This is a genomic window from Actinomadura chokoriensis (assembly GCF_039529475.1).
GTDB lineage: Bacteria > Actinomycetota > Actinomycetes > Streptosporangiales > Streptosporangiaceae > Spirillospora > Spirillospora bangladeshensis.
In genome coordinates, this window is the sequence record NZ_BAAAMW010000036.1 from 1 (window position 1) to 54,457 (window position 54,457).

The 54,457-nt window shown below is 70.1% G+C and carries 41 protein-coding genes and 1 pseudogene; 18 read left to right on the top strand and 24 right to left on the bottom strand.

Annotated features, from left to right (window positions below):
- Nucleotides 1-123: 123 nt before the first annotated feature.
- The 3 genes from ABFX46_RS40050 to ABFX46_RS40060 form a co-directional block, all read right to left on the bottom strand.
- Nucleotides 124-1,092, bottom strand: coding sequence for a S16 family serine protease (locus ABFX46_RS40050; RefSeq protein ID WP_346049289.1), 969 nt, complete (start codon nucleotides 1,090-1,092; stop codon nucleotides 124-126).
- Between the two features lie 71 nt (nucleotides 1,093-1,163).
- Nucleotides 1,164-1,472, bottom strand: coding sequence for a hypothetical protein (locus ABFX46_RS40055; RefSeq protein ID WP_346049291.1), 309 nt, complete (start codon nucleotides 1,470-1,472; stop codon nucleotides 1,164-1,166).
- Nucleotide 1,473: 1 nt separating this feature from the next.
- A complete protein-coding gene (locus ABFX46_RS40060) occupies nucleotides 1,474-2,250 on the bottom strand; it encodes a hypothetical protein (protein WP_346049293.1) in 777 nt (258 codons plus the stop codon).
- 548 nt (nucleotides 2,251-2,798) lie between these two features.
- On the opposite strand from ABFX46_RS40060, the gene ABFX46_RS40065 reads away from it, so the two are divergent.
- Nucleotides 2,799-3,188: a sigma-70 family RNA polymerase sigma factor gene (locus ABFX46_RS40065; protein WP_346049295.1), complete on the top strand. Its 390-nt coding sequence runs from the start codon at nucleotides 2,799-2,801 to the stop codon at nucleotides 3,186-3,188.
- A 615-nt stretch (nucleotides 3,189-3,803) separates the two neighbouring features.
- Here the strand turns inward: ABFX46_RS40065 and ABFX46_RS40070 are convergent.
- From ABFX46_RS40070 to ABFX46_RS40095, 6 genes are all read right to left on the bottom strand, one after another.
- Entirely contained in the window at nucleotides 3,804-4,517 is a 714-nt protein-coding gene (locus tag ABFX46_RS40070) for an NERD domain-containing protein (RefSeq protein WP_346049297.1), read from the bottom strand.
- A gap of 110 nt (nucleotides 4,518-4,627) precedes the next feature.
- The gene (locus ABFX46_RS40075; protein WP_346049299.1) at nucleotides 4,628-5,242 is read right to left on the bottom strand and encodes a hypothetical protein; all 615 of its coding nucleotides are present in this window, start codon (nucleotides 5,240-5,242) and stop codon (nucleotides 4,628-4,630) included.
- 95 nt (nucleotides 5,243-5,337) lie between these two features.
- Nucleotides 5,338-7,293 (bottom strand): type IV secretory system conjugative DNA transfer family protein, encoded by a 1,956-nt coding sequence (locus ABFX46_RS40080; protein ID WP_346049369.1) that lies wholly within the window; start codon nucleotides 7,291-7,293, stop codon nucleotides 5,338-5,340.
- 97 nt (nucleotides 7,294-7,390) lie between these two features.
- Nucleotides 7,391-7,747: a hypothetical protein gene (locus ABFX46_RS40085; RefSeq protein WP_346049301.1), complete on the bottom strand. Its 357-nt coding sequence runs from the start codon at nucleotides 7,745-7,747 to the stop codon at nucleotides 7,391-7,393.
- A complete protein-coding gene (locus ABFX46_RS40090) occupies nucleotides 7,744-8,943 on the bottom strand; it encodes a hypothetical protein (RefSeq protein ID WP_346049303.1) in 1,200 nt (399 codons plus the stop codon). The genes ABFX46_RS40085 and ABFX46_RS40090 overlap by 4 nt, the downstream gene beginning before the upstream one ends.
- A 120-nt stretch (nucleotides 8,944-9,063) precedes the next feature.
- Entirely contained in the window at nucleotides 9,064-9,630 is a 567-nt protein-coding gene (locus ABFX46_RS40095; protein WP_346049305.1) for a hypothetical protein, read from the bottom strand.
- A gap of 95 nt (nucleotides 9,631-9,725) precedes the next feature.
- On the opposite strand from ABFX46_RS40095, the gene ABFX46_RS40100 reads away from it, so the two are divergent.
- The 3 genes from ABFX46_RS40100 to ABFX46_RS40110 all read left to right on the top strand — a co-directional run bounded on the left by ABFX46_RS40100 (nucleotide 9,726) and on the right by ABFX46_RS40110 (nucleotide 14,760).
- Nucleotides 9,726-10,403: a hypothetical protein gene (locus ABFX46_RS40100; RefSeq protein WP_346049307.1), complete on the top strand. Its 678-nt coding sequence runs from the start codon at nucleotides 9,726-9,728 to the stop codon at nucleotides 10,401-10,403.
- A 102-nt stretch (nucleotides 10,404-10,505) separates the two neighbouring features.
- Entirely contained in the window at nucleotides 10,506-14,114 is a 3,609-nt protein-coding gene (locus ABFX46_RS40105; protein ID WP_346049309.1) for a hypothetical protein, read from the top strand.
- A 178-nt stretch (nucleotides 14,115-14,292) separates the two neighbouring features.
- The gene (locus tag ABFX46_RS40110; protein ID WP_346049311.1) at nucleotides 14,293-14,760 is read left to right on the top strand and encodes a hypothetical protein; all 468 of its coding nucleotides are present in this window, start codon (nucleotides 14,293-14,295) and stop codon (nucleotides 14,758-14,760) included.
- A 152-nt stretch (nucleotides 14,761-14,912) separates the two neighbouring features.
- On the opposite strand, the gene ABFX46_RS40115 is transcribed toward ABFX46_RS40110, so the two are convergent.
- On the bottom strand, nucleotides 14,913-16,076 hold the full coding sequence (locus ABFX46_RS40115; protein ID WP_346049313.1) for a hypothetical protein: 1,164 nt from the start codon (nucleotides 16,074-16,076) through the stop codon (nucleotides 14,913-14,915).
- Between the two features lie 122 nt (nucleotides 16,077-16,198).
- On the opposite strand from ABFX46_RS40115, the gene ABFX46_RS40120 reads away from it, so the two are divergent.
- From ABFX46_RS40120 to ABFX46_RS40130, 3 genes are all read left to right on the top strand, one after another.
- Complete coding sequence (locus tag ABFX46_RS40120; RefSeq protein WP_346049315.1) at nucleotides 16,199-17,272, top strand: hypothetical protein; 1,074 nt, start codon at nucleotides 16,199-16,201, stop codon at nucleotides 17,270-17,272.
- 204 nt (nucleotides 17,273-17,476) lie between these two features.
- Nucleotides 17,477-20,026, top strand: a complete 2,550-nt coding sequence (locus ABFX46_RS40125) for an ATP-binding protein (RefSeq protein ID WP_346049317.1) — start codon at nucleotides 17,477-17,479, stop codon at nucleotides 20,024-20,026.
- Nucleotides 20,027-20,079: 53 nt separating this feature from the next.
- Nucleotides 20,080-23,934 (top strand): hypothetical protein, encoded by a 3,855-nt coding sequence (locus ABFX46_RS40130; RefSeq protein ID WP_346049319.1) that lies wholly within the window; start codon nucleotides 20,080-20,082, stop codon nucleotides 23,932-23,934.
- A gap of 15 nt (nucleotides 23,935-23,949) precedes the next feature.
- Here ABFX46_RS40130 and ABFX46_RS40135 read toward each other — a convergent pair.
- Nucleotides 23,950-24,809 (bottom strand): annotated as a pseudogene (locus ABFX46_RS40135) (IS5 family transposase).
- Between the two features lie 237 nt (nucleotides 24,810-25,046).
- Complete coding sequence (locus ABFX46_RS40140; RefSeq protein WP_346049323.1) at nucleotides 25,047-25,487, bottom strand: hypothetical protein; 441 nt, start codon at nucleotides 25,485-25,487, stop codon at nucleotides 25,047-25,049.
- 232 nt (nucleotides 25,488-25,719) lie between these two features.
- On the opposite strand from ABFX46_RS40140, the gene ABFX46_RS40145 reads away from it, so the two are divergent.
- Nucleotides 25,720-26,538, top strand: coding sequence for a trehalose-phosphatase (locus ABFX46_RS40145; protein ID WP_346049325.1), 819 nt, complete (start codon nucleotides 25,720-25,722; stop codon nucleotides 26,536-26,538).
- Nucleotides 26,539-26,746: 208 nt separating this feature from the next.
- Here ABFX46_RS40145 and ABFX46_RS40150 read toward each other — a convergent pair whose 3' ends face one another.
- The gene (locus ABFX46_RS40150) at nucleotides 26,747-27,706 is read right to left on the bottom strand and encodes a hypothetical protein (protein ID WP_346049327.1); all 960 of its coding nucleotides are present in this window, start codon (nucleotides 27,704-27,706) and stop codon (nucleotides 26,747-26,749) included.
- Nucleotides 27,707-28,230: 524 nt separating this feature from the next.
- Nucleotides 28,231-28,746, bottom strand: coding sequence for a MarR family winged helix-turn-helix transcriptional regulator (locus ABFX46_RS40155; RefSeq protein WP_346049329.1), 516 nt, complete (start codon nucleotides 28,744-28,746; stop codon nucleotides 28,231-28,233).
- A 40-nt stretch (nucleotides 28,747-28,786) separates the two neighbouring features.
- Here ABFX46_RS40155 and ABFX46_RS40160 point away from each other — a divergent pair, with 40 nt between their 5' ends.
- The 4 genes from ABFX46_RS40160 (at nucleotide 28,787) to ABFX46_RS40175 (ending at nucleotide 33,277) form a co-directional block, all read left to right on the top strand.
- Entirely contained in the window at nucleotides 28,787-29,410 is a 624-nt protein-coding gene (locus ABFX46_RS40160) for a mycothiol-dependent nitroreductase Rv2466c family protein (RefSeq protein WP_346049331.1), read from the top strand.
- The gene (locus tag ABFX46_RS40165) at nucleotides 29,391-30,689 is read left to right on the top strand and encodes an MFS transporter (protein ID WP_346049333.1); all 1,299 of its coding nucleotides are present in this window, start codon (nucleotides 29,391-29,393) and stop codon (nucleotides 30,687-30,689) included. The genes ABFX46_RS40160 and ABFX46_RS40165 overlap by 20 nt, the downstream gene beginning before the upstream one ends.
- 81 nt (nucleotides 30,690-30,770) lie before the next feature.
- A complete protein-coding gene (locus ABFX46_RS40170; RefSeq protein ID WP_346049335.1) occupies nucleotides 30,771-31,769 on the top strand; it encodes an AurF N-oxygenase family protein in 999 nt (332 codons plus the stop codon).
- Complete coding sequence (locus ABFX46_RS40175) at nucleotides 31,769-33,277, top strand: FAD-dependent oxidoreductase (RefSeq protein ID WP_346049337.1); 1,509 nt, start codon at nucleotides 31,769-31,771, stop codon at nucleotides 33,275-33,277. Before ABFX46_RS40170 ends, ABFX46_RS40175 begins: the two co-directional genes overlap by 1 nt.
- Here the strand turns inward: ABFX46_RS40175 and ABFX46_RS40180 are convergent.
- From ABFX46_RS40180 to ABFX46_RS40195, 4 genes are all read right to left on the bottom strand, one after another.
- A complete protein-coding gene (locus ABFX46_RS40180; RefSeq protein WP_346049339.1) occupies nucleotides 33,267-33,989 on the bottom strand; it encodes a TetR/AcrR family transcriptional regulator in 723 nt (240 codons plus the stop codon). The genes ABFX46_RS40175 and ABFX46_RS40180 overlap by 11 nt on opposite strands.
- Nucleotides 33,926-35,398 carry a hypothetical protein gene (locus tag ABFX46_RS40185; protein ID WP_346049341.1) on the bottom strand — a complete coding sequence of 491 codons (1,473 nt, stop codon included), beginning with the start codon at nucleotides 35,396-35,398 and terminating at the stop codon, nucleotides 33,926-33,928. Before ABFX46_RS40185 ends, ABFX46_RS40180 begins: the two co-directional genes overlap by 64 nt.
- A 325-nt stretch (nucleotides 35,399-35,723) precedes the next feature.
- The gene (locus ABFX46_RS40190; RefSeq protein ID WP_346049343.1) at nucleotides 35,724-36,986 is read right to left on the bottom strand and encodes a hypothetical protein; all 1,263 of its coding nucleotides are present in this window, start codon (nucleotides 36,984-36,986) and stop codon (nucleotides 35,724-35,726) included.
- On the bottom strand, nucleotides 36,983-39,685 hold the full coding sequence (locus ABFX46_RS40195) for a CHAT domain-containing protein (protein ID WP_346049345.1): 2,703 nt from the start codon (nucleotides 39,683-39,685) through the stop codon (nucleotides 36,983-36,985). The genes ABFX46_RS40190 and ABFX46_RS40195 overlap by 4 nt, the downstream gene beginning before the upstream one ends.
- On the opposite strand from ABFX46_RS40195, the gene ABFX46_RS40200 reads away from it, so the two are divergent.
- Both ABFX46_RS40200 and ABFX46_RS40205 read left to right on the top strand, forming a co-directional pair.
- Nucleotides 39,570-41,435: a caspase family protein gene (locus ABFX46_RS40200; RefSeq protein ID WP_346049371.1), complete on the top strand. Its 1,866-nt coding sequence runs from the start codon at nucleotides 39,570-39,572 to the stop codon at nucleotides 41,433-41,435. The two genes, ABFX46_RS40195 and ABFX46_RS40200, sit on opposite strands and share 116 nt — an antisense overlap.
- 243 nt (nucleotides 41,436-41,678) lie before the next feature.
- A complete protein-coding gene (locus ABFX46_RS40205) occupies nucleotides 41,679-43,268 on the top strand; it encodes a protein kinase domain-containing protein (protein ID WP_346049347.1) in 1,590 nt (529 codons plus the stop codon).
- 79 nt (nucleotides 43,269-43,347) lie between these two features.
- On the opposite strand, the gene ABFX46_RS40210 is transcribed toward ABFX46_RS40205, so the two are convergent.
- Entirely contained in the window at nucleotides 43,348-44,346 is a 999-nt protein-coding gene (locus ABFX46_RS40210) for a LuxR C-terminal-related transcriptional regulator (RefSeq protein WP_346049349.1), read from the bottom strand.
- Nucleotides 44,347-44,530: 184 nt separating this feature from the next.
- Between ABFX46_RS40210 and ABFX46_RS40215 the strand changes: the two genes are divergently transcribed.
- Nucleotides 44,531-45,895, top strand: coding sequence for a carbohydrate-binding protein (locus tag ABFX46_RS40215; RefSeq protein WP_346049351.1), 1,365 nt, complete (start codon nucleotides 44,531-44,533; stop codon nucleotides 45,893-45,895).
- A 218-nt stretch (nucleotides 45,896-46,113) separates the two neighbouring features.
- Here ABFX46_RS40215 and ABFX46_RS40220 read toward each other — a convergent pair whose 3' ends face one another.
- On the bottom strand, nucleotides 46,114-46,950 hold the full coding sequence (locus tag ABFX46_RS40220) for a helix-turn-helix domain-containing protein (RefSeq protein WP_346049353.1): 837 nt from the start codon (nucleotides 46,948-46,950) through the stop codon (nucleotides 46,114-46,116).
- 199 nt (nucleotides 46,951-47,149) lie between these two features.
- On the opposite strand from ABFX46_RS40220, the gene ABFX46_RS40225 reads away from it, so the two are divergent.
- Both ABFX46_RS40225 and ABFX46_RS40230 read left to right on the top strand, forming a co-directional pair.
- Nucleotides 47,150-47,401 (top strand): putative antibiotic biosynthesis monooxygenase, encoded by a 252-nt coding sequence (locus ABFX46_RS40225; protein WP_346049355.1) that lies wholly within the window; start codon nucleotides 47,150-47,152, stop codon nucleotides 47,399-47,401.
- Nucleotides 47,398-48,381 carry an SDR family NAD(P)-dependent oxidoreductase gene (locus ABFX46_RS40230; protein WP_346049357.1) on the top strand — a complete coding sequence of 328 codons (984 nt, stop codon included), beginning with the start codon at nucleotides 47,398-47,400 and terminating at the stop codon, nucleotides 48,379-48,381. Before ABFX46_RS40225 ends, ABFX46_RS40230 begins: the two co-directional genes overlap by 4 nt.
- Before the next feature lie 76 nt (nucleotides 48,382-48,457).
- Here ABFX46_RS40230 and yjfF read toward each other — a convergent pair whose 3' ends face one another.
- From yjfF to ABFX46_RS40250, 4 genes are all read right to left on the bottom strand, one after another.
- The gene (gene yjfF / locus ABFX46_RS40235; protein ID WP_346049359.1) at nucleotides 48,458-49,474 is read right to left on the bottom strand and encodes a galactofuranose ABC transporter, permease protein YjfF; all 1,017 of its coding nucleotides are present in this window, start codon (nucleotides 49,472-49,474) and stop codon (nucleotides 48,458-48,460) included.
- Nucleotides 49,471-50,523: an ABC transporter permease gene (locus ABFX46_RS40240; RefSeq protein WP_346049361.1), complete on the bottom strand. Its 1,053-nt coding sequence runs from the start codon at nucleotides 50,521-50,523 to the stop codon at nucleotides 49,471-49,473. The genes yjfF and ABFX46_RS40240 overlap by 4 nt, the downstream gene beginning before the upstream one ends.
- A complete protein-coding gene (locus tag ABFX46_RS40245; protein WP_346049363.1) occupies nucleotides 50,520-52,076 on the bottom strand; it encodes a sugar ABC transporter ATP-binding protein in 1,557 nt (518 codons plus the stop codon). Before ABFX46_RS40245 ends, ABFX46_RS40240 begins: the two co-directional genes overlap by 4 nt.
- 91 nt (nucleotides 52,077-52,167) lie before the next feature.
- Complete coding sequence (locus ABFX46_RS40250) at nucleotides 52,168-53,145, bottom strand: ABC transporter substrate-binding protein (protein ID WP_346049365.1); 978 nt, start codon at nucleotides 53,143-53,145, stop codon at nucleotides 52,168-52,170.
- A gap of 924 nt (nucleotides 53,146-54,069) precedes the next feature.
- Here ABFX46_RS40250 and ABFX46_RS40255 point away from each other — a divergent pair.
- On the top strand, nucleotides 54,070-54,457 hold a 388-nt coding region (locus ABFX46_RS40255; RefSeq protein WP_346049367.1), incomplete at its 3' end, for a glycosyltransferase family 2 protein.

The window sequence follows — 54,457 nt, forward strand, 5'->3', positions numbered from 1 at the left end:
GCCCACTCCTCATCGGTCAGGTCCGAGGGGTAACACGACGTCCGAGCCATCGCCACACCGTGCACGAAGCGGCACACGACATCACGCAGCCACACCGACCGAGATCAACTTCTCAAACACGCACTAACAGATGGGAGCGTGACCGCCGTTGCCACAGAGCCACCCGATGGCCTCCGATACCGAACCGACCGGGACCACCCGGAGCGGCGTGCCCCGGGCGGCGCGGGCCGCGTCGGCGGCCTGCGGAGCCGGAACGAAGAACACCTCGACGCCCGCCGCGGCGGCGGAGCGCACCTTTTCGATGATCCAGCCGACGCTCGTTACGCCTCCGTCGAGGGCGATCGCGCCCGTTCCGGCGACGCGCCGCCCACCCGTGAGGTCCCCCGAGGTGAGGTCGTCGACGCGGGCCAGGGTCAGCAGCAGGCCCGCGGACGGACCCTGCACACCGCCCACTGAGTAGGCGTGGGCCGAGACGCCAGGCCCGACGGGGACGTCGACGAGCTGGTCGGCGGTCATCCGCCGCACCACGGCGGTACCCCATTCATTGCCGAGGGTCTTCGGCGTGATCAGTACCCGTACGACACTGCCTGGGGCGGCGGCGCGCCGCAGATCCGCCGACGTGCGCAGGGGCGTCATGACGTCCTGCTGGCCTGCGGCCAGCAGGACGTCTCCGACACGCAGCCCGGCGGCACGGGAGGCCGCGGTGTCCTCCGTCACTTGCAGGCCGGCACCGCCGACCGGGGCCCGGCCTGCGGCGAGCTGGGCGGCGACCAGCACCGCGTAGGTCTGCGACCTGGCCATCGCGCCGGTCGCCGCGGCGTCCGCTGCTACCGCGCGGTCGGCGCGGTCGGCGCGGTCGGCGCGGTAAGTCCACTCGCCGGCCATCTCGGCGCGGGCCCACTGCGACCAGGTGGCGCGGCGGATCCGGACCGCGGTCACCGTCCAGGATCCGTGCACGGGCCGACCCACCTGGACCAGTGGGCCGCCGTCGACGCGCAGGTACGGCGAGTCGGTCGCGCCGAACGCGGCCAGCATCAGTGCGGAGACGAGCAGGGAGACCAGCAGCCGGTAGCGGAAACGACGCCTCTCCACCACTCACCACGTCCAATATTCGTTCTTTTCGCCTTTTGCAGCTATAACTTGGCTTGTGGCGACAAGATAGGCTATGCCCTAATCACGACGAAGATTGGATACGGGGACCTCATTCCGTCGCCCTCCAGTGAAACCCCAACTCGGTGACGAGGGTGCCCTTCCGCACCGAGGTCCCCGCCGAGCAGCGTGTCGTGGGTTCGCATCGTGTCGGCCACGATCATGTTTCTGCTGTCCTCGGACCGGCGCGCGTCCTGCACGTCGGCGAGCAGCAGATCCCGGTCGAGCACCGCGCCGTCGCCACCGGTCAGGTCCTCTACTCCGCGGGGCTGGAGGCCTTCCTGGGCGTGTTCGAGCACCGGATGGGTCAGATCGGTTCCCACCTCAGCTCGCATCCGCGGCCGATGAGTCGGACAGGACCTGGTCCATGACCTGGCGCAGATCCCTGCCCGCCTTCACGACGTGCACGTAGAGCCCGGTAAGCCGCCCGGCCAGCTCGGCGTTCAGCCCGCCCTCGCCAATGCCGCCGGAGAGCTGGTGCTCCTCGACCGCCACCACGGCGGTGCCGCGCTCGATCAGGACCTCGGTCACCTGCATCGGGTTCATCGCGTTGGCGACGAATGTCGCCCGGTCACCGGAATAATCGATGATCTCCAGCCGCTCCCTGCCGAAACCGCGGTTCAGCAAACGCTCCGCCGACTTCAGGCGGCTCGCGCCGCGGCCGATGCAGGCGCCCCTCGCGTCCACACCGGGGACTGTGGGCGCCACCGCGATCTTGGCCTTGGTGCCGGCGACGCGCGCGACGCCCTTGATGACGACACGGCCGGTGAGAATCTCGTCTACGAATGCCGCCAGGATCCGCTCGACCAGTTCGGGCACCGTGGTCGACAGGATGAGCCGCTCACCGCCCTCCGGCCCGCCATCGGCGACGTCCACGACGAGCGCGACGACGGTGTCGCCGGCGGCCAGCCGCGGCGGCGCGGCACCCTCCGGCAGGTTGTAGGCGTCGGCGCGGGGCAGCAGCGCGTCCCGGCCCCGTCCGCTGGCGACGTCGTACACGGTGCAGCGGAAGCCGTCCGGCCCGCTGGACTTGATGTGCGCGGTCACCGTCGTGCCTACAAGCGGGGACTCCAGACCGAGATCACTCAGGATCGTTCGCACCGTCTTGTTCCTCTCGTTTTCGCATGCGGGTCGGCGTCGCCCGCTCCGACCCTGTGCAAAGGGCGTGAGCCTCCTCGCCTCTAACGTCCGTGCTCGCACGGATCGGCAAGCCCTGGAGGGGACTTGGCTTGAAGTTTCACCAAGCGGCACATCGGCAAAGCACCGCAACGGCACCGGCATCGCAGCATCATCCCCATGTGCGATCAACGCCTGGTCAACAATGGTATGGCACACCACCTCGCCGAACCGCGCCGGTGTGCCGGAGCAGGCCACTGACCTGGCCGTCCACCGGTACGGCCGTGGAGCGGCCGGTGCGGGAAGGGCATCGTCGCGCATCTCCGGCTCGGCGGAAACCACGAAGATGCCAACGAACGCCCTCCCCATCCGACCGATCTCGGTCATCGTCGCATCGGAGTCTGTGCACCGAGCGAAAAGGGGACAGATGGACATCGTCCAATCTCGGCGACTTTGGGAAGCGCCCGGTCATCCTCGCCGCTGAGCGGATCGGACGCTCAGCCGAGTCACGCCGACATCGCCCGCCGAGCGGCGTGACCGAGGCGCAGGTGCACCGCGCCCTGGACGCACCCCGGCTGATGAGCCTCCACACTCCGGCGGCCACCCAGGACGGTGACGTGGTCCCATGGGAGGACCGGCTGGTCGACCCGTCACTGAGCCCGGAGGAGGAGGTGCTGCTCCGATCGCGTCTTCGAGCCGTCATCGTCCAGGGCTTGCCGACCCTCGACGCCCGCGAACGGTATGTGCTGACGCTCAGGTCCGGGTCGGACGGCGAACCGGAGCAGTCGCTCCGTGTCATCGGCGAGCAACTCGGGCTGTCCCGCGAGGGGGTACGGCAGATCCAGCAGAAGGCACTGGCCAAGCTCAGCGAACCCATCGCCAGCGGGGCCGCAGAAGCCATAAGAGCCGAAGGGCGGGCATGACGAACGACGGGCAGCAGCCGACCAGCCGGCCGAACCCTGGTCTGCGGGACCCGGGCTCATGGGTCATCATCGACGACCTCGAGGACACTCGCGCGGCCGACTCCGGTACACCGACGCGGCCAACGGCCCAGGGCACGCCATGCGTCCCGCCGATTGCCGCCGCGCCCGCACCGCCGACACCGCCACCACCGCCGACCGCGCCGACACCGCCACCACCGCGGCCCCTGAATGTGCCTGGCGGCTGGGACACCTTCGCCCGGGCAACCTCATGGAGCGGGGTCCCCGTTGCCCCGCCGGGAAGAGGTGCCGCGCCACCGCCTCCGACCGGGATACAGCGCCAGTTCGGCACGCCGGCAGCAGGCTCCGAGCCCGGCGCGGGGCACGAGGAGTACCGCACGGCGGATCCCGCACCGCTCGATACATACGGATCGTATGCCGCCGCCGTAGATCCGGTCGCCTCCGGCGCGGACGCAACGGACGTGTGGTTCCCCGGCGACGGCACCGAAGACGGCACCTACCAGGGCGCCCATCGGGACGACGCCTTCTGGGGTCCCGCGCCGACGCCCCGGGCGGCTGGGAGGCGGATGTCGTGGACCGGGTCCAGAGGGACACTGGTCACCGTCTTCGTCGCCTGCCTGGGCGTGCTGCTGGTGATCGCGTCGGCCGTCTGGCACCCGCAGGCCCCCTGACCTGTCTCCCGGACTCGGCCGCGGCCGAGTCGCGCCAGAGTCGCTCCATGGCCCGCCTGGCCTCGTCCGCGGACCCGAAGACGCGCGGTGCCGCGGCGAGCACCCGTCCGAGGTCGGGTGCCCCGCACACCAGGACACCTGACGAGGTGAAAGGCCGGTTGGTCATGCCGGGCACGCACACGACCGCCAGCACGTCCGAGCGGCCCAGCCGGCGCGCCAGCCACCGTGCCTGGTTCGCCGCCTGCCGTGTCGGGCTCCCATGCAGAACCCGCCTGCCCACCCGCATCGCGGCGCCGTCGACGGTCACCTCGCCGTGCCCGGTCTTCACCTCGATGGCCGCCGCGCCCTGCCCGCGGGTGAAGACCACCGCGTCGCAGTCGCCGTTCCGACCGCCCAGCACGATCCCGTACCCGGCCGCGATCGAGGCCGTCCGCCGGATCGCGGCCCGCACCTCCCGCTCGGACCGGGCACCGACGGCCGCCCGGCCGGCCGACCGCAGCGTCCGTGCCGACCGCCGCCACGCGAACACGCACCCGACAAGGGCCGCCGCCGCGAGCACCACCGCGAGCGCCCGCGGAACTGGAGAGCCGACCAGCGCGGCCAGCACGAGACCTCCGGCCGCCGCGGCTCCCAGCGCCACGGCCGCGGCGGCGAGAAGCGCCCCTCGGCAACGGCGCCGCCAAGCCTGCCCGGAGACGAACCCTCCGGCTTGTCCGACCTCATACATAGGTGGCCTCACACATTCTCGGGTCAGGCTCGCAAGCCGAGCCGCTTTCGGCGGGCCCGTTCGGCGTCGGCGCGGCGCGGTGTCGGCCGGCCCTTCGGCTCCCCCGGGTGCCGGGGCCCGCCGCCCGCTCTCCCGGCATGCCGGCGACGCGGCCGACGGAGCGTCCTCAGCCCCTCGGCGCCCAGCTCGCAGACGTCGCGGAGGACTCCCCGCAACCCTCGGTAAAGCCCCAGTGTTATTCCGGCGAGTCCGAAGTTCACCACCGCCGCCAGGCTCGCCACCTGTCCCCAGGCGGCCGCCTCGCGGAGACCGCAGCGCCCGGTGCCGCCCGGGGTCCCTGGGCATTGCCCGGGGACCATGATCACTGCCATGCCCGCCAGCGCGGCGATGGCGCACAGCGCGGCGGCCGCCGTGAACCGGCCGATCTTCGGTTTCCAGCGCCGGTGCAGCCGCACGTTGAGCCGGACGACCGCGGCGGCCGCCACGCCCGCGGCGAGGGCGGTGGTGACGTCCTCGACGGTGAAGCGCAGGGCGCCCGGGTACCGCAGGACGAGCAGGACGAGCGAGCACACCGAGAGCACGGCGCCCAGCGACAGGACGATCCCGGTCTCCACCGCCGCCGCCCGCGGATCGGCCATGATCCGCCGGGCCTTCCCTGTCCGCTCCGCCTTGTGCGATCGTCCGCCGGACGCACGCGTTCGCTCGACGGGCGTGCTCCTTCGCCGTTGCCCTGTCATGCGGGTCCGGGGAAACGCGGGGACGGGCGGGCGGGCACCGGTGCGGAGGGCAGATACGGATCCGGCGGCTCATAACGGTCGAGTTCCTGGGTGCGCATGGGCACGACCGCGTATTCGACCCTGGTGTCGGGCTTGTTGACCCTGAGATAGCCCTCGCCGGTCCCGAGGTCGCGAAGTTCCCTCGGTTCGACGATGTACTGCTCCTCCTCTATGCCCTGCACCTGCTGCGGAGTGCCGTCCTGGTCGAGCCGCTCGCTGTATTTGCTGTTGCGTCGTATGCCGAGGAACTCCGCGCATTTCTCCGCTGCCTCCGGGGAGGACTGGGCCATGGCGAACAGCCAGTTGATGTTCTGGATCAGCCTGGACCAGTCGTCACCGTCCTTGTCGATCCAGTCGGTCGGTCCCTGGGTGCACAGGATCATGCTGAACAGCGCGGACCGGACCCGCGACAGCATGTTCATGGCGATGCCCCGGTCGATGAAGTTCGCCTCGTCCACGACGATCAGCCGCGGCCGATCCTTGGGAGCACGGCCCTGAATGCGCTGCGCCGCGTACACCGACAGGCGCTGCAAGGCCGAGGAGGACAGGATTCTCGCCATGTCGGGCTGGCCGAGCGAGTTGAGCCCGATGTAGGTGAGTCCCTCCCGGCGGACGTCGATCATCTGCCGGTTTCCGCCGGGGACGAGGATACGCCGGCCCGCTCCGGAGTCGTACAGCGCGGTCAGCCTGGTGCCGAAGCCGGACGCGGACACGGCTTCGTCCCGCGACGGACGCAGCACATTGGCATAGCTTCGCCTGCAGTAACCCGTGCCGCGCACTCGGTCAATGGCGATGACCCGGTCCTTGACGGCGTCCTTCATCGCCTCGCCCTGCTCCATGATCTTGCCGATCTCGAGCATGCTGGGCGGTCCGAAGCCCGCCGGCGCGGCTCGTGCGGCCTCGTAGCACAACTGGACGACCTGTCGGAGCACCTTGCGGTTCAGCGCCTGCCAGTACGCGTCATCGAACTCCACCATCGTCATGATCGTGTCGAACGCCTCGTCCGCGGACATGCCCGCGAGGGCGTTGTACCAGAAGGCGGGCCGCTCGTCGCCAAGGGCCATCTCCTGCAGAGGAAGGTGATGGGTCTGCGCGTAGGCGCGCAGGAAGTCGCGAAGACCGCCCGGCTCGGTGTCCTCCTTCATGTCGAGGACGGTGACGTCGAACCCCATGTCGAGCGCCGCACCTATGATCCACATCAGGGTCACGGTCTTCCCGCTGCCGGTGGACCCGACTACGGCACCGTGCATGCCCAACTCCCGGGTGCTCAGCCATACGGGGCGGTCACCGGCGCCCAACCCGATCGGGAGGGCCTTGTCCTTGAGGGGGGTCGCCTTTGCCTTCGGTGACGAGTACGGCCCGCGCACCGCGGGAATGTCGGCCACGGTGATCCGGGTGGCGACGCGCCGCTTGAGCATCTCTCGCCGGCCGGGCCGCGGGGTGATCGGCTCGTCGACCAGTTCCTTGCGGCGGAACCAGGCGCCGTTGAAGACGTCGTAGAACTTCTTCTTCGTGCGCAGGACGGTGGCCAAGCCCGCGACGACCGAGCCTCTCCTCTCGCCGAAGACCGCTCCGACGCAGCCTGCCAGCACCGCGGACAGGCAAAGCAGGACCATGACCGGCACGCCCCCGGGCCTTCCGGGCCCCACATTGACGAAGCTGAGCAGCCAGCGGGCGTAGACGAGCGCGTTGTCCTCAGCGTAGATCGCGAACCCTGCCACCCCGGCGAGCGCGAGGATCGCCCAATCCCGCCGGGCCAGCAGGCGGCGCAGCCCATAGAAGAGCGCCACCCCGCAGATCGCGGGGACCAGTGCCACGACCAGGACCGCCAGCCCCAGCAGGATCACGGCCGTGATGAGCAGCCCGACGCTGTCGGGCGGCTCGTCGTACCGGTCCCGCCCCTGCGCATACATCACACTCGCTCCTCCCGCGAGTCGCTGAGGTCATGCCTTCCCAAGGACGGTGGTCCCGCCTTCCCGACCGGCTCCGCCAGGTTCAGCCGTTAGTGAACTAGGTGTTGGTGATTTCGGTCAGGCTTTCGAACACCTTCGCGATGAGACCGCTCATCGCCCCCACCGCCGCGATGGTGAGGTTCAGGTTGAACAGCAGTCCGCCGATCAGCAGCGCGAAAACCAGCGACTTGAACGCCTCGCCGGGACGCCCGCGGCCGATGCCGTTCACCATCCGGATGATCCCGATCACCACGATGATGATGGCGATGGCACCGCACGTTGCGATCAGCGCCTCGCCGGCCGGCGAATCGAGAAAGCCATTAGCGCCTTCTTTGCCATCAAGCGGTACGGCCAGCACACCGTGCAGTTCGACCACCGACATTTCACTTTCCTCCGTAACGCGGGCGCCGGTCATGATCCGATGGCATTCTGGTAGGGCTCCAGCTCTGCCGCGGACCCGGCCGGGCCCCAGGCGAGGATGGGCGGCTGTGCTCCGGTCGGCGCCCCCACCAGCAGGTCGAAGTCCGCGAAGGTGCTGAACGGCCGGCCGCGGCCATGCCTGCCGGAGACGGTGCCGCCGGGGGGCGTCCTGGCGAGCATGACCCGGGCCCGGACGATGAGCTGCTGGTCCGCCGCCTCGATCGCGGACATGATCTGCACGGCGCGCGGCGAGTCGGGGAGGGTGAACCCGCTGAGGCCCACGTACCGGTGGGAGCCGTTCTGGTCGCGCGTCACAGCGAGCAGGGCGGCGGAGTCACCGGTCGCGTACGCCCGCGCCCAGATCAGGATCTGCTTCTTCGCCGCCTCGCTGACCTCGGTGCTGAGACGGCCGTAGTTGGTGTAGTCGCCTCTCCCGGCCGCGTCGCCGACGCCGTCGCGCCAGACCGAGAAGGCGGGCGCTGCCGCGAGGCGCGGGCCCCGCGCGCTCAGCAGGACGGGCACGTCCAGCTGCAGGAGGTCCGAGGGAGGCGCCTGTGTCACCCCTGGGCTCTCGTCCCCGCCGGGGCTCGGCGACGCGGGCTCGGCGCCCGGCGGCGGGGCCGCAGACTCCGGTGTCGCGGACGGTTCCGGCGGTGTCTCGGGCGACGGCGTGGCCCGCGCCCGCCGCGCACCGCCACCGTCCGAACCCGGGGCGGGCGAACCGGTGGCCGGAGCCCGCGGGGATGCGGAGGCCGTGGCCGCGGGCGTCGCCAGTGCCACCAGGAAGTGGTGGAGCTCGAAGTCGGTGAAGCCGGCCTGCTCCGAACCGAAGTGCTGGGGGGTGAACCCGACCCAGCTCAGCGACTGGTAGTGCAGCGGGCTGACGGGATCCCCGCCGGACTGGCCCAGGGCCTCCTCGGGGTCGAAGGACTCGGCGTGGGGGACGTTCTGCTCCGTGCCGGCGAGGAAGTTCACGGCCGCGGTGTAAGCAAGGCTCCGGCCCTGGGGGTCGAGCGTCGACAGATCGGGCCTGGCGCCGCCCTTGGCCACCGCGATGATCAGGGCCACGACGCTCAGCCCCGACGCCAGGAACAGAGCGCCCAGCACCCTTCTGGCGCGCTTGCGGGCCGTCGGTTCGCTGGACCGCCGGGCGGGCACCATGGTGAAGCGGGTCGGTGACTCTTCCGGCATGTCCCCCTCACTTTCACGGCCGTGGCTTCGAGACTTCTACGGCCATGACTGTGCGACCGTCGAGTGAAAGCGCAACGACCGCTCCGCACCGTCTTGGCGCCGTCGTTCCCCCGTGTGCCGTCAGCGCGGCGGACGCGCCCGCCGGCCCTTCCGCCGGCCCTTCCGCCGAGCCTTCCGCCGGCCCTTCCGCCAGCGCAGCCGGGCGGTGCCGGGGATCTCCTGCATCGGGAAACCGCGGGGGTCCCAGCGGACGGCGTCCACCGTCACGCCGCCCGGCAGCATCCGGATGGTCCCTGCGGCGGTGCGGTGAAGCGGAGCGATTCCCACATAGAGGCGCAGTGGCCGCCCATCGACGACCAGCTTGCGCTTGCGTGTCCCGGTGAGCCGCAGCTCGATCCACTTGATGAGCGGCTCCCCCCGCAGGGGCGAGAAGTTGACGGCCATCCAGCCGACCGCGCCGCCCGCCGCCGGGCCGTAGATCAGCGCCTTCAGTCCCGCCCCGAAGATCAGGAAGGTCAGCAGGAATCCGACGATCACGCCCGCCAGCACCGCGGCGATCGTGGTCAGCCGGACCGCGCGGGGCAGTGTCACTTCCCTGTTGAGGCTGCCGATCACGGCGGGGGGCGGCTTCAGCAGGTTGGTCGCGGCGAGCATCGCGGGCCCTTGCACATCCGGGTCGTCGCTCATCTCCGAGACCGTACGCGGCCCCGCCCGAAGCGCCAGCGCCTTCCCGCAGGGCATCCTGGGTTGCTATCGGCGCCCGTGCGGCGACGGTATCCATCATGCCGAAGCTCACCGACTACGCCCGTAAGGGCTTCCAACGGCGGCGACCTCCCTGGAAGCGCGTCGAGCTCCCCGAATGGTGGGACGTCGCGGTGTGGGTGGCCGGGGGCGGGGTCGTCGCCGTGATCGTTCTCAGTGCGGTACTGAACGGCGGCGGGGCGTCCGGCACCGTCCCCGGCGACGCCGGCGCTCGCCCCTACCCCGTGCAGACCCTCGGGTCCCGCCTGACGGACGGCCCCGGGGCCGTGCCTTCCGGTGACCTGCCCGCCCCCCCTTCCAGCAGCACCGCCGCCGCAGCTCCCGCACCGGCCGGCCCGGTGGGGAAGCCGGTCAAGGACTTCACCGCCACGGCCGCCGTCCGGATTCCTGTGACCGGTGGCGGGACGACGGTGGTCCCGGTGGGCGCCCGCAACGTGGCACTGGCCGCCGCCATCGCCACCACGACCGGGGACTGGAGCGGCATCCCGTTCACCGGCCCGGGCAGGCCCACCGTTTCGGCGTCCCGGCACGGGCTGGGCGGGTCTGTGGCCCGGCTCACCGTCGCCGACCCCGCGGTCACGGGTAACAGCGCCTACCGGTTCAGCGCGACGATCGACGATGCCGGTGGCGCGGAGCCGTCCGCCGTGCCGATCACGGTGGAGCGCAACGAGTCCGGCTACGCGATCCGGTACGGCTAGCAGGCCGCCTGGGTGCGCCTTGCATCCGGCGAGGACCGGCGGACGGTCGCTTCCGATCGGTCGCACGACCGGAAGAAAGACCGAGAACCGAGCGAGGTACCCGTGGACGAGCTGGATAGGAGCGGCCGGCGGCAGTTCTTCGCCGACGACCCCGCGGCTGGAATAGCGGAGGTGCTGCCCGGCACCGAGGCCGACCCTCGTGTCCAGGCCGCGGTCCAGGCACCGCAGAGCGCCGCGGACATCGTCGCGCAGCACTCCTCCGCCACCGTTCACCACGTGGGTCCCGGCCAGACCGACGCCACGTTCGGGTCAGGGCCGCTCACTGGGTCCGCCAAATGGCCGGGCGGGGCGAATCCGCTCACCGGGCAATCGCCCCTGGAGGTCACCGAGACACCCTCGACCGACGACGACGCCGGGGGAACCGGCCCCACCGACGAGACGGGCGTACACGCGCCGCAGACACCATCGCGGCGGAACAACCGTCCAGCCCTCGGGAGACAGGAACGGCAGGCTGGCCAGGATCCGTCGTCCCCGCCAGGTGACGCCAAGAGCAAGGCCGGGGAATTCGGGCTGCGCAAGGTGGGCCAGGGAGCCAACATGGCTCTCCGCACGTACAGCGATCGGTACGCCCCGGGTCTCTACGACGGGGTCAACAATTCCAAGGTCGGTGACAGCGGCCTCAGCAAGCTCGAAGGGTCGCGTCTCGGCCGATTGCTGCCGGGGGCGTTCTGGGACGGCTTCCGCGATGGGCGGAGCAACGGCGGAACCGGTCGGCAGAGGAACGGCGGGAACGGCAAGAGGAACTCGGTCGGCCACAGCGGCAAATCGGCTTCCAGCCGCACAAAGGTCAAGTTGCTGATGGCCGTCGCCCTGCCGGTGCTGATCCCCGCGGTGTGCATCCTGATGTTTCTCGCACTGCTCTTGGGGGTCAGCGTCTCCAGCGACGGCCAGCACACACAACCGACCGAGGACTCCGACGCCCTGGTCGCCAAGTACCTCCCCGACGGATGGCAGAGGCTGCTCAAGAACGCCGCGCATGACGCGGGGGCGGCCGGGAGGGCCGACTACGCCGCTGTCCCATGGACGGTCCTGGCCGGCATCACGGCGGCCCAGACCGACTTCGCGCGCTACAGCCCCTACGACAACATCGACCGGGACCCTGGGCGCACGTCGGCGGCGATCCCCCTCGGCGGCGAGGGCGGGGGAAACGATGCGGTGGTCGTCGGGGCCACCGGCGGCGCGGGACCGGGCCCGATCACCGGTGTGACGGGCGCCGGTTCAGCGGCCTCGATGGGTTTCGGGCATCCCGGCCCACCGTCCGGTGACCTCAGCCACCAGTTCGGGTGGTTCTTGTACGCGCTGCGGATGCACGAGTCGGGCGGCGACTACACCGTGGGCAACGCGCAGGGCGCGTGCGGTGCCTACCAGTACATCAACAGCACGTGGAACAACTATATGGGTTACCCGACCGCGTGTGAGGCGCCGGCGAGCGTGCAGGACCGCCGCGCCGTCCATGACGTCAAAGACAAGTGGAATACCTACCATAAATGGCAGCAGGTCGCTGCGGCGCACTTCTACCCGGCCTGGGCGAGGTCACCGGAGAAGTGGGATCGGTGCCCCGCCGCCTGCCACGTCAACCCGACGGTCTGGGCCTACGTCGATGACGTTATGAAGCGTATGAATGAGGCCGCCAGGACGCACCCGCAGGGGTCGGGTGGTGCCGGGCAGGGGCCGGGTGCCGCCGCGCAGCCGGCCTTGTTCCGTTCGGGCGCACCAGGGACGTACGCCGACGGCTGCCCGGTCGCCGGCCCCACGCCGGCGATCGGCGGCAAGGGCGCGCAGGGCTCCGGCCCCTACCTGCTCAACCCGGCGGCCGCAGGGCAGATGCGGATGACAGGCCTGGACCCGCAGAGCCCGTGCGACTCCTCGCTCTTCGTCGCCCGGCAGCTCGGCAAGGCGGCGCAGAAGGTCCATGACGAGCCGGACGCCCCGGAGTGGCGACCCGACGGAACGGCCAAGGACCAGGAGAACGCCCGCAAGTACTGGAGCGAGGTCATTGAGACGTCCGGAATTTTCGTAGACCGTACCGCTGACCCCGACGCTCCCTGCGCGGTGCCGCCACCGGACGACCCGGAGAAACCGTGGTCGGTCAGCTTCAAGATCATTTCGATCTGGAACTGCCAAGCGACCCGCAGCCCTGAGTTGTACCTGGTCACCGGCGGCGAGTACGACAGCAAGGACGACAGGATGCGGTACACGGTCGAGACGGATCGAGCCGCGGCCACCCACGCCCTGGTCAACGAGGCGTTGTCCGTCAGCTATGGCGCCGGCAAGTGGAAGACCGGCAAGTGCGACAACGCGAAGGACGGCCGCCAGGGTGTCTTCCCGATGACCGAGCGGGAGGCGCGGACCGCAGGAGTCGAGGACCGGTGCGACGTCGATGAGAACATCACGGGCGCGGCCAGGCTCGTGCTGTCGGCCGAGAAGGTCAAGCCGGAGCGGCGGCCGCACGACCGCGGGCCGTTCCAGCCGATGGTGGGCGGATGGCAGAAGCTCGGCATCGCCATGGGCACCGACCTGGGCTTGTTCTCGATCGTCGGACCCGGTCAGAGATTCTCTCCCGATGACACTTGCACCAAGGTGATGACCGAGTTCGTCACCTTGATCGCCCCGCACGCGACCGACTTCGCGGAATTGAAGGACCTCCCCAAGAGGGACGCGCTCGACGAGTGGGCATCGAAGCTGAAGAAGGCGGAGAAGGCCAACGGCATCGCCGACCCCACTGCCGCCCCCTCCTGTGTGGTCGGATCGTGGGCCCCCGGGTACAACGCCGCACTCGCGCAGATCGCCGCCGGGCGCGCCGGCAGCGGCGCCTATACCGACAACATCGCGGGCCTGGGCAACTACTACCAGGCCCGCGAGATCGCCATTGAGGCGACCAAGCCCGTGGCCGGCCGGGACACCCTCGTCGTCCCGCGGCTGGCACTGCGTCCGCTGGAGGAGGTGGGCGCGCCGATCGCGTCCGACGCCACCGAGGCATGGTCGCGGCTCGGCACCGCTGATGGCGTGACCATCCCGCTCTCGCAGGTCGCGGCCGAGTACGCCTGGTACTTCGGCGGTGTCATCTCCCCCTTCGACAGCGCCGGCGAACTGATCGGCTCGCTCTCGGACAGCTCGGCCGCCATGGCCTCCGTGGCCTCCGTGCAGGTGGAGGTCGGCCCGGACGGGTGCCCCAGGAACGCCCCGCACAACACCCTGCGGGACGGTGCCGCGGCGATCGGCATCCGCAAGCTGTGCATCGACTCGGTGGCGCGGGCCCGCACCCCGGAGGCGGCCAAGGCCATCAAATGGGCGCTGAGCAGGCTCGGCTTGGGTTATAGCTGGGCTCTCCGAAACGAACTCAACTACGCCGACTGCTCCAGTTTCGTCTCTCGCGCCTATCGCGACAGCGGCGCGATTCCGAACCTCTATCCCCAGGGAGACAATGCTCCGAACACCCACGACTTGCGGGAAGTCCCCTGGACGATCAAGATCAGTCGGAGGCAGGCGCGGCCAGGTGACCTGGTGGAGCCGATCCCCGGGCACGTCGCGATGCAACTGGTCGGCGACTACGTGGTACATACCAACCGCACGGGTGACGTCTCCAAGGTCGAGCGCCGCGCCTACCCCACCGCGTACTGGACGGGCTGGGTCGACCGGAGCAATGCCTGAAGCCCAGAGCCCGGATATTCCATTCTCAGTTGCGGTAGCGGCGCGAAATTGAGAGAATTATAAGGCGTATCCAAAGGAGAGCCGAACCCGGCTCCATGCGCCCCCCTCGACTCGAGGTGGCGCCGCAGGCCGGGTTCAGATCCGGTCTTGTGGCGCCTGTACAGCGGGAAGGATTACCGTGAACAGGCAGAACAAGCTGGTGATTATCGTTGTCGCCCTACTGGGCGTCGGCCTCCTGGTCGCACTGCTCCCCAGGTGGCTCAGTCAAAACCGGTCCGCGGCTGCGGCGTCCTACGCCTTCGAGGCCGCCGGGAACGGCCATTACGTCATGCTCGACTGGAAGGTCGGGGGAGAGACGGTCGAAGGAAAGCGAGAGATCGTCGGTTGCTATACGGAGGTCTGGACCTCCGACGCCGGCAACCCCGCCTTGAGGATCGAACGATTCCGTGGCAGCCAGGACGGCACCGTGGTCGTCCTGGAGAACCCGCTGCACGACAACACGATATCCGGGTCGTTCGAAGGCGGCGACGTCCTCAGGCTGAGTCGCAAGTTCGCGCCGGTCCAGGTCGACGAATGGAGCCGCACTACGGTGGAGCAGTTCTGGGGCAAGGTTCCCAATGCCGGATCAAAGGTCAGATGTGAGTGACGTGATGCCGCGCTCTCACACCGGACGCTCGAGTGGCCGCCGCGCGCCGCCGTTCCACCCATTCGGCCCCCACCCATTCGGGTGGGGGCCGCTTATCGGCCTGAGCTCAGCGGTCAGCTCCGCACGACCGTCCCGCCGTTTCCGCGGTGCCGTCAGGCGGCGGGGGTGCCGGTGGCCGGCTGGGCCTGGCGCACCTCGGCCTGCGACGGGGTTGCGGCCAGTGCGGGAAGGCCGGTGGTCGCCGCGCGCAACCGGGACAGAACCTCGGCTCCAGCATCGGACAGCATGATGTCGTAGGCGATATCTCGCACGGCGTCCGCGCCCAGCGCCGAGTGCACCATCGCGGCGGTGGTCTCGGTGAGCACCCGCCGGAAAGCATCGAAGGTCACTACCCCGGATATCGCCGGATTCCACTCCATCTGGTCGCTCTCACTGAGGTGGATGCGCAGCCCGCCGCTCACCGGGTCGACATGGTCCAGGTCGATCTCGGCAGCGACGAAGCCCCGGGCTGCGGGGGTCTCGTCCTCGGTGAACAGCAGCACCGGCACCTCGAACAGCACCCGCTCCTCGAGAGTGCGCTCCCGGACGGGAGCCCCCGTCTGGCGGGCCGGCACCCCGACCCGCTGCAATCCCGAGAGCATCCGGAAGGTCGCCAGGCCGAGCAGATTGTTCAGCGCGAGCGCGGCCGCCCGGGTGATCGTCTCTGTCTCCCCCGGCTTGCGGGTCAGATAGCCGCTGAAGCCGTAGGCCAGCACCCGGTCACGGACCGGGGAGCGCATGAACAGGCGGAGGCGGACGCCCGTGACCGGCAGTTCGAACTCGGTCAGAAGCTCTGCATCCGACGCCGCTGTGCGGGTGTACGAGCCGTCCCCCCGTGCCAGCCTACCGACCAGCGCCAGATCCGCCTGGGCACCCTCCCTGGTGAGGGAGAGGACGTAGAACTCGCCGTTGAGGTCGACGATCAGGTCGTCACCGAGGACCACCGACAGGGCGCGCGCCGACTCGGTCAGGTCGTGCAATGTCTTGCGGGGCATCCGCGCCCGCAGCAGGTTCTGCGTGACCGTCCTGCCGCCGACGACGGCCTCAATGTGCTCGACCTCCTTCTCGACCTGCTTGGCGGTGTAGCTGCGCAGGCTGAAGGCGACCACCTGGTCGTCGGTCCGCACGGCGCACGTCGCCTTCAAGGACTTCTTGGCGCTGAGCTTGTACGGCTGTTCGAGTCTGGCGTACTTGGTCGCCTCCACGAACAGGGGAACGTCATCGTCGAAGAGGCGTCGGACATAGAACTCTTCCTTGCTCCGCGTCGTGGTAGGCACTGTGCACCCCTTCTGTATCCTGCGGCCGCGCCCGCGGAACACCCGCCGAAGCCGCCGTCCGCCACTACTGTTTCGAGGAAGACCGGATCGGCAAGTTGCGGAGAAACGATTGCGCATGGCAGGTGAGCGTGCACGATCGTCCTTGTGACGATGAGGCGCAGCAAAGGAGAGCCGTGAACGAACTGACTGACTATGTGCTCGCCATCCGAATGCCCGGTTCGCCGCCCGCCCCGGCGGGCATCAAGACTGCGGACGTGACGCCCGCCACGGGCACCGATGACATTTCCGCGGCGGTCATCGGCGGGCTACGCTCCAGCGGGCTCACCTCGGCCGACTTCCGCGCCAAAGTGATCTTCATGGCGCCCGACGACGCGCGCTGCCTGATCCACTACGCCGCCCTGTGCGGGTTCGCCGGCCGCCGCGTCGACGCCTACGCCGGGGGGACCGTGCTGGAGTTCTCACGTCTGGCCCCCGACGGGAGCGCGTTCACCGATGCCGGACGCCCCGAGGGGCACCTGATGTGGGCGCAGGCAGGCGGGCCGGGTGTTCCGGCCGCACCCGGAATGCCCACCGTCCGGCTGGCTCCGGACACCCCGCGCATCGCCGCACCCGAGGCCGTGAGTGTGATCCGCTATGCCGCCCGGCTGCGAATGGTCGCGCCGCCAACGGCTCGCGATGCCCTGGCGATGTTCCTGCTCATCGCGGCGATCCGGCGGCGCGCCGATGACCGCTTCCCCTACCTGTCCACCGGCACTGAACCCGCCCCCGACACCAAGGACGACCCGACCCAGGGCATCGACCTGGAGAAGATCCGCCGCGCCGCCGCCGAGTACCGCCAGCAGCTGCGCGCCGCACGCAGAGGCGCCGAGATCGTGCCGCCGGTCCCGGTGTCGGCGCACGATCTGCGGGTCGCCGAGGCCAACAATGCCTCTATCACCACCGTGCTGGCCCGGCTGGGTTCCACGGCCGACTCCACCACCGGACGCTGGTCCTGCCCCCGGCCGGACCGCCACAGCAACGGCGACCAGAACCCATCGGTGAAGGTCTTCTCCGACGAGCGCGCCCGCTGCCAGCGTTGCGACACCGAGAAGATCGGTCCGGTCCGGCTCATCGTCGACGTTCTCGGCCTCACTCCCGATGAGGCCGCCGATTTCATCCTGGATTCCGACCGAACGGTCGACACCCGGCGCCGCTGAGGACACCCGGCCCCGCCCCGGTGACGCGTGACCGCCGCTGTCGGCGGGGGCGCCGCGGCCCCCTGAGGCGGAAGGCCCCATGCCCTGGTCGTCGACCGGTCATCGGGGCCAGTTCCCCGTATCCGGCTGCGCGAAGATCCGCCGCTGCGGCCCGTCCCGAACGCCGGACGGTCCGCGATGGGTTCACACGAACGGGGAAAATTCATGATCAACCTGAGAGCGGCGTTCCAGCGGATCACCGGGACCGGTCGTGCGGGCCGTACCGATAGCGATACCGCGACCTTGTGGACGACCCCGTACGCGTGGCGGACCAGCGACGGTATCTACGTCGGCCATAACGGCGAGGTGTGGATGTACCGCACCATCCCGTTGTCGCCCATGAAATGGGAGGATCCGGAGCAGCAGCTCACGCTGGCTTCGCCGCTCGCGCGCCTGCTCGGCGACCTCGGCGGCACGTCCCGTCAGCCGATGGGCGGGCTGGCGACCCTGTCCAACAACCGCATCGTGCACCTGATCTCGATCACGTGGGACGACCTCGTGATCCCGCCGCGGGACAACAGTGAACAGCTGCGCGCCTACCAGGCCGCCGCCCTCGGATTCCTCGCGCCGAAGCGGGTGCTGTTCGTCGGCGTGCTGCTGCGCTCGTCACTGCGCGGCAGGGCGGACGGCCGCAAGGGCCCGGGCGAATCGATGTTCAAAGCGGTGAGCGAGCTGGTCAAGGAGTCGCTGATCGACGACGTTCCGGACCTGGCGAACTACGCCAGGGATGCCGAGCACATTTCCGCGATCTTCGACCGGGTCGGTGCGGAGGTGCCGGCGCGGCGGGAGCTCGATCAGCTGGAGTCCTGGTACAACCTCGGGCGCGGCCCCGACGCGGTGATCGAGGAGCTGCCCACGCGGCTGGCGGTGACCGGTGTCGGCGAGATCGAAATGGCCGCCGTGATGTCCTTCGATCATCCGGTCATGCCCTCCCCGTACGCGCAGTGGGCACTGGACGCCATCAGCCATTCCAGCGACGCGCCGCACATCATCTCCGTCCGCGCCGAGCTCGAGCCGCCGAACCTTACGCGGGCGCGGGCACGCCGCGCACAGCGCCGGATCATGTCCAACGTGGAGGAGGAGCGCAAGACGCAGGACCTGGAGAAGGTGGAGCTGTCGGAGACGTTCCAGCAGGCCAAGGAGGTCGAGGACTACCTCGCCGGTTCCAGTCAGCCGATGCTCGCCAACTGCAGCCTGATCATGGCCCGCGAGATCAGCGACGCCACCGAGACCTACATGGAGTTCCTGGAGCAGAACTACGGGATCCGGATGAAGGCGCTGGAGCACCGGCAGATCCAGGCGCTGGAGGAGACCCTGCCCTGCTCCTCGGTCCGGGTGAACCCGTTCCTCCAGGACGTCAACGTGCCGATGGTCTCGCACGCGGGGCTTCAGTCGTTCTCCGATCTCGGTGACGACACGGGCGTCTTCGGGGGGCTCATCGACCCCGACGGCACCCCCTTCTTCGTTGACCCGCTCGGCGCCCCCCGCAAGAACCTGCCCCCTGTCTTCGGGATCTTCGGCGACCCGGGCAGCGGGAAGACCTTCTTCGCCCAGTCCATAGCCACCCAGTCGGCGCTGAACGGGTTGCCGGTGATCTTCGTGAACCCCAAGGGCGGCGACTCGCTGTACGGGATGGTGGACTATGTGCAGGGTCACGGCGTCTCCAGCGGCCGGGTGTCGATGTCGGCGCTGGAGGACAGCCCAGGCGCGTTCGACCCGTTCCGGTACGCGCCGCCGACCATCGCCGCCGAGATCGCGAACGTGCACATCCTGTCCGCGCTCGACGACAGCCGCGACGGGCTGTCGCTGCCGGAGCGGCTCGCGCTCGGCTCCGGCCTGAAACGCGGCGCGCTGAACGGCGCACGCTGCGTGTGGGACGCCCTGGAGTACATCCCCGGCGAACACGCGGAGCGGTTGCGCGGCTTGGTGGAGCAGCAGATGGAGGCCTCCAGCATGTTCTCCCTCGGCATAGCGCTCAAACCGCTGCAACGCCTGGACGTGAACCAGCGGCTCACCTTGGTCGACTTCGACCGCGACCTCGGCCTGCCGGACGGCAAGACACCGAGCGAGTACTCGGTGTCGGAGCGGATCGCGCTGGCCGCGGTGCGGCTGGTCATCCGGGCGTCACTGGAAATCCTCATCGCCAACCGGTCCGGCGTGCTGATCGTGGACGAGGCGTGGACGTTCCTGTCCCAGGCCGAGGGCCTGGCGTCGCTGCAGCGCATCTCCCGCGAGGGCCGCTCGCTCAACATCCTGCCGGTGTTCCTCACCCAGCGGATCGCGGACGTGGTCACCAAGAACCTGGAGTCCTACCTCAGCCGCGTCCTCGTGCTGAAGCTCAACGAGAAGATCGAGGCGGAGACCGCGCTGACCCTCTGCGGGCTGCAGCCCACCACACAGCGGCTCGCGCAGATCCGCGAGTTCGGACCACTTCCGCCGGAGGACGGCAGGCCGGCCCGCTGGGCACGCGGCATCTTCCGCGATCTGGCCGGCCGGCATGCGCAGGTCCTGCTCGGTCCCACACCCCCCGACGCCGCCGAGGCCTACAGCACTCACCCCGAGGACCGCCGCAGGCGGGAGGAGCGGCGGACAGTGCGGGAGCGGGCCGAGCGTGAGGAGTACGAGGCGGCGGTGGCTGCGGGCGCCGCGGCTGAGGCCGCGCCGGCGACCGTGGCCGTGCCCCGCGAAGGGACTGACGCATGGTTCGCCGACTGATGCCGCCTTTCGTGCGGACCCGGGGCGTGTCCACGCGGTCCGGGGCGGAGGCCGTGGGCGGGCGTGAGGGCGTCCGTCGCGGCCCTCAACTGCTGGCCTGGGCACTGGTACTCACTGTCTTCTGCGGGCTGGCCCTCCTGTCCGGGCAGGCGGGCGACTTCGGTTCTCGGCCGCAGGCGTCCGTGCCGCCCGCCGTGGCGGCCGGCCCGCCCGAGTCCGCGGTGGCGGACGGGGGCGGTCTGGTACTCGCCGTCGGCGCCCCCCACGACCCGACCGTCCCGTCCGGCCTCCCGACCATCGACTCCTGCAGCCGGTACGACGAGAAGAGAGACTTCTTGCCGCTGTACCGGTGGAACGACCTCTCGCTCTTCGGCGTCGACAATTCTTTCATCTTCAAGACCCAGTTGTTCGTCACCATGGTCTCCAGCCTGATGTTCATGGCCGCCGCGATGGCGTGGCGAATCATCGGCGTCCTCATGGGCGTCGGCTATGGCTTCGACATGATCTGTTCCGCCGCGGGGCCGATCAACTTCGTCGGCCGGAGCATGTCGCGGTACGCGTCCTGGTTCCTCATACCAGGCTGGGTGTTCGTTCTGATGACCGTGGCCCGGCGGTTGACGAGCGGCCGGCACGGAGGGCCCGCGTCCGCGCTGCGGCTGCTGGTGGTGTTCCTGGTCGCAACCGGAATGATCTTCTTCATCGGCGACCAGTCCAACAAGAACATGAACAATCCGACGGGCCCGTACACACTGCCCTGGATGGCGACGACAGTACAGGGCTGGGTGGGCACAACCACCGATTCCCTCCAAAGTCTACAGGAACTCGGCCGCTTCAACCGGGACAAGTACGCGCATCCCCTTTTCTATGACGGTGATCCGGCGGGCGGCACCGGCAAGATCACCTGCGCGGCTCTCGGAGACGCTTTGTACGAGAAGTACCGCGCGCAGAACAAGAACACGTCGATGAAGGACGGAAGCGCGACGATGATCCAGCTGAGCAAGATGTGGGAGGTCACGCTTGTCCGCTCATGGCAGGCCGCCCAGTTCGGCGAGGGGACTCTGGAGAATCCGTCCGCCGCCCATGCCTCATGCCGAGTACTGGAGGCACACTCCGACGTCGACCTGAAAAAAAAGCTGGAGGCATACGATCTCGCTGGCGGAAACACCTCCAAAACCACCGATGACATGCTGCGCGCGTACTACCTTGACCCGAAGAGCGACGAGCAGACCATCATGATCGCCTGGGGCGCCTGCAAGGGCAATGACAGCGGCAGCGGCACTGTCGAAGGCGGCACTATTCCGCAGTGGAATGACTCCGCCGTCGAGGACCGCGAAAAGGCATGCGACACCCTCTATAGCAGTAGCATCGGCAATGGCGATGACAATACCGGCTTTATCGATATGTTGTTCGGCAGTGAATCCAAGGTCAGGAACTTCTACTTCAACGGCAATGATGAACTGCAGGAAAAGCTCGGCGGGTGCGTCACCACAAAGGAGGCGTGCCGCGCCAGTTGGGACTTCGTCAGTTCCTGGCTCGGCCAGAATCAGGCCCAGCGGCTCACCCAGAGCCTGATGTCGTTGATCGTTTCGTTCGTCTTCCTGTTCGTCCTCGGCCCCGTCGCGCTCGGCCAGGCCATCAGCAGTGTCGCCCTGGCGGGCCTGGTGATGATCCTTCCAGTGACGTTGCTGCTGCTCGGGCTGAGCCTTCACCAGGGCAAGAGGCTGCTCAAGCTCACCGGGGCCGCCGCGATGGGGAACGCCTACTTCACCTTCGCGATCACCCTGCTGACGATGTTCATCGACACGACGACGGGGGCCGTCAACTCGATGGTCGGCACCAACTCGCCGACCTTCTTCGAGCAGGTCGCGCAGGGCATGGCCCCGCTCGTCGCGCTCTACCTGTACCGGAGGCTGAGCAGGATTCTCGGCACGGGTGACCTCTCCACCACGACCGGGGCGCTCGGCTTCGCCGGGGCGATGGTACTGCGTACCAGCGGCGATCGGCAGTTGTCGCGGAACGCCGACCAGCGCATGTCGCGGTCGCTCGGCCGGCTCGGCGCCGGCCGCATGCGGCTCGGCGCGCTGGACGAGCGCTCTCTGCAGCGGCGCATGCTGAACAACAAGGCGACGCGTGCGATGGCGAGCTCGGCCGGGCAGGGCGTCAAGCGGGCCGCCCGTCCGCTGACCGACTGGACCAAGGACCGCTATGACGCCTCGCGGGCTCGCTTTCTGCGCGGCGCCGCCGACCTGCAGCGCAGGGCGGCGTCCGGCTCCCCGGCGCAGCGCGCGAAGGCCTACGCGGACCTGAGCTTGGGCCTGGCCGCGGTGAACGTCGCGGGTTCACCGCTCGCTTCCCCGTCACTGCCGCTGATTGGCGACACCGGCGGCGCGGCCGCACTGGGTGGCGGCACGGCCGCGGGCGACCGGTTCGGCGGCCGGGTGGAGGGCAACAAGGACGGGCCCGGCAGCAGGCTGCAGCCCGGCATGGCGGCGGGCTTCCCGATGGCCGGTAGCGCACGCTCGGCCCGGCGGCAGGCAGAAACGTGGCACCGCAACATCACGCGCGTCGGCCACTGGGAGAAGCGGCGCGAGTTGATCGCCGGACACACCAAGGACGGGCTCGACATGGTGCGGGGCCGCCAGTGGGGCGCTGGCCAGGACAGCCGGCTGAACATGGCTTTCGACGGTTTCAGTAACGGCTACGACAAGGCCCAAGCGCTCGCCGAGATGGCCAAGAAGACCGGTCTGCGTCCCGAGCAACTCATGCTCGGCGATCATGGGCTGGCATTGCCCGTCCCGGTGGCGGCCAGCGGGAACAGCGGTCGGCGGGTCTTCGCGTCGGGCACGAGTATCGAGCAGGCATCGCACCCGGTGCACTACCTGGATCGGCACATACTGCGGAGAAAAATGGGCGAGAGTGACGACGAGTACATCGCCAAGCTCGTCGCAAACCTGAATGATTGCGGTTACATCACCGAGAATGGCGAGTTCGTCGACGTATATGCTGCGCACGGGTTCGACACTCTCGACCCGAAGGTGCGTGAGCGGGTCGCCGCCTACATTTCGGGCGGCCGGGACGAGGAGCTTTCGAAGATCGTCATCACCCCGCAGCGGTCGGCGGACAGTGCAGAGCGGGCCGCCCGCGATTGGGTACGCGATTCTAGGCCGAGCCTCGCGCAGAGCCGGCAACGGGAGAAGGAAATACTCGTCAGCTTGGTGAACGACACAAAGCGGGAGATCAGCCACTTCAATAAGATACCCATTGCAATGCCGGACGGAACTTCTACATCGGCCGGGGAACTTCGTGCCGAAATCGAGAAGTCGCTCCGGGACATGGTCGAGATCACCAAGATGACCGAGGATCTTTTCGACAAGCGATCGAAAACGTCGATTGCCCGCGAGACTTTCCTCGAGGAGCGGGACAGACTTTATAACGATTATCAGAAAAAGTTTCAGGACTTCGACCTGCACAGTTCCTTGCTGCGTGGTGCGGTCGACGCGTCGACATCGGCTCGCGGATCCTACAAACTGGCAATAAAGCTGGCAGATCCGAGCAGCGCCACGGACGTCGCAGACATTTACCGAGACGCCGAGGAACTCCAGGCCGACCTCAAGCGCGGACAACAACAGTGGCATGAGACCATGGAGCGGCTCGTCGGCTCCATCACCCGGAAACCGGGAAACGCTGCTGACGCCCAGAACCTCGTTCAGTCTCTCGAAGAGTTCAGGGTTGAGATCGCCCAACGGATCAGCAGCGAGCAGAGCAAGAACCAAGACGTGATCAAAGACCTCAAGGACAAGCAGAGACGCCTCGAAGACGCGGTCAGACGGGCCAGGACGGACCCCCGACAGCCACCGCATGACCCGGTCGACGCCTTGGGCCTCCTGGCCAACCTGGGCAGGCGCTAGGACGTGTCCGGTGGATCATGCGTTGATCCAGAGCAGTGCTGTGACTAGGACGATTGCCGCTCTGTAGTTGCGGGCGAGCTTGTCGAAGCGGGTGGCGATGCCGCGCCATTGCTTGAGGCGGCCGATGCAGCGTTCGACCACGTTGCGGCGTCTGTAGAAGGCCGGATCGAAGGTCGGTGGACGCCCGCCGCGCGAGCCACGGCGGGCGCGTCCGGCCTTCTGATCAGTGCGTTCGGGGATGGTCGCGGCGATTCCCCGGTCCCGCAGCGACCGGCGGATCGCGGCCGAACTGTAGGCCTTGTCGGCGATCACCCGGCCGGGCCGGCATCGCGGCCGCCCCGTCCCGCACCGGGGCACCCGGATGGCGGCCAGCACCTGCCCAAAGACGGTGCAGTCGTTGACGTTCCCGGCGGTGACCACGATCGACAGCGGCAGGCCGCGCCCGTCGACCGCCAAGTGGACCTTGGTGCTCAGCCCGCCCCGTGACCGCCCGAGTGCCTGCCCGGACGCCCGATTCGTCCCATCCGGTTCCCCTTTTTGCGGGCGCCGGCGGCGTGCTGGTGCGCGCGCACGATGGTGGAGTCCACGCTGACGGTCCAGTCGATACGGCCGACCGAGTCGTCGTGGACCTGCACATGGGTCAAGATCGCATCGAAGGTGCCGTCGGCGGCCCACCGCCGATATCGCTCATAGAAGGTCTTCCAGTTGCCGTACCGCTCGGGCAGGTCCCGCCACGGGGCACCGGTGGCCAGCTTCCACAAGATCCCGTTCACCACCGTGCGGCGATCGGCCCACCGGCCGCCCCGGACGGGCTGCGCGGGCAAAAGCGGCTCGATCCGCCGCCACGCCACATCGGTCAACTCATGCCGTCGCACCACGACACACCATCAACCCACACCCAAAGATCACCCTCAGTCAAACACCAAGATCTACCGGACACGTCCTAGCCCCGGCTGACGTGCGTGGCCGGCCGTGCGGGAGGACGAACACGCCGAAGCGATGGGAACGGCGGCAGGGAGAGACCCCCGCCGCCGCCAGGTCAGCGCCGCGATGCGCCGCGGTCTTGTGGCTGTGCGGTACCGGGATGATCTGCCGAACCCCCGGCGCCCCGGTCAGTAATCGTAACGGCGGCGGCCGTCGCCGTAGCGGCGGTATGGCCTGTCGCGGGAGTCGTAGTCGTCGTAGGGGTCGACCAGCAGAATCCAGACGAAGTAGCAGACCAGCAGTCCGGCGAGAATGCCGACAACGCTGACGCCGCCCTCCCCCGGGAACTCCTTGTGGGTCGCGGCCGCCGTGCAGACGTCATGATCGCAGATGGCGTCCGGATGATGGCGGCGCCACTGCTCGGTCGGCGAGGACACTCGCACGTGCTGCTTCCCGCGGATCAGCACGGCGGTCTGGCGGACACCGTCCTCCTCCGCAGTGGCTCCGGGGCTGAAGTGCTCGCCTGCGTGGATCTTTGGCCGTCCCTGGTAGACGGCGTCAAGCGCCTTGGCGGTGATCCAGGACCGGTTGGCCACGCAGATCAGCGCGACGACGGCGAGCATCGCCACGAGCACGATCCGGACGACCAGACTGCCGCAGCCTCGAGCGGCACGCAGGAGTGGCATACCAACGACCCGTGCGGAGCCGGCGCGCCCCGGCAACCCGCGGCCACATCTTCGCTGCCCCCGGACCGTCCCTGAATGCCCCGCCCAAACCTGGCTTGCTTCTAGATCCGATCTCCGGACGGTTTACGGCAAGGCGGTAACCAACCCGCGAACAAACAGAGGATCGGAGATCGCAATGACGCCTATCATCCTGACCGGCGAAGGTCTAAGGGCCTGGCAAGCGATCAAGAAGGACCCCCGGCAGGTCGGCGTGGTGCTCGATCTGGACGGCTCGCTATGGCGCTCCGTCCAGTACCCTAACCGCCCCGACGTCGACAAGCGGGTCCCGGACACGCTCCGCAAACTGAACGAGCAGGTGGGTTCGCTGGGGTTCTTGACCGGGCGATCGGTCGAGCAGGTCCGCAGTTTCCTGGGCGACGTCTCAAGGTTCCACGTTCTCGGCCAGTTCGGCGCCGAGTACGCGTACAAGGACGACCACGACCTGTGGGTGCCGGTGCCGCCGGGGCTGGCAGAGGCCCGCACCAGGCTGGGGCAGGTCCTGAGGGAGGCTCAGCTGGAGGGCGTCACCGTCGAGGACGTAAAGTCCCACATGGTGGCGGTGCACTTGCCGCCCGGACTCGACCCGGCGGACGTCGCCGACCTGGTCGAGGCGATACAAGGACTGGCCTTAGCCACCGGCCTGGCGTTCACCCCTGGGCACGGAGTCGTCGAGATCGGACCGCCCGGTGTCAACAAGGAGTGGGCGCTGAAGCGGTTCGTCAGCGGACGCCGGCGGAAGCTGTCCACCATCATGTACGTGGGCGACAGCGGGCCGGACCTCCGCGCGTTCGACGCGCTGGATCGGCTGCGCACCGAAGAGGGCGGGCAGGTGTCCACGCTCAAGGTGTGCGCGTCCGACCACCCGAAGCTGACCCGGCGGGCCGACGCGGTCGTGGACGGCCCGGTGGGAACGGTGGAACTGCTCCTGACGCTGGTCGAGATCACAGCTCCCTAGCAGCGGCAGTGATCTAGGCGACCGAGCACGTCCGCGGTCGCCCTGACATAGACCGGTCGCCACTCCCGACGGAGTGGCGACCGGTTCCTTTCCCTGCATCCTGCCCACTGCGAAGCGAACCGGACACGCCGCGGTGGCCCGGCGTGGTCCGTCCACGCCGACGCGTCCGCCCGCCACCGCGCGCCCGGACCGTCGAGAATGCGGGCCTTCAGTGCAGCGAGACCTTCCCGGGCGCCAGAGAACGACCGGTGACGACCAGCCGCACCGCCGCTTGGAAGCGCGTCTCCGGATTCGCGATGAGGGCGCCGACCTGTCCTGCCGCGGCCATGTCCTCCGCCACCGCCCCCGGCCGCACGCCCGTCACGAAGTCGGCGTCGAGCGGCCCCTTCACAGCGACGCACCCGCTCGGCAGCACCATGAGGGGCCCGACGAAGACCCGGCTCCCGGAAGGGATGAGCGAAGCCAACGCGCGGACGACGGTTCGCGCGGCCGGCCCCGTCGCCGTCACCGCCTCCAGCCGCTGAAGCGCGTCCGGGGTCCGCTGGAGCAGTTCCCGCGTGATGACCCCGGAGGCGACCAGCGACTCGGCGCCTGGCCCGGTGCCGTCGGACCGGTTCACCACGAAGGAGTCCCCGACCCGGGTGACGATGGCACCCATCTCCTCCCGCGCTTGGTAGACCCGGCCGGCCAGACCCCGGTCGCCGTCCGTGTGCCGTGTGAGCACCTCCAGCCAGGTCTCCGACAGCCGCGCCTCGATCGAGGCGGCGATCCGTTCCGCGGCGGTCCACGCCGGGTCGGCAGACGGCGCCGCGGGCTCTCCCGCGCCGTCCGGAGCCGTGAGCGGCTTCGGCTCCGCGTTCTTCGGCTCCGCGTTCTTCAACTCCGCGTCCTGCAGGTCCGCGGTGTCCACCGGCCGCTGCGGCACCGGCGTCTCCGGATGGTCCTGCGTCAGCGGCGGAGTTGGCCAGTCCTCGGACGCCCGGAGACCGCCCGAGAACATGGAGGCCCAATCCGCCTGCGGTGTCGTCTCGTTCGGCGTCAGCGGCGTCCGCTGTTGTTTCGTACCTCCCGCACGCTTGATGCCCGGCTGGTCCGCGGCCTTGCCCTTGAGCGGCTTCTCACCGGCCCGCGCCGCCGTCGCGGCCTCGCCGTCCGCGGGGTCGGCCACCCGGCGATCCTCTGCGTCCCGGGCTGATGGTGCTGGAACTCCCGCCGGGCCGTGACCTAGTCGCGCAAGCCAGTCCGGGGGCCCGTCCGCCTCAGAACAGGAGCCAGGCGATCCGGCGCACCTTCGCCCCCGCCTTCCATGCGGCGATCAGCTCGTCCGGCACGGCCTTCCGCCTCTTCACAGAGATCCAGGGCTCGCACGGCGTCGAGCCCTTCGCCGAGTATCGTCCACCGCTTCACGGCGCCGGCAAGGCGTCAGCGTTGGGCCCGCGTATACAAGACAGTGGCACGGCGGCGGCCAACGCGACCGCACCGACAAGGACGGAGGTGGTGTGCGGATGACCGCCGGCCCGCTCGCGGCGGTTTCCTCACCAGCGGTCACCGTCGCGTACGGCCTGCTGCGAGCAGCTGGGGCTCGGTCTGCTCGATGGACGCACGGGAACGGTCTCGACCGTCCGCACCGTGGTGGTCGCGCGACGGCGTGGTCTGCGAGTGATCGTCGGCGGCGATTTCGCCCGCGCCAGGTCAGGGCTGATCCGCCGGTGCGGTCAGGGTTGAGGCCAGCCGGTGGAGCAGGGCGGCCAGTTGCTCTTGTTCTTGTGCGGTGAGGCCGGAGAGGAGGCGGTGCTGGTTGTCCAGGTGGGCGGCCATCAGGTCGTCGGTCAGGGCGATGCCTTCGGGGGTGAGGGTGATGAGGCGTCCGCGCGAGTCGTTCTCGGCGACGGTCCGGGCGACCAGGGCGCGGGCTTCGAGGCGGTCGACGCGCTTGGTGATCGCGCCGGTGGTGACCAGGACGGTCCGGCTCAGCTCTCCCGCGGACAGGGTGTAGGGCGCGCCGGAGCGGCGCAGTGCCGCGAGGACGTCGAAGTCGCCGTTGCCGAGGTCCGCCCCGGCGAAGAGCGGGCGGAGGCGCTGGTCGACCTCGTCGGTGAGGCGGAAGAGGCGGCCGATGACCTGCATCGGCCGCGTGTCCAGGTCCGGGCGCTCGCGGTTCCACTGGGCGACGATCGCGTCGGTGGCGTCAGGGGCGTCGGGGTGCATGGCGTTGATTGTATCTTCCGTGGAAGTTATATTAGCTTCCATGGAAGATAATCTTGCCTCGGCGCCCGCCGTGCGGGTCGTGTGCTACTTCGACGCCAGTTGCCCGTTCGCCTGGATCACCTCCCGGTGGCTGCTCGAAGTCGAGCGGCTGCGGCCGGTCGACCTGAGTTTCCGGATCATGAGCCTGTCGGTGCTCAACGAGCACCGCGAGATCGAGCCCTGGTACCGCGAGTTCAACGACCGGGCCTGGGGCCCGGCCCGCGTGGTCACGGCCGCCGAGGTCGGCCACGGCACCGCCGTCCTGCGCGACCTGTACACCGCGCTCGGGACGCGCATCCACAACCAGGGCAACAAGGACTACGACGCGGTCATCGCCGAGGCTCTCGACGAGGTGGGGCTGCCTTCATCGCTGGCCGAGGCCGCGTCCGGCGACGAGTTCGATGCGGCTCTGCGCGCCAGGCACCAGGCCGCGCAGGACGCCATGGGCGAGGAGGGCGGCACGCCCCTCATCACCCTGGACGGGTCGACGTTCTTCGGGCCCGTCCTCAGCGCCATCCCGAGAGGCGAGCAGGCCGTCCGGCTGTTCGAGGGCGTCCGGACCCTCGCCGGGACGGAGTCGTTCGCCGAGATGAAGCGGGCCCGGGGTGCGCTCGACTTCAGTTGATCCGAACGCGTCCGCGCGCCGCCGCCTCTACGCCGCCGCACTCGTCGGGTCGATCGGCGACGGCATCTACGTCCCGCTGACGATGCTGTTCGTCCATGCGCTGACGGGGTTGTCGCTGACGGCGATCGGCGCCGGCCTCAGCCTCGCCGGGCTGTGCGCGCTGGCGTTCATGCCGGTCGCCGGGGTCCTCATCGACCGCCTGGGGGCCAAGCGCGTGGTCATGTGCGCACTGGTGCTGCGCGCGGCCGGGTTCGCCGCCTACCCGTTCGCCGACACCTACCCGTCCTTCCTGGCGGTCGCCGTGGTGGTCGCGGTGGGGATGTGGGCCTCCACGCCGAGCCAGCACGCGTTCATCGGCGAGATCGCCCAGGGCGCCGAGCGCGACCGGCTGCTGGCCTGGGACCGCAGCCTCCGCAACGGCGGCATGGGGCTGGGCAGCATCGCGGCCGCCGCCGTGCTGGCGGTCGACGGCAACACCGGCTTCATCACGGCCGCGATGGTGCTGGCCTCGCTGTTCGTCCTGGCCACCGGGCTGGTGGCGCGGATCCCGTCCGTCCGCGGGGGCGTCCGGGAGGCCGTCCGGCAGCGGAAGGAGCAGCGGGGATACCGGCAGGTCCTCACCGATCGGCCGTACCTGCTGATCGCCGCCGCCAACTTCCTGATCGCCTTCGGCTACACCACGCAGGCCATGGCCCTGCCGGTCTTCCTCACCCGCGACATCGGCCTTCCCGACGCGCTCGCGGGAGGCGTGTTCGCGCTCAACACCGCGCTGGTCGCGGCGCTCGGCATCCCGGTCGCGCGCCTGACCATGCGAGGCAGGCGTCCCCGCACGGCGGCACTCGGCGCGGCCATCTTCGCGGTGTCCTTCGCCGCCTTCGCGGTCATTCCGCAGTTCGTCGGCGGGACGTCCGCCATCGTCGCCGTCCTGGCGGTCGCGGTGCTCTACACCAGCGGGGAGCTCATCCACTCCGTGCCCGCGCAGGGCCTGTCGGTCCAGGCCGCGCCCGACCACCTGCGCGGACGGTACCTGTCGGTCTACCAGCTGTCCTGGTCGCTCTGCCGGACGATCGCGCCCCTGCTCCTCGGGTTCCTGCTGGAGGCGGGGCCCTGGCAGTTGTGGGCGGTCCTGGCGCTGATGGTCCTGGCCGGCGCGGTCATCCTGCTGTGCACCGAGCGCGTTCTGCCGCCGCACGCGGTCGGCATCCGTCCGGCGGCCCCGGAGAGTGACGTCGGGCTCATCGACGCCGAACGTCTTGCATGGGACACGACGTCCCACTAAATTCCGGATCAGTGGGCCGGGCCGGTGCGGCGCCGGCCGCCCCGCGGGCGAGACGGGATCCGCCACGACGAGGAGGTCTCGATGACGCTGTCCACTTCCGCCGGAGCCGATGCGTTCGACCAGGAGTACCTCGACCTGCTGCGGACGCTGTCCGAGGGGTCGGTGCGCCGGCGCTTCGACCCGTTCCTCGACATCGACTGGGACGCGCCGGAGTTCGCGCTCGACCCCGACGACCCCCGCTGGGTGCTGTCGCCGGACATCGACCCGCTCGGCGCCACGCAGTGGTACAAGGACCTGCCGCTGCACCGGCAGATCGAGATCGGCAAGTGGCGGATGGCCAACTCGATCAAGGTCGGGGCCGCGTTCGAGAGCATCCTGATCCGCGGAATGATGCAGTACATCATGAAGCTGCCCAACGGGTCGGCCGAGTTCCGCTACTGCCTCCACGAGATGACCGAGGAGTGCAACCACATCCAGATGTTCCAGGAGCTCGTCAACCGGATCGGCGTCGACGTGCCCGGGATGCGGACGTGGTTCCGGAGGATGTCGCCGCTCATCGGCGTCGCCGGCGGCTACCGGCACGTGGTCCTGTTCATCGGCATCCTCGCGGGCGAGGAGCCCATCGACCACTACCAGAAGGCCGTCATCCGCTCGGGCGAGAGCATGCCGCCCGCCGTGCTGCGCACGATGGAGATCCACATCGCGGAGGAGGCGCGGCACATTTCGTTCGCCAACGACTTCCTCCGGGTGCACGTCCCGCGGATGAACCGGGCGAACCGGGCGGCGTGCGCGCTGGTGTTCCCGCTCGCGATGCGCTGGCTGGCCGGGGAGATCATGACGCCGCCGCGCTCGTTCGCCAAGCAGTTCGGCATCCCGCGCGAGGTGTTCAAGGAGGCCTTCTGGGACAGCCCGCACTCCCGCGCGATCCTCGCCGGCTACTTCGGCGACATGCGCAGGCTCGCCACCGACCTCGGGCTGATGACGCCGGCCGCCAAGCGCCTGTGGAAGGCGCTGCACATCGACGGGAAGCCGTCGCGGTACCGGGGCGAGCCGCACCGCGAAGCGCGCGGGCTCGCCTGATGCCGCACGTCGTCACGCAGTCGTGCTGCGGCGACGCGTCCTGCGTCTACACGTGCCCGGTCAACTGCATCCACCCGACGCCGGACGAGCCGGACTTCGCGACCGCGGAGATGCTCTACATCGACCCGGCCGCCTGCGTCGACTGCGGCGCGTGCGTCGCGGCGTGCCCGGTGGACGCGATCAAGCCGCACACGAAGCTGGCCGAGGACGAGCTCGACTTCCTGTCGATCAACTCCGCGTTCTACGACGTCCCGCGCGACCGGCCGCTGCTCGCCCCGGTGGTGCCGCCGCTGAAGGTCCGCGAGCGGCCGCAGCCGCTGCGGGTCGCCGTCGTCGGCTCGGGACCGGCCGCGATGTACGCGGCCGACGAGGTGCTCACCGTCCCGGGCGCGCGGGTCACCATGGTCGAGCGGCTGCCGATGCCCTACGGCCTGGCGCGGACGGGCGTGGCACCCGACCACCGGCGGACGCGGAGCGTCGCCGGGCAGTTCGACCGCATCCGCGAGCAGGACGGCCTGAACCTGCTCCTCAACGTCGAGGTCGGCAGGGACGTCACGCACGACGACCTCCTCGCCCACCACCACGCGGTCGTCTACGCGGTGGGCGCCTCGACGGACCGTCCGCTCGACATTCCGGGCGCCGGGCTGCCCGGGACGGCGTCCGCCACCGAGTTCGTCGCCTGGTACAACGGCCACCCCGACTTCGCCGACCGGACGTTCGACCTGTCGCACCCGCGCGCCGTGGTGATCGGCAATGGCAACGTCGCGCTCGACGTCGCCCGCATCCTCACCGTGGACCCGGCGTCCCTCGCCGGCACCGACATCGCGCCCGCCGCGCTGGACGCACTGCACCGCAGCGCCGTCGAGGAGGTCGTGGTCGCCGGGCGGCGCGGGCCCGCGCAGTCGGCCTTCACCCTTCCCGAGCTGGTCGGCCTCCGCTCGACGCCGGGCGTCAGCGTCACCCTCCCACCGGACGACCTCGATTCCGCCGGCGCCTCCGGCCCCAAGCTCGACATGCTGCGCGGCCTCGTCCCCGACCCGGCCGCGCCGCGCCGGATCAGGCTGCGGTACCTGCTGTCCCCGCTGCGGATCACCGGGCGGGAGCACGCCGAGGGCGTCGAGTTCGGACGCAACGCGCCCATCGGCGACGGCGCGCGCGTCGAGCCGACCGGCTGGGCGGAGACCGTGGACGCCGGGCTGGTGCTGTCCGCGATCGGCTACCGGGGCGTGCCCGTCCCGGACCTGCCGTTCGACGACGCGACCGGCACCGTGCCGAACGAGCACGGCCGCGTCGTCGACCCGCTGACCGGCCGTCCCGTGCCGGGCACGTTCGTCGCGGGCTGGATCAAGCGCGGCCCGACCGGTTTCATCGGCACCAACAAGTCGTGCGCGCTGGAGACCGTCCGGGCCCTGATCGACGACTACAACGCGGGCGTCCTCAACGACCCCCGGACCGGCCACGGCGAGCTGGCGGCACACTTGGAGCGGCGCCCCGCCCTCACACCGTGACGCCGTTGACCACTTCCGCGCCGGTCATGCGCTCGACGACCGTCCGGAGTTCGGTCGTGGGGTCGATGACGAGGCCGAGCGACCGCGCGGCGCCGTCCAGCATGAACCACGTGTAGGCGGTGAGCTCGGCCACGACCTCCGCACGGGTCCTGCCCTGCGCCGGGTCGCGCACCCACTGCGTGAGCATGCCCTCCACCATCGTCACGATGGCCAGCGGGAGCGACTCCAGGCCGCTGTCGTCGATGTCGAACGAGGCCAGGAGCACGGTGATGATCTCGCGCGCCCGGCCGGCGATCCGTCCCCGCAGGATGCCGACCGCGTCGGCGCCCGAGTCGTCGTCCTGGGTCGGCCCCTGCCCCATGAAGTCGTGCAGGCGGGGATGCTCCGACATCCACCCGGCGACCGTGTCGATGGACCTGCCGAGGATCTCCTCGACCGAGCCGTGCGAGATGTCGAGCTTCGCCGCCATCGTGCTCGCGAAGTCGTCGACCAGATAGGACCTGATCCGCCGGTCCAGGTCGTCGCGGTCGCAGAACCGGCGGTACACCACCGACTTGGCGAGCCCGGCCCGCTTGGCGATCTGCTGCACCGAGACGTGCGTCCCGGACGGGGTCTCCTCAAGCAGCTCGACGGCGGCACGCAGGATCATCATCTCCCGCGCGGAGTTGTGCTCCTCCCACCGCGCCCGATACCCGCTCTCCGCCCCGGCCATCCCCCGACTCTACCGACCCCGCCCGGCCGCCGGACGCCGGCCGGGCGGTGCCCCGGCGTCCCCTCAGGTGGAGGCGTCGAACAGGACGGTGAGCACGTCGGAGACGGTCTTGAAGTCCTCGATGGAGATCGGGACCTCGCGCTCGCGGAACTCGTACACCGCGCCGTGCACCCCGCCCGCGACGGGATGATCCGCCCGTTGCCCCCGCCGTCGAAATGCTGCGCGCCCGCCGGGTTCGTGTCGGCGTACGCGATCGCCGCCCGCTGGATCCAGGTGGCCAGCGTGGCGCCGTTCACGCCGAGCACACTGTTCTTGATCACGTTGCGTTCCGCGGTCGTGGTCGGCTTGTCGTTGGCGGCCTTGGCGTTGGCGCTCAGCAGCGCCGCGACCGTGGCGGCCTGACCGGCCGCGTTCAGCTCTTGGACGGTGGGCTTGACGTCCAGCGCGGCGGGGTCGCAGTGGTTCCACTCGAGCTGCGCGATCGCCGGCGCGGCGGCGTGGATCTGGGCCCGCAACGCGTTGAGCGCCGCGGGCGGGACGGCGGCCTGGCAGGCCGCGTCGACATAGCAGCGGCGCAGCGACTTCGGATAGAAGCGCTGCACGTTCTTGTCGTCGCTCTGCCCGAGGTCGGCGGCGAACCGGCGGATGGTGCAGGCCATCGCGTCGTTGAGCACCATCAGCATGACCAGGCCGACCTGCTGCGCGGTGAGGTTGGCGCCGCCCGCCGCGATCGGCGCCGCCAGCGCCACCAGCCCGGTCAGCAGATCCCCCGCGGTGGCATAGCTCGTCTGGACGAACGGCTGGTTGTACTTGGCCCACTGCTTCCAGTCGAGCGCGTCGGCGACGATCGCGGCGTCCTCACCGGGGCTCACCTTGGTGCCGGTGAGGTACTTGGACGCGTTCACCCGGTTGATCCTGGTGATCGTCCCGACGTTGGTGTACTGCACGGTGAGCTGCGCCGCGCCCGTGTTGGTGGCGTGCGGAATGTACTGGAAGACACCCTCCGGTCCGGGCGCGCGCAGGTTCCCGCCCACCGCGTCGGGGGCGATGATGATCGCGTCTCCGAGGTGGGCGGACTGCAATGCCGCAATGGTGCCCTTGAGCTGCTCGCGCAGCGACAGGACCGTGGCGACGTCCTGTTTCATGTCGGCCATCATCGTGGCCGTGTCGGCCGCCCCCGCGTGCCCCATGACGACCCACTCGGCGGTGCCGACGTCATTGGTGAGCTTGACCCGGCCCGTCCGCAGCACCTCGTGATCGGTGCCGCGCTGGGCGCCGACCAGTCCCGCCAGCGCCGCCGGGGCGACGTGGTGGAAGTGGAGCTGACCGGCTCCGACGTTGATCGACCGAACGGGCGCGATCGGTGCCAGGGCACTGGCGACTCCGGGATATGACCGGAGTTCGGTCATCGAGCTCTCGGTCCATTCGATTCCCCCGTACACAGGCATGGTCGGACGGCCCCCTTCGTGCGTGATATCCCGGAATTCCTCCGGCCCCGCGAGAACGGTATGCCCCGTCACCGCCATTGACCACGGAGTCACCCGGCGCCCCGCTCCTGGACGAACCTGGTCACCCGGCAACTCTTGCCACGAGGGAGAGCCGAACATAAAGTGCTCCCTCGCACCGGTCACGTGTTGACAACCATCGCGTTTCGCCCCACGTCCCGGATGACGGCGGCCCGAAAGCACGAGGCGCGACGTGACCTAACGAGCACTGTCCGCATTCAGCCAGAGTTCATGCCGGTTCGCTCTCCATGCCGAGCGCTTCGCGGATCGTGCGGCGCGCGGAGTGGAGCGTGGCGGGCAGTTCGGCCTCCTCCCGCTCCGCGAGGCTCTTCAGCGGGAAATCGTAGATTTCCTGAGCCGCCTCCGGCCACAAGTCCTGAAGGTAGGAATGCGCATGCGCGCAGACCAGATACCGGACCGGGTGGTACGGGCCGTAGTAGTGCTGTGCCGTGTGGGCGACGTCGAGCAGCACCAGGACCGCCATGGCGGCCTCACCGACCGCGGCCCGCATGGCAGCGAAGTCGACCTGGACGTGAAGCGTGAGCGGATGGACAGGCCCCAGTACGGAGCGGCATATGGCGAGAAGGTCGCGCACCAGTTCTACGGCGCGCTCCATCTCTCCCCCTCCCGCGATACTCCTGATCTCGTTCATGTACGAGGCGAGTTGCTCGCGCTCCTCGTCGGAGTGGGGCACCGGAAGCGGCAGCCGCTCCGTCTCGGGGACAGGTGCGGCGTGCTCCCTCCATGTCATGTCCTGCTTGACCGAGTCCCCGCCCTTCCGGAAACCCGCGGCCTCCAGGAGGGTGTCCAGGCGCTCCGGGAGTTCAGGGGGCGGTGCCGCGTCCTCGGCCCACCAGGACGACACGTACTCGGCGAACGCGGTGAACTCCCGATCCAGGTCGTGCTGTTCGGGGTCGTGCGGCAGGTCGGGGCCCTCGTGCGCCACCAGCGCCATGATGACGGCGGTGACGCGCAGGAGTTCCTTCCGGTAGAGCGGCACTATGTCCGGGAACGCCGCAGAGACCTCCGCGGGGACCTTCGCCATGATGCGCAGCATCCGCAAGCACAGCCGAATCCGGCACAGCATGACGCCGTAGTCGTAGTAGCGGACCCGGTGGGGGGCGATCGCCGCACGCGCTGCGTTCAGCAGACGCTCCACGTCCTGGCTCACGCGCAGCCGGGCGGCCAGCCATTCCTCGTCGAGCCTCGCCGGAAAGTCGTCCATGCCGGGCAGTGCGCTCAGGTATTCCTCGAACCGGTCCAGGAGTGCGGAGTCCACGCCGATTCCGCGCAATTTGTCGGCCGACCAGCCGGCCATGTCCCGCAGTCGGGCGACCTCGACATCGGGGAGGCCCCGAGTGAGCATCACCTGCCATTCGGTGTAGACGCAGTAGACGTCCTCCAGGTCGTGACCGGCTTGGAGCTCCCAGGGCGGATCCGCGGCCGGTCGGCGCGGAGGCGGCTCGAAGTCGCGTCCTCCGGGGCCCGTCATGGCGCGACGTCGATTCGGTACGCCGGCGCGACGCCGAAGAGCTGGAAACCGGCCCAGTGGTAGGGGTGCGCGGTGGCCGGATCCTCGGCCATGGCCTGCTGCGCCTCCCGCAGCGCCGCGGCCGGTGAGAGGGGACGGCTGAGCGCGGAGTAGAAGTGCCGCATGAGCATCCGCGTCGACGCGTCGGACACGGCCCACAACGGCGCGAGGACGCCGCGGGCCCCGGCCGCGAGGAAGGCTCCGGGAAAGCCGACGTACTCGGATCCGAACAGCGTCGTCCCCGTCCCGGCATGGCAGGCGGCGAGGACGACCAGCCGCGCGTTCAGCTCGTATCGTGCGAGCTCGTTGTACCAGAGCACCTCGGGATCGCCGGCCGGACCGGCCACGTGCAGGGCAGAGAAGTCGGGGTACTCGCGGAAGAACACGCCGTGGCACGCGATGTGGGCCACATCGGCGTCGGCGAGGTTCGCCGTCACCAGGTGGTAATGGAGCCGCTCACCGAGCAGGGTGAACGAATCGGGGAAGGTCGACGCGGCGTGGTCTATTTCCGCTCGGGCGTGCGGAAGGCTCCCATCGGGATCCCCGAATCCGACGAAGCGCTCCACGAACCGCACGAGCCGGCGGCGGTTCAGCATTCGCGCGAGCAGCGTGAGGCTGGGAACGTAGCTCACCTCCCGCGTCCGGGACAGCATCGTCGGCGGGAGCGCCCCGAGCGGAACGCGCCACAGCGGTCCGTACGGTACGAGGAAAAGGCGGCAGCCTTCGGGCGTGTGGTCCAGGAGGGGCTGGACGATGTCCGCTACCAGCCGTGCAACGGCATCACGGGTGTCCGGCGAGTCGTTCCCCGGATCGGACAGGTGCGCCAGCGCCTTCTCGACCACCGAGTCCAGATCCGCTGTCGGGAACCGGCCGATCGCCCGGCAGCCGGTGCGGTCGAGGAGGAAGATGGATCCGGTCGCGCTGTAGACCGCGACCCGCTGGTCCTCGGTGAGCAGTGCCCGGACGGAACGCGCCGGCATCGGCGGCGCGGCCGTGGTGAGGCCGGGGGTCGCGGCGAGGAGTCTGCGCTCCTGCCGTTCCAGCGCGTCCCGCTGGTCGCCGAACACCCGCATGAGCATGCCGCGGTCACGCTCCGTGGGTGCGGTGACGTAGCGTCCGAAGAGAGCCGGCAGCCCTTTCGGACGGGAGTCCTCCCACACTTCCGGACGCCATTGCTTCCAGAGTTGGTGCATTCCCGTCTGGGCGAGCAGCGCGCGATTGCCGCCGAGTTCGTGGAGGTCGACCGCGTCCTCCGGGCTCCGCAGAGTCTCGGCGCACCGTACCGCCGCCCAATACGTCAACTGGTAGGTGTCGGAGAGTTCGCGCTGCAGGCTCTGCGACCTCGCGTAACTCCGCAGTTCCTCGACCTTTAGGACGAGCGCGTCCAGCCGCGTCGCCGCCTCTTCGGTCGGCCCGTCCGCCGTCACCTCGTGCGCGATGACGGCCGACTGGAAGGCGACCGATTCGTCCGCGTCCGGCGGCACGGCGCGGTTCTCCATGAAGGCCAGCTTCGCTGCGCACATCCCGCCGTAGAAGTCAGCCTGATCGCCGAGGAGATGGGCCGATTCGACACACTGCCGCAGCCCCGATATCTGCTCGTCGAGCGTCGGGGCGTTCATCGCCGTCGAATACGTCCGCCACCATTCGGCGTAGTCGGCGTCCAGCCGCTCCAGCCGGTCGAGCGCATTGGCGAGATTCGTCCGGTCGGCGATATCGGTGAGCACGGTGATCGCGGCCACCACGGCCTGGCGTTCGCCGATCCGGTCGGCGGCCCGGCGGTAGGCGTCCGCCGCGCGACGCGCGTGCTCCAGTTTCCTTTGCCCGCTGCCGCGCCCGGCCTGGGACGTCTTCGCCACCAGGGTGAACAGGCCGATCTCCGCGCTGCCCTCCACCGCCGCATCGCCGGCGGCCCGGGCCAGCCGGATCGCCGTCAGGAAGGCGTCTCGGGCCTCCTCGACCTGCCCCCGGTCCCGCAGCGTCCGCGCCCAGTCGTCGTGCTCGGCCGCGGTCTCCGGCCAGGCGCCTTCCGGCTGAGCGCCTTCCGGCTGAGCGCCTTCGGGCTGGGCGTCTTCGGGCTGGGCGGTGACCGACTCCAGCGGAATCGCGGAGACGTCGACCTTCCCCTCACGGACCAATTTGATCATGTTCAGTTGCGCTTCGAAGAACCGGATGTGCGCGGGGTCGGGCCGAGGGTGCATGCGGATGACCGCCAGTGCATGGTCGAGCAGCCGTTCCGCTTCGCGGCCCCGCAGTTCCGCGCTTTCCGCGATCATCGAGAACTTCGCGCGCGGGCCGCGCTTGACGACCAGCGCGATCACCGCATCGCGCACCCGCTCCCCGATGCCCTCCCCCAGCCGCTGCTGCAGGAGCCAGGCGGCATTGACGGTATCGGTGGCGAACTTCGCGGCTTGGGCAAGCCAGGCCGCATTGTCATCATCGCCGGTCTCCGGCATGACTCGCCTCCCCCGGACCGAGGTCATCGGTGTTACCGTTATGGCCGTGCGGGCGCAGAAATTAGGGCAGGTGCACGCTCTCCTCATTGGTATCGACCGATATTCGGCCGTCAGGCCGCTCGGCGGGTGCGTCAACGATATCGAGCACGTTACCGCCTTTCTCCGGGAAAGGCTCGGGGGCCGACTCGATGCGCGGCGCCTGCTCAATGAGGATGCGACAAGGGACGCGATCGCCGAGGCCGTCCGCTCCCATCTGGGTGCGGCAGGGCCGGGGGGCACGGCACTGCTCTGGTTCAGCGGCCACGGGTCCCAGCAGCCGGTGGCGTCCGAACATTGGCATCTCGAGCCCACGGGGATGAGCCAATCGCTGGTGTGCCACGACAGCCGACAGAGCGGCGTTCCGGACCTGACCGACAAGGAGCTCTCCGCGCTGCTCGACCGCATCGCCGGGCGCGGCGCGCACGTCGTCGTCATACTGGACTGCTGCCATTCGGGCAGCGGCACACGGGACCCGGGCGATGGCGTGCGCGGAATCCCGGCGGCCGCGACGGCTCCGGACCCCTCCGCCTACCTGCCGGAACTGCGCGGTGCGGCGGAGCGGGCCCTGGCGGCGTCCACCCGGCCCGAGCACGTGGCCCTATCCGCGTGCCAGTCCCATGAGCGGGCAGTCGAACTCATGACGGGCGGCGAACGCCGCGGGATCTTCACCACCTCGCTGCTGGAGGCCATGCGCTGCCTCGGAGAGGGCGCCACCTACCGCGACCTGCTCCTGAACGCCCGCAGCCGGGTCGAGGGCTTCCGCGCGTCCCAGACGCCGGTGCTGTACCCGGCGCACCGCGGCGGCCCGGCCGACCAGCGGTTCCTCGGCGGCGCCCTGTCCACTTCCGCGGTGATGACGGCCCGCTGGTCCGCCGGCACCTGGCTCGTGGACGCCGGGCGATGCCACGGCATCCCGGCGACCTCCCCGGACGCCCCCGTGGAGATGGCGGTCACCGGCCACGCCGCCCGGACGTTCCGGGCCATCGGCGTCGGCGCGGGACTGACGACCGTCGTCCCCCGGGACTGGGCGCCCGACCCTGCCGTGCGGTATCCGGTCTTCCTGAGCCGCGCCCCGCTGCCGGTCGCCCACGTCGCCGTCGAAGGGGACCCGGCGGCATGCGATCGGGCGAGGCACGCGATCGGCACGTCCCCCTACCTGCGGGTCACGGGACCGGAGGACTCGGCACCGGGTCTCCGCTTCGTCCTGACCGCCGCGCACGGCGACGGCCGGGACGCCTTCCGCGTCTCTCGTGCGGACGGATCGCCGCTGATCGCCGAGACGACCGCCGACACCGCGGTCGCGAATATGGCGCACATCGCCCGCTGGACGCAGATCAAGGAACTGGGCAACCCGTGGTCGTCCCTCACGGGCGCCGTGCGACTGGAGATCGTCGCGGCACGCCCCGGCGTCACCGTGGCGCCACGGGACGAACCGGCCATCGTGCCGGGCGATGACGGCGCCATCACGCTGACCTACGTCCGCACCGGCGACGGGTGGCGACCGCCCGAGGTGTTCGTCCGCCTCCGCAACACCACCGACCGGAGGCTGTGGTGCGTCCTCCTCAACCTCACCGACCGGTACCGGTCCCACGCCGCTCTCTTCCCCGGCGGGTTCCTGGCCCCGCATGCGGTCGCGGCCGCTGCCGAGGGTGCCCGCATCCCGGTCGTCCTGCCCGCGGGCCGGCCGGTCGAACCGGGCGCCATGAGCGTCGACTGGTGCAAGCTCATAGTCGCCGACAGGGAAGTGAGCCCCACTGCCCTCGAACTGCCCCCGCTGACCGACCTCGGCACCCGCGGCCCCTTGACCGCCGCGGAGAGCCTCGGCCGGCATCCGGCAAGGGACTTGACCGCACCGGACAGCCCAGGCGGTTGGGCCACGGCACTGCTCCCCGTGGTGACCCGCGTCCCCGCCCCCTGACCGGAGCCCGGACGCGGCCCAGGAGCGCGGCGAGATCGGCGATCGCCGGACGGTCGGCGATCGCCCGAATGAGCGTGATCCGCGTGGCCCGTTTCGCGCGTCTCATCTCATGATGAGGCAGTCGCTCACCGGGCCGGGCGGGGAGTGTCGCGTTCATGAGCTTCTTCGTTTCCTGGGACACCGTTCCCTGGGATGCTCCCGGCAGGGCGGCAACTCGGATTTCCAGCCGGAGAGGTGGGGGCGTTGGAGGGTCTTCGGCCCGGTGATCGGCGGACGGTCGGGGCGTACACGCTGACGGCCCGGCTGGGCCACGGCGGCATGGGGACCGTGTTCCTGGGACGTTCGCCGGGCGGACGCGCGGTGGCGGTCAAGGTGATCCGCGGCGAGTACGGCGACGACGCGCAGTTCCGGCGCCGCTTCGCGACGGAGGTCGAGGCGTCGCGGCGGGTCGGCGGCTTCTACACCGCACCCGTCGTCGATGCCGATCCCCATGGTGATCCGCCATGGCTGGTCACCGCGTATGTGCCGGGGCCGTCGCTGGGGGAGGCGGTGGCCGAGCACGGGCCCTTCCGCGTCGGGACGGCGGCGCGGCTCGGGGCGGGCCTGGTCGAGGGGCTGGCCGCCATCCACCGTGCCGGGCTGGTGCACCGCGACCTGAAACCGGGCAACGTCCTGGTGGCGGCGGACGGGCCGCGGGTCATCGACTTCGGCATCGCCCGCGCGCTGGACGGCACCCGCGCCACCGCCACCGGGGCTCTCATCGGCACGCCCGCCTACATGTCGCCCGAACAGGTCCGCGGTGAGCGCTCGATCGGCCCGGCCAGCGACGTGTTCTCGCTCGGCTCGATCCTGGCCTTCGCCATGACCGGCCTGCCGCCGTTCGGGGCCGGTTCGGTGCACGCCGTCCTGCTCCGGGTGATCCAGGACCAGCCCGACCTGTCCGCGGTGCCCCGTTCGATCCGCGATCTGGTCGGCGCCTGCCTCGCCCCGGCCCCCGGCGATCGTCCGGGTCTGGACGAACTGATCACCGAACTCAACGCCCGCGCCGACACCGATTTCTGGCTGCCCGCGCCGGTGCAGGCGACCCTCACCCGCTACGACCCCACCGCCGTCCAAAGGCCCGCCGCCAGCCCCACCGTCGCCGAGGCGACCGTGCGCGAGCCGAACGTCCCCACCAGGCAGGAGATCAGGCCGGGAAGGACGTCCGTCGACAGTGCGGCCGAAGTGCGCTGGAGACGCTTCGGCGACGTGCACCAGGCCGGGCAGTTCGTCCTCGGCCGCGTCACCCGCCTGAGGCCGTTCGGCGCTTTCGTCCGCGTCGACAAGGGCATCGAGGGTCTGGTCCACATCGACGAACTGACCGAGCACCACATCGAGATCCCCGAACAGGCCGTCGACGTGGGCGACGAGATCGTCGTGAAGATCCTCAAGATCGACCTCGGCCGGCGCCGCGTCGGCCTGTCGCTCAAACAGGCCAACGAGCACGCCGGGAGCATGGCGGAAGAGGACTTCGACCCGACCGAGTACGGCATGCCCGCCGAGTACGACGAGGACGGCGCCTACGTGTACCCCGAGGGCTTCGACCCGGAGACCAATGAGTGGCTGCCGGGCTTCGACCGACAGCGCGAGGAGTGGGAACTGCAGTACGTCCAGGCCCGCGAACTCTTCGAAACCCACCGCCGCCAGGTCGAGGAGTTCACCCGCGCCGAAGCGGACGCCGAACCCAGCGACGAGGCACCCCCCGCTGACCACGCGACCGAGCCGAGCGGGACCAAAATGACCGCCGACGAAGCCCTGGCACGGCTCCGGAGAATGCTCGCGGGCGAACCGTAGGGGGCGAAGCCCACGCTTCGCCCGCGGCGCGCACCCGGCGCGCCGGGATCCGGATTCGCTGCCGGCCCGGCCGGAAGGGTCAGAGGAGGCCGCGGCGGGCGGCGTGGACGCCGGCCTGGAATCGGGTGCGGGCGTTCAGGGTGCGCATTAGGCGGGCCACGTGGCGGCTTACCGTGCGGGCGCCCATTCCGGTGTGGCGGGCAATGGCCTCGTCTTTGAGGCCGGCGGCGAGCAGGGTGAGCAGATGGCGGTCGGCTTCGGACAGCCGGGGCCAGGCTCCGGGGGCACTGGTCTCGTCGTCGAAGTGCAGTGGTGCGGCCTGTTCCCAGCACGTGTTGAAAACGCCGATGAGAATATCGAGGAGTGTCGACGGGCGAATCAGGGCGGTTATTCCGGGGTCATCGCCGCGTAGCGGCATCAATGCCATTTCGTCGTCGACGATCACGAGTTTGGCCGGCGGGTTCTCCAGGACGCGGGAGCGTTCGCCGAGACTGGAGTCGTAGCGGGCCATTTCCAGGTGCTCGGGGATCGCCAGGGCTTCCGGGGCGTATATGGCGCGGTACTCCACGCCGTTGGCGAGTTGCTCGCGTTCGATCTCGTTGGGCTGGACGGGGTCGACGGCGTAGGGCGGCTTGTCGATCGCCTTGACCTGCCGGACCGCGGCGCGCTGCACCTGCTCGTAGCGCTGGACGACCGCGTCCAGCCCGTCGATGATCTCCACCAGTTTTTCGGGGTGGGCGCGCTGCTCGGCGGTGAGGAGGGCGCCGCTGAGGCGTTTCGCCTCGATGCGGGCTCGGATGAACTCGGCCTCGCGCTTGCGAATCAGGGTCTCGACGACCGCGTCCGGCGGATAGGGGACGTACGCCGGGTCGGCGGCGGAGTCGACGCCGACCATGCCGAGGGCCGCGAGTTCCATGAGCAGTCCCGTGAGCCGGGCCCGGGGCAGTTCGGACAGGTGCGCGAGGTCGTCCAGTGTGCTGCCCGGATGGTGCAGGAGCGTGGTGTAAAGGTCCTGCTGCGAGGTGGTGACGCCGAGAGCCGCGAATGGATTCTCACCGGTTGCGGTCGCGGGGAACATGCCCGCGATTATCTAGCAGCGGAGTGCGGCGGCCAACCCTCCCAAGGAAGTCGGTCCGGCGGCAAGCGCGGAAGTGGCGAATACCGACAGCGGCGCCAACTCGCCAGAACGCGGGCCGGGAAAGGCTTTCTCGCCGCGCGCAAAGGCATCTACCTTTGCCGCACCCCCACCCCGAGGAGAGACCATGTCTCACAGACGCGTTCTGCGCGTCGCCGTCCTTTCCGCCGGCGCGCTCGGACTCGCCGGAACGCAGGGCGTCGCGACGGCCCAGGCGGCCGCTCCCCCGCAGCCGGCGCCGTACTCGGCGGCGACCGCCGCGGACGTCCCGCAGGCCATGCTGACGGCGATGCAGCGCGATCTCGGCCTCACCGCCGCGCAGGCGAGGCAGGCGCTGGTCAACCAGTTCGACGCCGGTGTCACCGCCGGGAAGCTGCGGGTGAAGCTCGGCGCGAGCTTCGCCGGCAGCTGGATCAGCGGCAAGACCGGCGAGACGCTGCACGTCGCCACCACCGACGCGCGCGAGGCCGGGCAGATCACCGGCCAGGGCGCCCGCGCGGAGGTCGTCGGCCACAGCCTCGCCGAGCTCACCGCCGCCAAGGCCAGGCTGGACCGCGTCGCGGAGCGGCACGCGCCGGCCCACTCCCCCGTCTGGTACGTGGACGTCCAGAACAACCGGGTCGTCGTGCTGAGTTCGGTCCCGGCCGAGGCGCGCGCCTTCGCCAAGGCCGCCGGGCTGAGCGCCGGCACGGTCACCGTCAAGCGCTCGGACATCAAGCCGCGCACGTACGCCAACCTGCGGGGCGGCGACGCCTACTACATCAACGGCTCCACCCGCTGCTCGATCGGCTTCCCGGTCACGCGGAGCGGTCAGGCCGGGTTCGTCAGCGCCGGGCACTGCGGCCGCGCGGGCTCCACCACGACCGGCGCCAACCAGACCCAGCAGGGCACGTTCCAGGGGTCCACGTTCCCCGGAAGCGACTACTCCTACGTGGCGACGAACGGCAACTGGACGCCGACAGCGCTGGTCAACGGCTACGGGACGGTCGCCGACCGGGCCGTGACCGGCTCGACCGTGGCGCAGCCGGGCGCGCAGGTGTGCCGCTCCGGCTCCACCACCGGCTGGCACTGCGGGACGATCCAGCAGCTCAACACCAGCGTCACCTACCAGGAGGGCACCGTCTACGAGGTGACCCAGACGAACGTGTGCGCCGAACCGGGCGACTCGGGCGGCTCGTTCATCAGCGGCACCCAGGCGCAGGGCATGACGTCCGGCGGGTCCGGCAACTGCTCCAGCGGCGGGACGACGTTCTTCCAGCCCGTCAACGAGGCGCTCCAGGTGTACGGCCTGACCCTGTACACCGGTGACTCCAACCCGCCGGACGACCCGGGCGACCCCGGCGACCCGAGCGGCACCTGGGCGGTCGGCACCGTCTACCAGGTCGGCGACGTCGTCACCTACAACGGCGCCAGCTATCGATGCATCCAGGCGCACCAGGCGCAGCCCGGCTGGACCCCGGCCGCCGTCCCGGCGCTCTGGCAGCAGATCTGACCCGGAGCCGTCCGGTTCCGGAGAGCCGGACGGCCTCCTTGAACGGCGCCCCGCACCCAGCCCGCGGGGCGCCCGCTCCCCGGGCCTTCCCCCAGAACCGCTGTACTGGGGGAAGGCCCGACCCATGCCGCCCCCGGGAGGCGGCGTCCGGTGCGGGGTCGGACACCGCTTCCCGGGGACGCCGCCGTCCGGTGCCCTTCTCGCCGCCGGCTCCGGGTCTACCGGGACGCGAGCGACAGCAGCCGCATCCTCTCGTGGTCGCGGGTGCCGGGGGTGGTCTGGTAGATCGCCAGCCGCTGGCCCTCCGGACCGACGTCGAGGCTCTCGTACCGGAACGCGATCTCGCCGACGTCCGGATGGAGGAAGGTCTTGCGGTCGGTGTGCCGCCGCCGGACGTCATGGCGCCGCCACAGCTCCGCGAACTCGGGGCTGGCCTCGGCGAGTTCGGCCGCCAGCGCGGCGAGGGCCGGGTCGTCGGGGTCGGCGCCGACGGCGGTGCGCAGTTGCGCGACGGTCGCCGCCGCGGCCCGCGCCCAGTCGGGGTACAGGGTGCGCGCGGCGGGGTGCAGGAAGGTGTGGCGGGTCGTGTTGCGGCGGTCCGCGGGCCACTCGCCGATCCCGGCCAGCAGCGCGAGGCCCTCGGGGTTGCTCGCCAGGATGTCGTTCGTCCGGTTGCGGACGTAGGCGGGGCACGGCCGCAGCGTCTCCAGCAGTTGGAGGATGCCGGGCCGCACCTCCGACCGGCTGCGCAGGCGGGGGCCTCGGCCGGACGTGCGGTCGGCCAGCGCGAACAGGTGGTCGGTCGCCTCCGCGTCCAGCCGCAGCGCGCGGGCCAGCTGGCGCAGGACCTCCGCGCTCGGGTTGGTCTCCCTGCCCTGCTCCAGCCGGATGTAGTAGTCGATGCTCACGCCGGCGAGCGCGGCCAGCTCCTCGCGGCGCAGGCCCGGGGTGCGGCGCCTGCCGGTGCCGGCGGGCAGGCCGAGATCGGTGTGGTCCAACCGCGCGCGGCGGGCGCGGAGGAACTCTCCCAAAACCGACCGGGACGGACTGGACACGGCCTTCAGTCTCGCACGGGCCGTCGCGGTGAGTCACCGGCCAAGGGTGGCCGTGCCACTACCAGCCTCGTCGCTACAAGGCTCGTCGCTGCAAGGCTCGCGTTCCCGGGTTCGGCACGGTCTTCCGCGGCCGTTCCCGTCCCCGGCACGCTGGCATTGCCCAGAAGCAAGCACGCCCGACCGAGGAAGGATCGGCGCCATGACCGCACCCGCCGCCCGAGCGGCCCGCCCCCGGCCCGCGTCCCCGCCGAAGCGCTGGAAGATGTGGGTTCTGACCTGCGTCGCCATCTACCCGATCATCACCGCGCTCGGCTACCTGCTGCGGGCCGGCACCCCCGGCCTGCCGGTGTACGCGCACTTCCTGATCATGGTGCCGATCGCGGTCGCGCTGCTGCTGTTCCTGGTGATGCCCGCCCTCACCCGGCTGTTCCGGCCCTGGCTCGGCCGATGACCGCCGTTTTCGGACGCGACGCCACCGCGCTCGACGTCGTCTCCGGCCACGACCTGACGGGACGGGAGGCGGTCGTGACCGGCGGCGCGTCCGGGATCGGCTACGAGACCGCCCGTGCGCTGGCGGCCGCCGGGGCCCGCGTCGTGATCGCCGGACGGGACCGCGAGCGCGGGACGCACGCCGCCGCGACCCTCGCCCGCCTGACCGGCAACACCGACGTCGTCTTCCGCCACCTGGACCTCGCGTCGCTGGAATCGGTGACGACATGGGCTAGCAAGCATGCGGCGACCGGCAGGCCGCTGCACGTGCTCGTCCTCAACGCCGGGGTGATGGCGCCGCCGCTGACCCGCACGGCGGACGGTTTCGAGTCGCAGTTCGGCATCAACTATCTCGGGCATTTCGCGTTGGCCACCGGCCTGCTCCACTCCCTGCGCGCGGCCGGCACCGCCCGCGTGGTGTCGCTGTCGTCGCGCGCCCACCGCCACAGCGACGTCCACTTCGACGATCCCGACTACCGGCGGCGGCCCTACGACCCGTGGGAGGCCTACGGGCAGTCGAAGACCGCCTGCTCGCTGCTCGCCGTCGCGCTCTCCGCCCGCTATGCCCGGGACGGAATCACCGCCAACGCGGTCATGCCGGGCGGGGTCAAGACCGGCCTGCAGCGCCACATGGCGTCCGAGGACCTCGCCGCACGGGGCTGGGACCACGACCGGCCGCAGGGCTGGAAGTCGCCCGCGCAGGGTGCGGCGACGTCCGTCTGGGCGGCCGTCGCCCCCGAGCTGGACGGAGTCGGCGGCAAGTACCTCCAGGACTGCACCATCGCGGCCCCTTGGACGCGCGGCGGCGACCCGCCCAACCGCTACTACCTCCCCTACGCACTGGACGCCGCCAACGCCGACCGCCTATGGACGCTCTCCGAGCAACTGCTAGCCCGCCGCACCCCAAACGCGGATGCCCACCGACCCGACCGGATTCGTTGACCTGCGGCGTGTTGTTGTTATGAGCGCGTCGAAAACAACAACACGCCGCAGATCAACGAGGGGCGGGCCGGTCGGGCTAGGTCGCGGCCGGGGTGTGGCGGCGGCGGGCGCCTATGAGGCGTTGGAGGGCGATGAAGCCGAAGAGGAGGACGCCGATGGCTATGCGGGTCCACCAGGAGCTCAAGGTGCCCTCGAAGCTGAGGATCGTCTTGATCACGCCTAGCACCAGCACGCCGAGGACGCTGCCGATGAGGTAGCCGGAGCCGCCGGTGAGGACGGTCCCGCCGATGACGACGGCGGCGATCGCGTCGAGTTCCATGCCGATCGCGTGGGTCGGGTCGCCCGAGAGGGTGTAGAGGGCGAACAGGACGCCGCCGAGCGCGGAGCAGAAGCCGCTGATCGCGTAGACCTGGATCTTGGTGCGTCCGACCGGCAGGCCCATGAGCAGCGCCGACTGCTCGTTGCCGCCGACCGCGTAGACGTTGCGTCCCGTCCGCGTCCACTGGAGGACGAAGGCGCCGACGACGAACACCACCAGGGCCGTGACCGCGCCGTAGGAGAGGTGGGTGCGGCCCGGGAAGTGCAGGGAGTTGAGGGCGAGCGCGTCGAAGAAGGAGTTGTCGATGGAGATCTGGTTCTCGCTGAGCGTCAGGCACAGGCCGCGCGCCAGGAACATCCCGGCGAGGGTCGCGATGAACGGCTGCACCTCGAACACGTGGATCATGTAGCCCATCGCCGCGCCGAACAGCGTCCCGATGGCGAGGACCAGCAGGATGACGATCGGCGCGGGCAGGTGCATCTTCATGGTGCCGATCGCGCACAGCATCCCCGACAGCGCCACGACGGAGCCGACGGACAGGTCGATGCCGCCGGTCAGGATGACGAACGTCATGCCGACCGCGACGACGATGAGGAAGCCGTTGTCGATGAACAGGTCGAGGAAGACCTGCGTGGTGCCGAAGTTCGGGTACCGGACGGCCCCGACCGCGAACGCGCCCAGGAACAGTCCGAGCGTCACCAGGACGGGGACGTGCCGGCGGCGCGGCGCGAGCGGACGCCCGCGGGCGATCGCGTGAGAGAGCACGGCGCTCACGCCGTCACCTCCTGCTTCGGTGTGGTGGGAGGCGCCGGCTCGGCGGCCCTTCGTCGGCGGCGCCGGACGACCTTGGCGCGGAAGGCGGGCGACTGGAGCAGGCAGACGATCGTGACGACGACCGCCTCGAAGACGAGCGTGGTGCGCGGCGGGATGCCCGCCGTGTAGATGGTGGTGTCGAGGGTCTGGATGATGAGGGCGCCGACGACCGTCCCGGCGAGGGAGAACCGGCCGCCGGTGAGGGCCGTCCCGCCGAGGACGACGGCGAGGATGGCGTCCAGCTCGATCCAGAGGCCGGCGTGGTTGCCGTCCGCCGACAGCGTGTTGGAGCTGATCATCAGGCCGGCGATCCCGGCGCACAGCCCGCAGAACACGTAGGCCAGCGCGATCAGCCCGGCGGACCGGATGCCGACGAGCCGGGACGCCTCCGCGTTGCCGCCCACCGACTCCAGCAGCATGCCGAGCGCGGTCCGGCGGGTCAGCAGGACGGTGACCGCCAGCGCGACCGCCACCAGGATGATCGCGAACGGCAGGCCGAGCCAGTAGCCGCCGCCGATCAGCTTGTAGTCCTGGCTGTGGATGGTGATGATCTGCCCGCCGGTGATGAGCTGCGCGACGCCGCGTCCGGCCACCATCAGGATGAGCGTGGCGATGATCGGCTGGATGCCGAGCCGGGTGACGAGCAGCCCGTTCCACAACCCGAGCAGCAGCGACGCGATGACGGCCGCGCCGATCGAGACGACCAGGCCGTGCCCCTTGCTGATCAGGTAGCAGGCCAGCGCACCGGAGATGGCGACGGTCGCCCCGACCGACAGGTCGATGCCGCCGGTCGCGATCACGACCGTCATGCCGAGCGAGACGAGGATCAGCGGGGCGCCGAACAGCAGGATGTCGATGAGGCTCCCGTACAGGTGGCCCTGCCGGACGTGGATCGCCAGGAACCCGTGCGTGAAGATCACGTTGCCGAGCAGCAGGACGACCAGCACGGTCACCGGCCAGAACAGCGTGCTCTTGGTGAGGACGGCGAGGCGGGATGCGGCGCTGGTCATCGCTCGGTGTCTCCGTTCGCGATGGTCTGCAGGATGCGTTCGGGGGTCAGCGACCCGTCGTTGCGGAGTTCGGCGACGAGCCTGCGGTCGCGCAGCACCTCGACCTTGTGGGAGATGCGCAGCACCTCCTCCAGCTCGGCGGAGATGAACACCACCCCCATGCCGTCGCGGGCCAGCGACACGACGAGCTTCTGGATCTCGGTCTTGGCGCCGATGTCGATGCCGCGCGTCGGCTCGTCCAGGATGAGCAGCTTCGGCCGGGTGATGAGCCAGCGGGCCAGCAGCACCTTCTGCTGGTTGCCGCCGGAGAGGTTCTTGACCGGTGTGTCCGGGTTCGGCGGCTGGATGCGCAGCGCCTTGATGTACTCCTGGACGAGTTCGTCCCGCCGCCGCTGGCTCAGCGGGCGCAGCCAGCCGCGCGCGGCCTGGAGGGCGAGGACGATGTTCTCCTCGACGGTCAGGTCCATGATCAGGCCGTCGCCCTTGCGGTCCTCGGGGCAGAAGGCGACGCCCCGGTCGATCGCGGCGCGCGGCGTCCGGATCGAGACGGCGCCCGCGTCCCCGCCGTCGCCGTTGCCGCCGCCCGTCCGGATGCGGCCGGAATCGGCGTGGTCCGCGCCGAAGATCAGCCGGGCGAGCTCGGAGCGGCCCGAGCCGAGCAGGCCCGCGAACCCGACGACCTCGCCCGCGTGCAGCTCCAGGTCGACGGGGTCGATCGCGCCGGTCCGGCCGACGCCTTCGAGCGCGAACAGCCGCTCGCCGCGGACGTCCTCGGCCGCCGCCTCGTCCAGTTCCTCCAGCGTCGCGAGCTCCTGCCCGGTCATCTTCGCGACCAGCTCGAACCGGGTCAGGTCGCCGATCGGGTACTCCCCGACGAGGCGGCCGTTGCGCAGCACCGTCACCCGGTCGCAGACCTCGTAGATCTGCTCCAGGAAGTGGGACACGAACAGGATCGCGACGCCGTCGTCCTTCAGCCGGCGCATGACGTCGAACAACCGGGCGACCTCGCCGCGGTCGAGGCTGGACGTCGGCTCGTCCAGGATCAGCACCTTCGCGTCGAGGTCCACCGCCCGGACGATCGCGACGAGCTGCTGCACGGCCAGCGAGTAGGAGCCGAGCTGCGCGGTGACGTCGAGGTCGAGGTCGAGCCGGGCCAGCAGCTCCACCGCGCGGCGGTTGATCGCGGCCCAGTCGATCCGGCCGAACCGGCGCGGCTGTCGGCCGATGAAGACGTTCTCGGCGACCGACAGGTTCGGGCAGAGGTTGACCTCCTGGTAGACGGTGCTGATGCCGAGCCGCTGCGCGTGCAGCGGGCCGTGGATGGCGGTGCCGCGCCCGTCGATGACAGTGCCGTGCCCGGCGATCGCGACGGTTCCGGCGTCGGCCTCGTACACGCCGGTCAGCACCTTGATCAGGGTGGACTTGCCGGCGCCGTTCTCGCCCATCAGCGCATGCACCTCGCCGGGGAACAGCCGGAACGCCACGTCGTCGAGGGCCTGGACCCCGGGGAACCCCTTGGAGATTCCGTCCATCTCCAGGACGGGAGCGGTCATCGCCGTCTCCTCCACTTCCGTGCTACTGGTGCCCGCCGGGGCCGGACGGGCGGCCACGGCCCCGGCGGAACTCTGCGGGCGGATCAGCGGGTCAGTACTTGCGGGTGGGCAGGGCCTCCTTGGCCTTGGCCTGGTCGAAGACCGTCTCGACGGTGACGATGCGGTTCGGCACCTTCTCGCCCGCCTTGACCTTCTTCGCCGTGTCCATCAGCTGGCCGCCCAGCAGCGGGTTGCACTCGACGATGAAGTTGAACTTGCCGTCCGCCAGCGCCTGCATGCCGTCGTGGACGGCGTCCACGGTGACGATCTTGATGTCCTTGCCGGGGGTGAGCCCGGCCTCCTGGATCGCCTGCATGGCGCCCAGCCCCATGTCGTCGTTGTGGGCGAACAGGACGTCGACGTCCTTGTGGGCCTTGAGCAGGGCCTGCATGACCTCCTTGCCCTTCGCGCGGGTGAAGTCGCCGGACTGCGAGGCGATCACCTTCAGGTTGGGGTTGGCGGCGATGGCCTGCTCGAAGCCCTTCTTGCGGTCGATGGCGGGCGCGGCGCCGACGGTGCCCTCCAGCTGGATGATGTTGACGGGCTCCTTGGCGTCCTTGTACTCGTTGACGAGCCAGTCGCCGGCCTTCTTGCCCTCCGCGACGAAGTCCGAGCCGAGGAAGGTGACGTAGAGGGACGGGTCGGAGTCGACGGCCCGGTCGGTGAGGACGACCGGGATGCCGGCCGCCTTCGCCTCCTTCAGGACGGCGTCCCAGCCGGTGACGACCACCGGCGAGAAGCCGATGACGTCGACCTTCTGCTTGATGAAGGACCGGATCGCGGCGATCTGGTTCTCCTGCTTCTGCTGCGCGTCGGAGAACTTCAGGTCGACGCCCGCGGCCTTCGCGGCCTCCTGGATGTCCTTGGTGTTGGCGGTGCGCCAGCCCGATTCGGCGCCGACCTGCGAGAAGCCGAGGACGAGCTTGCCGGAACCGGATCCGGAACCGCTGCCGCCGGAGTCGCCGCAGGCGCTGAGGGCCGTCAGCGCCAGCGAGGCGCCTGCGACGGCGACGATGAGCCGCTTGAACATGGGGGTTCTTCCTTCTTCCTCGGGGATGCTCGGCGAAGGGCGTCGGGATCTCGGGGCCTCTGGGAACGGCCGGTGGGTCGTGTTAGCGATAACATTTGCAGCGCGGAAAACCGGGGCTCGGGAGGCTTGCGGCCGGGGTCCGGGGGTCAGGCGCGGGTGCCGGCGCCTTCGCGGACGGCGGGTTGGCGCACGTCGTCGCCGCACCACGCGGCGCCCGCGCCACCGGGATCTCCGGTGCCGCCGGGCGCGCCCGGACGACCGCCCGCCGGGCCCGGGAACGCGATCACCGCTGAGCATCGGACCGCTCCGGCGGCGTCCGCCCGGAGCGGCCGCCGGCGTCCCGCCGCGCGGCCGTGTCGTGTCTCGTCCACTTCGCCCGCCTTCGTCCGTGTGGCGCGTGTCACGAATGTTTGCGCTAACTCAGCACGCTGTCAATCCCCCTGCGGCATACCGCAACCTCACGGAGACCTTGACGTACGGCCCTGGTACCGCTAACAGACGCCGGGCGGGCGTCCGGCAAGCCGCCCGAGCACCACCCGAGCACCGCCCGAGCACCGCCCGGGCCGCAGCGCCGGCGCCCCTCCACCACGCCTCCCGCAGGTCGGACTCGGACGCGAATTCGCGGTCGTGGACGCGCGGTCACGCAGGGCGAGGTTTGGAGGCGCGAAGTGGTGGAACTGGGATGACTCGGAACGTGGATCAATCGAGTGCCCTTACAAGCCAAGTCTTGACCGAGCGCGGGGTTAACGTGGGCGAGGACGCCGAGGCCGATCTTCGCGGTCACTCCCGCGGCCGGGCCCGTGACAGGTGCGGCGCAACTCAAGATCGAGTAATGGAACGCCGATCCGTGCAATCGGTACGGCCCGAGCAAGCGTCCAACAATGAGGATGGAAAAACCGTCACGGGGGACGGGAGGCATGGTTCATGACATCCGAGCCGGAGCCGCGTGTCGGCGTGGTGGTGCCCATTTACAACGTCGAACCGTATCTTGAGGAATGCCTGGCCTCGATCGCCCGCCAGTCGGTCCGCGAATTGGACGTCGTCCTGGTCGACGACGGATCCACCGACGCGAGCGCGGAGATCGCCCGCGCCTTCGTCGGCCGCGATCCCCGGTTCCGGCTGATCCGGCAGCCCAACGGCGGGCTCGGCAACGCGCGGAACGTGGGGGCGGCGAACGTGCGCGGGCGCTTCCTGGCGTTCGTCGACAGCGACGACGTGCTGCCCGACCACGCGCTTGAACTGCTGGCGGGGACGCTGGAGGAGACCGGCTCCGACATCGCCTCGGGCAACGTGCAGCTGCTCACCGAGGACG

Bases quoted from the DNA above. Each gene is read 5' to 3' on its own strand.
- ABFX46_RS40075 (WP_346049299.1), bottom strand. From the start codon at position 5,242: ATGGCCGATCCGCGGGCGGCGGCGGTGGAGACCGGGATCGTCCTGTCG.
- ABFX46_RS40080 (WP_346049369.1), bottom strand. From the start codon at position 7,293: ATGTATGCGCAGGGGCGGGACCGGTACGACGAGCCGCCCGACAGCGTC.
- ABFX46_RS40085 (WP_346049301.1), bottom strand. From the start codon at position 7,747: ATGACCGGCGCCCGCGTTACGGAGGAAAGTGAAATGTCGGTGGTCGAA.
- ABFX46_RS40090 (WP_346049303.1), bottom strand. From the start codon at position 8,943: ATGCCGGAAGAGTCACCGACCCGCTTCACCATGGTGCCCGCCCGGCGG.
- ABFX46_RS40095 (WP_346049305.1), bottom strand. From the start codon at position 9,630: ATGAGCGACGACCCGGATGTGCAAGGGCCCGCGATGCTCGCCGCGACC.
- ABFX46_RS40100 (WP_346049307.1), top strand. From the start codon at position 9,726: ATGCCGAAGCTCACCGACTACGCCCGTAAGGGCTTCCAACGGCGGCGA.
- ABFX46_RS40125 (WP_346049317.1), top strand. From the start codon at position 17,477: ATGATCAACCTGAGAGCGGCGTTCCAGCGGATCACCGGGACCGGTCGT.
- ABFX46_RS40145 (WP_346049325.1), top strand. From the start codon at position 25,720: ATGACGCCTATCATCCTGACCGGCGAAGGTCTAAGGGCCTGGCAAGCG.
- ABFX46_RS40155 (WP_346049329.1), bottom strand. From the start codon at position 28,746: ATGCACCCCGACGCCCCTGACGCCACCGACGCGATCGTCGCCCAGTGG.
- ABFX46_RS40160 (WP_346049331.1), top strand. From the start codon at position 28,787: ATGGAAGATAATCTTGCCTCGGCGCCCGCCGTGCGGGTCGTGTGCTAC.
- ABFX46_RS40170 (WP_346049335.1), top strand. From the start codon at position 30,771: ATGACGCTGTCCACTTCCGCCGGAGCCGATGCGTTCGACCAGGAGTAC.
- ABFX46_RS40175 (WP_346049337.1), top strand. From the start codon at position 31,769: ATGCCGCACGTCGTCACGCAGTCGTGCTGCGGCGACGCGTCCTGCGTC.
- ABFX46_RS40180 (WP_346049339.1), bottom strand. From the start codon at position 33,989: ATGGCCGGGGCGGAGAGCGGGTATCGGGCGCGGTGGGAGGAGCACAAC.
- ABFX46_RS40185 (WP_346049341.1), bottom strand. From the start codon at position 35,398: ATGACCGAACTCCGGTCATATCCCGGAGTCGCCAGTGCCCTGGCACCG.
- ABFX46_RS40190 (WP_346049343.1), bottom strand. From the start codon at position 36,986: ATGACGGGCCCCGGAGGACGCGACTTCGAGCCGCCTCCGCGCCGACCG.
- ABFX46_RS40210 (WP_346049349.1), bottom strand. From the start codon at position 44,346: ATGTTCCCCGCGACCGCAACCGGTGAGAATCCATTCGCGGCTCTCGGC.
- ABFX46_RS40215 (WP_346049351.1), top strand. From the start codon at position 44,531: ATGTCTCACAGACGCGTTCTGCGCGTCGCCGTCCTTTCCGCCGGCGCG.
- ABFX46_RS40225 (WP_346049355.1), top strand. From the start codon at position 47,150: ATGACCGCACCCGCCGCCCGAGCGGCCCGCCCCCGGCCCGCGTCCCCG.
- ABFX46_RS40230 (WP_346049357.1), top strand. From the start codon at position 47,398: ATGACCGCCGTTTTCGGACGCGACGCCACCGCGCTCGACGTCGTCTCC.
- ABFX46_RS40240 (WP_346049361.1), bottom strand. From the start codon at position 50,523: ATGACCAGCGCCGCATCCCGCCTCGCCGTCCTCACCAAGAGCACGCTG.
- ABFX46_RS40245 (WP_346049363.1), bottom strand. From the start codon at position 52,076: ATGACCGCTCCCGTCCTGGAGATGGACGGAATCTCCAAGGGGTTCCCC.
- ABFX46_RS40250 (WP_346049365.1), bottom strand. From the start codon at position 53,145: ATGTTCAAGCGGCTCATCGTCGCCGTCGCAGGCGCCTCGCTGGCGCTG.